Here is a 43,942-nt window from a genome sequence, read left to right as displayed (position 1 = left end):
TTGATCTAGACAATCCACACCTATGTCGGAGGCCCTCTCTTGCTGTCAAATCACTGCCGGGCTGTACTCAACCTCCATGGTCAGTACACCTAGGGGCCGGTTCTCAGTATCTCGCACGAGAACGGTTCTCCCCTCCGCCACCTCCACACAGCTGCCGTTGGCAGTGCTGTAGCTGCTCTTGTGCCAATCACGCTGTGGATGCTCTGTACTACTCATCTAGCTCTTCCTTGACCTTCCTGATGAACTCTGCGGACTGCCTCGGGGACAGGGCCTCCGCCTGGACAGCGGTGAACACCGCCAGGCAGGCCTGGACTCTGCGGCTGTCGTCCATCTGAATCTCGCCCTGCTGATGCTCTGCCGACGCCATCATCGGCTTGTCCGGGAAGGAATATACGCGGAACGGTCCTGCCGCTCCGGGGTGAGTCCCCGGGTTTGGGGGCACCACCTGTACTCGTACTACCCGGTTTTCCATGAGCGACAGCACACGATCGAGCTGCTGAGAGAGGATTCGGCGGCTCCCGATCACTCTGGTTACAGCAGTCGCTGCCAGGACCATGTAGATCAACGGTGGGTTGCGAGTGTCTCCATGAACCCATAGCTGCCCTCGACGGACAACGCTGCTGCCTGGAGGCGATCAAACACCAGCGTATAGCGATTGAATTTCTCCGGTTCCTCCATGTACAGGCCGTCCTGGTCGGTCTCGATGTAGGCAACCACGCGGATGAGCCGGGTACTCGTGAGGGTTCAGCGCCCGCCGCGCTTCTCAACCCTGGTCTGAGGTGCGCGGATCGGAGCTGACGTCTTTGGTCCTAGGTTTAGACCCGTCGCCGCCGGTACGCTGACAACGTGCGCACGCAACCGGCCCCCGCCAACTCGGATGGCGGGGGCCGGTTCGCGCGTCGACCTACTTAGAAGTCAGCGTGCCGAGAAGCGCAGACCACTCTCCTGCCACGAAGGTGAGGTGGCCAGCCTCGCGGTTCTGGGTGTCACGCATGATCGTCTTGGCGCCTTCAGCCACCTCAACGCAGTTCTGCGACCCGTTGCTGTACTTGCTCTTGTGCCACTCAGGCTGAACGAGCTGATCGTCCATACTTCTCACTCCACTCTTTCAACAGTGCCACCGACGAGCCCGGCGACCGAGCGTTTGCCTGCAACCTACTGAACAACACGCCGAATCGCCTCACCGACAGCGGGTCATCAGTAGTCTGCCCACCATAGATGGACTCGACGTGCACCAGGTCAGGTGCCCCCGCCGACATCAGGATTGAGTAGGGGCCATCAAGCCCGGGGTTCGGCAACTGGTCCCACCCGTGCAACTGCAACATGATGCGGCCGGATTCGGCGAGTTCGATCGTGGCATCGATCTGGTCCTTCATGATCCCGGGACATGCGACTGGCCTGTGAAGAACGATGTCATCCATGACCACGTGATATTCAGGACCACCAGCGCCTAACACGACGGCTGATCGCTCAAGTCGTAGCTTAACGCTGTCCGCAACTTCTTCTGCGCTCAGCCACGAGGAACCCGACTTGAATACCGCCTCTGCGTAACCGGCTCTCTGCACAACACCGGGGAAGATGCTGTTGTGGTACTCGCGGATCACGTCAGCTTCGGCCTGAAGCTCGTGAAGTTGGCCGAGCCAGTCGACGTTCTCCGGTTCGTACAGGTCACCGTATACGCGGATGAGACGCCCACCGGCTCCTAGAAAGTCGTCAACCTTCGAGACATCGGCTTCGCTGAGGGGACGTCGGCCATTCTCCACATGGGAAATATGTCCGCTTGAGCATGATATGTGCCCAGCTAGGGCTTCTTGAGTCCTCCCTGCCCGCCTTCGCTGACGAAACAGAGCTTGACCAAAGCGTACATCCGGAGCTTTTCGCTCATCAGACTCCTCCATACCCCCATGAAACCAAGAGTGCGACCGAATGTCTACACAAACCTGCGAGATCCTGCGTCGATATATACAGGAGTGGCGATCTATTTCAATGCCCTTTTCAAGCTGCCCTAGTCGTGGAATCTTGAGGACAGCCGACAGGGGGCCGGTCAGGCTCTCTGTCGGATCAAGGCTGCGACTCACCGAGGACTCGGGAGCTCGCCACCACACCCACGCTTAGCCAGGTGGGAGCAACGTCGGTCCGTCCCCAGCCGGGAGGCAGGGGCGGGCCGACCTCCGGACCACAGAAAACCCCGGTGACGGATGTCGAAGGCGACCGCCCAGGGTTGAGACCCACGCCGATGTGACCGAGGTGAGACATATGCAGGCCAACCAGGAGACACCGGTGCCGCCGGTTGTTCCCGGGCGGTTCCCCCGCGTCCTCCGGTTCTCTGAGCCCGCCCGTCACGGCATCCTGCTCGGCCCCAGCCGTGAGTACCGGGCCCTGTCGTCCTGGTGTCGGAACGCGCTCCCCGCCCAGGGCACCCGGTTGGCTCGTATCGCGCGCATCCTGGTCACCAACTCCCATCAGCACTCCCGGTCGGGTCTGCCCGGCGGAACCGTCCGCGTCGTCCTGGACCAGAGCCACCCCAAGCTCCCGTGCTTGTACGTGACCGACCAGGGGCCACGCACAACCACTGCTCCCGAGCACCCCCGGTTGAACCCCGGGACGCAGGTGTCTGGGCTCGCGGTCCTGGACCGCCTCGCCTTCTCCTGGTCCCCGTCCTGGACTTGGGACGGCGACCGCGTCCAACAGACCACTGTCGAAGCCGTCCTCGACCTCAACTAGCCCACACACCGCGCTTCCCTCAGAACACACAGATACAGAGCCCCAAGCCCGAGCACCCGGCGCAACGCCCACCGCCCAGGGCTGACTCAGTCAACCCAATAAACACCTCCGAGAAAGCAGAACCATGAACCCCGACCACCTGAGGCCCCCGCCCGAATGGCCCACCCAAGCGCCCCACACCTCCCACGGCCACCTGCGAGGACCCGTCATCCCCTCGCCTCGCAGGCCCGTCGAAACCGTCCCGGTAGAGGTCCTGCGCAACGTCCTGGCCGGACTGCGACGCCTGGAGGTCACCCCATGAGGCCCGCACCCCCGTTCTCCCCCGAACTCGCCCACCGCGAAGTGGTAGCCCCCGTGGCGAGCTTCATCAAGCCCTTCCACTCCCACTACTTCTCCCGCACCGTCGGACCCCCCTACCGCAAACGGCAGTACTCCTTCGCCGGGCTCCCCGGCCTGATGCCGCTGGTGCGGGCGTTCCTGGACACCAGCGCCGCCGAACGGTGCGAGGAGTACCAGTTCCTGTTCACCCTGCTCGGATCGGAGTTGGCGAACAATGCCATCGCCCACAGCCGGTCCAGCGAACGAGGAAGCACCTACACCTTGACGGTGGATCGGGGTGCGAAGGGGATGACGTTGATCTGCCGCGACCAGGGCAGCCGTCTCCCGCAGGAGAAGGGCACCTTCACCGCCGCCACGTTCGCCGACATCGAAGCCGGAACCGCCACCGGCCGGGGGTTGGCGCTGATCGACGCGCTCGCGGACCGGTGGGGCGACAACGGGGACCCCAAATTCCGGCAGGTGTGGTTCTTCCTGGCCTACGACCTCACCGACAATCCGTGGAACCAGATCGGCACCGAAGACCTTCAGAACCCCGAGGGCCCCGGGAACGCCAGGAACACCGAGAACATCCTCAAGAACGAGGTGGAGTGCTGATGTTGGACATCGACACCAGGGACCTGCTCGAAAGCGCCGAAAACGCACTCACCGCACCCAGGCACCTGACGCCCGCGCAGGAGGACGTGTGGCACAACCACACCCTGCGCAACCGCATCCCCATGATCCAAGAGGCGCTGCGTATCGCCCGCGAAGAAGGCGACGCCGAACGGGCCATGCAGCTCATCGACCAGGCCGTACACGACTACCCCGCACCCACCCGGGTCCCTGGCAACAGGCCGGTACCGGGGTCCCGGCTTCTCTCCCAGCGTCACCGTACCGACCACGACGACCCGGAACCCCCGACCGCCGACTGAAGGCGTTCATGAAAAAGGCTCTGGCGGGTGCTGACACACCCCCAGAGCAGGCCGACAACCCACACCCCGTTGAAGAGAAAGCAGATTGCCGACATGGCCATTGTGCCGCACACCCCTGCCCTGAACCACACGAACAACCCTCCCAGTGGTGGGCTGCGGTGGGAGTGCCGGGTCTACCCCGGACAGCTCTCCCACACCAGCCAGGTCCGCGCCGACCTGAACTCCGACCTCACCCGCCTGCTCTCCCTCCCGGGCGAGGTGCGGGAGGAGATGGTGTTGTGTGCCAGCGAGATGTTCGCCAACGCCTGCGAGCACTCCCGCTCGGGTCAGGACCCCGATGGCAGGGTGGTCCGCACGCTGGAAGCACCGGTCCCGGGCCTGGTGAGGGTGTCGATCATCGATGACGGCACCAGGACGGACACCATGGTGGACTCCATCCCGAGGGTTCCGCGCAGGCGCACCCGCAAGGACTGGGAGCAGGCCGAACGCGGACGGGGCCTGCTCATGGTCGGCCACCTCGCGTCCCGGTGGGGATTCCGGCCGGTGCTGGACTTCCCCTTCTGCGAAGGACTGGGCACCGTCATCTGGGCCGAGTTCACCCTCCCCCGGACGACCAACCACGGAACCGTCGCGGACGGGGGCACCCGGTGACCAGTCACCAGGTCAGCCCCGGGGTGCGGTCGGTCCTGACCGCACCCCAAGGCCAACGCTTCCACCGCCCCGCCGCACACCCACGACGCAGGTCCACCCCTTCCCGGAGCGTTCCAGTTTCGTCGAAGGCGCCTCGGGCGAAGATGTCCCTGGAGGAGATGCCCTGGGAGGAAACCCACCAGGCCCGACAGGAACGCCTGCTCCGTCAGATGCGCGGCAACCCCCGGGTCGCGTACATGCTCCTGCACGGGCCCGTCCCGCACTGGGTCAAGGTCGCCCGCCAACACCGCGACCAGAAGGCCCGCGAAGCCCGACAGGCCGCCACCGACGCCCGAACCGAGCTGACCGAGACGGAACCGCAGCCCACCGTGCGCACTCGGGGCCGCCACAGGGCACCCCGCCGCTGGTGGGGCTGGCCCGCCAACGCCCTCGGAGCCACCCTCCTCCTCGGGCTGAAGACGCTGGGAATCCTGGGAGCGAGCCCGACCCCCGACATGGGTAGCCCGACCTGACCCGACGAAGAGACGGGGCCGACGACTCCCGTCACCGGGCCCCGCACCACCCCCGGCGCGTGGGGTCCACCTCACCCGAGCCCGAGCCGCCCACGCCACCCACGAACCCACCCCGCGTCCACGCCCCACAGGCGAACGGCCCCCGCCACGCGGTCCGTGATCTCCGCTCGGCCGCGGCCCGGCACCGTGCACCCACGCACCGCTCAGATCGCCTCGCGCCGCTGTAGGTAGCTGAAGGCCGCCCACCCCGGCAGGACCGGGAACCAGAAGGTCAGCACCCGGAACAACAGCACGGCGGGCAGCGCCACGTCGGCGGGTAGCGCGGCGACGGTGGTCAACCCCCCGATCAGGGCGGCCTCGACCGCCCCGAGCCCGCCCGGGGTGGGGGCCGCCGAACCGATCGCGTTACCCGCGAGGAACACCACCGCCACCGCCACGAGGCTCACCTCCACCCCCGGTCCCGCGAACGCCAGGACCGAGAAGTGCAGGCACAGCACGAAGGCCACGGTCAACAACAGTGACCCGCCCACCCCCAGAACCAGGCTGGCGGGGCGCTGGAACAGGTCCAGGAGCTGCGGCAGCACACCCCTGAGGTACGGGCGCAGCCGCGAGGTGACGGCGCGGCGCAGCCTCGGATGCATGAGCACCGCCCCCACGCCGACGGTCGCGACGATGGCGATGACGGTCACGGTCGGAGACGGGGTGAAGCCGGTCCAGTAGGAGGTACCGGTGAGGTACGCGCACACCAGCAGCAGCGGCACGTGGATCAGGAACCCCACGAGCTGGGTGAGGCCCACCGCGGACAGGGACAACGACACCGGCACGCCCGCCTTGATCACGAACCGGCTGTTGACCGCGATCGAACCCAGCCCGGCCGGTGCGGCGATGCGCACGAACGACCCCGCGTACTGGGCCAGGACCGTGCGCCACCAGGGCAGGGGCGCGGGGACGAAGCCGACCAGCACCATGGCGGCGGCGAACATGCAGCCGGTGCCCATGGTCAGCGCGGCCAGCGTCCACCCCGGGTCCGCGTAGCGGATGGCCCCCAGCTCGACCCCGGACAGCTGGTAGACGAGCACGAGCCCGACCAGCGTGACCACCACGAAACTGACGATGGTGCGGGGGCGCATCCTCTCCAGGCGGGCCGGTTCGCTGGGGGCCTCGGGGGCGACCGCGGCGATGTGCCGTCTCAGGTCCGCCATCAGGCCCTTGTCGGCCCGGCCCAGCTCGGCGCGGAGCGCGTGGGGCAGTCCCGGGGGTTGCAGCAGGGGGAGGACGGCGGCGGTCGCGGACACCCCCAGGGCGCGCACGGCCGAGGCCACTGCCCGTTCGGCCCCCACACGCAGCGCCATCAGGGTGACCATGGCGGCGGTGTCGAGGGCGGTGCGGATCTGCGGCGCGGCCACCGCCCCCCGGTCGAAGCCGGTGAGGGCGGCGGTGACGGGGTGCGGCGCTCCGGTGTGCGGGTGGTCGAGGACACCGACCGTGGTGGCGTTGAGGTCGCCGTGGGCGATCCGGTGCCGGTGCAGTATGCCGAGCTGGCGCCACAGGTCGTCGAGCAGGGTGTCGCCGACGTGCTCCGGATCGAGGGTGTCCAGGCTCCGCAACCGGGAGCGTTCGCGGGCGAGGACGAGGGTGCCGGGGGCGATCTCGCCCAGCGCCCACACGCGGGGGGCGTCCACTCCGGCCTCGCGGGCGGCGGCACTCATGAGCACGGCGTGTTCGGCGCGGCGGCGTGCGCCGTAGAGCATCCGGGGGGCGACGGGCCCCCGCAACAGGAGCAGGTCCCGCAGTCGCGACCAGAACCCGCTGGTGTTCTCGGTGGTGAGGACGGACAGTTCGACCTGGCGTCCGTCGGCGAGGTCGGCCAGGTACAGGGCGTCGCCGTCGCGACCGGTCCCGGCGGGGGTGATGCGGTCGGCGCGCAGGCCGAAGCGGTCGAGTTCGGCGTGGATGCGTCCGGTGGCGGGCGGCGGCACGCTGGTGCCGACCGCGTAGCGTCCCAGCGCGGCGCAGGTGAGGCCGACCAGGATGGTGAAGAGGACGGCGAGGATGCTGGTGACCCCCGCCATGACCGAGGTGACGGCGATCGCGGCGTTGGTGCCCCACAGCAGGGAGCGCACCCGCGGGTGCCCGCTGGGCATACTGCGCGCGAACGCGATCCCGGCGGCGACGTAGCCGAGGGTGGCCGCGGTCAGGACGTCGTCGGGGAGGCCGGGCAGTGGACCGGCGCCGTAGGTGGCGTTCTCCAGGACGGCGTTGACGTAGGAGGCCATGGCGTAGGCCGTCACGGCGGCGACGACGGCCCGGGTCAGGTCACGGAGTTCACCGACGAGGAGCGTGCGCAGGACGACGTAGGCGATCAGGACGATGAGCAGCAGGTTGGCGCCGAGGGCGGCGGCGAAGAGGAGCCAGGACGGGATCACCGCGCGGAGCTGGCTGGCGTCGTCGGTGGGCGCGCCCTCGGAGATGGCGTCGCTCACCAGCAGCAGGACCACGAGGACCAGGAGCAGTCCGGCGACCCCGACGAGGAGGTCGACGGGGCTGCGTGGCGCCCTCGCGGCTGCCCGGCCGGGGGTTGGGGCCGGTGTGTCGGTCGGGGTTGATCTCACGGGTCCAAGCCTGCCCGACCCCCGCGGATTCGGACGTCAGGGACGAGGGTGTTTCGTCCTGTCCCCTCCCCGGACACGACGGCGCCGCCGGGAGGGGTCCCGGCGGCGCCGTGGGCGGTCAGCCGCGCTGGTAGCGCCGCTGGAAGCGTTCCACCCGGCCCGCGGTGTCCACCACGCGGGCGTTACCGGTGTAGAAGGGGTGGCTGGCGCTGGAGATCTCGACGTCGACCACCGGATAGGTGTTGCCGTCCTCCCACACCACGGTGGTGTCGCTGCCACGGGTGGATCGGGTGAGGAAGGCGAAGTCGGCTGCCTTGTCGCGGAAGACGACGCGGCCGTAGCCGGGGTGGGTGTTCTTCTGCATGGGGTCCTCCGTTGGGTTTCGGTCCTCGCGCCAGCGGTCCTGGGGGGTGCTCCCCGGGTCAGCGTTCCTCGCGGAACTCCGTGTGGCGGCGGAGCCTGGGGTCGTACTTGTTCAGGACCAGGCGGTCGGGGGTGTTGCGGCGGTTCTTGCGGGTCACGTAGGCGGTTCCGGTGCCTGCCGTCGACCTGAGCCGGGTGACGGGCCGGGCGTCGTCTCGTGCCATGGGCTCCTCCTCTGCCGGGTGTCAGGCCTTCCAACCAATCGATAATCGTTTTCATTCCCAGCCAAACCCCACCCCCGACCAAACGAAGAACGGGTGCGTCACACACCACCACAACCAGCAAAAACTACTTATCGTAATGACTTGACAGCAAAGAGTGGAGACCGGTGCGACCCCGCACCAGGCCGGAGGAGAACCACATGGCGCCAGAACACGGACCCAACCGACGCCAGGTCCTGCGCGGCGGAGCGGCACTGGGAGCCCTGACCACGGCCGCCCTGTTCGGCGACACCCTCCGCCCCGCCCTGGCCGCCCCCGACACCGGATCGTCACCCGGCTTCACCGGCGTACCCGTCGCCCGGGCCGACGCCGTCACCGTCCCGCCCGGCTACACCGCCAGGGTCCTGCTCCCGTGGGGCGCCCCCCTGCGCCGGAACACCCCCCGGTGGCGCCCCGACGCCTCCGACACCGCGACGAACGCCGCCCGGCAGGTGGGCACCGGCCACAGCGGGCTGCGCTACCTCCCCCTCCACCCCGGCCACGAGGGCGGACGGCGCGGACTCCTCGTACTCAACCACTCCTGGGCCGACCCCGTCCTGCTCCACGCGGACGGTGGCGGCGCCGCCACCGCCGACCGCACCGGCAAGGAGATGGCCTCCCTCGGGGTGACCGTGGCCCGGATCGAACTCACGGACGGGCGCTGGCGCGTGATCGACGACGAACTCAACCGGCGGCTCACCGCCACCTCACCCACCCGACTGTCGGGACCGCTCGCCGACCAGCCGACCCTGGACACCGGCACCGAACCGGCCGGGGTCATCGGCGGCACCGCCCACGCCACCACCCCCTGGGGGACCTACCTGACCGGCGAGGACACCCTCGCCGACGTCTTCGGAACCTCCTCCGGGGAGTGGTCGGCCACCGACAGCCAACGCCGCTACGGGCTGTCGTCGGGAGAGGCCTCCTACGGGTGGCACACCCATGAGAGCCGCTTCGACCTGGCACTCACCCCCCACGAGGCCCACCGGTTCGGCTGGACGGTGGAGATCGACCCCCTCGACCCCTCGTCGACACCGGTCAAACACACCGCGATGGGCCGGGTGGCGCACGGCGGCGCGACCGTCACCGAGTCACGCGGACGCGCGGTGGTCTACATGAGCGACCGCACCCACCTGTACAAGTTCGTGGCCGAACGGCCCTGGCGTTCGGCACGCGACCGGGGCCCCGGCCCCTTGGACGAGGGCGTCCTGTACGCCGCGCGCCTGGACTCCGACGGGCTGGGCACATGGCTCCCCCTGACCCACGGCCGCACCGGACTGACCGCGCGCGAGGGGTTCGCCGACCAGGCGGACGTGCTCCTGCGAGCACGTGAGGCCGCCGACGCGGTGGGGGCCACCCAGCTCCAAGGACCGGGAACCCCGGCGGTGCACCCGTCGACCGGGACGGTGTACTGCACCGAGGCCGAAGGGGAGGCCGGTGGCCGTGTGCTGGCCTGGACCGAGGGGGCCGCGGACCACGGGGCCACCCTCTTCTCCTGGAACGAGTTCGCCCGGGCCGGAACAGCGTCCGACCAGGCCCGGGGGACGGTGTTCGCCGCCCCGGGCGGAGTGCACTGCGGTGACGACGGCCGACTGTGGATCAGGACCGACGTGGCACGGCTCGGCGACCCCTTGGCACACTCCCGAGAACAGGTGGGCAACAGCGCGCTGCTGTGCGCCGACCCCGAGAGCGGAGAGCTACGGCGGTTCCTGACCGGACCGCGCGGCTGCGGGATCGCCGGGACGGCCACCAGCCCCGACCAGCGCGCCCTGTTCGTGACGGTGCAGGGGCCGGGGTCGGCGGCGCAGCGGTGGGGGGCGCCCACGGTGGAGGACCCCCGCGCGGTGAGCAACTGGCCGGGGTTCGATCCGGCGGGCCGCCCACGGTCGGCGGTCGTGGTGGTGCGCAAGGACGACGGCGGGATCATCGGGACCTGACCCGACCGGGGCGGGTGGGGAGCGGGCGGGGTGGCCAGCCCAGGCGGAGACGGGCGGGGTGACGGGCCCGGGCGGAGAGGGGCAGGGTGACGGCCCAAGCGAAGGCGGAACGCGGAACACCACGACCGCACCCCGGGTGGGGCAGGCACGTAGCCGGAGGGTGGAGTGTCCGGTCTGGGTACCGCCGCCCCGCTCCCGTAGGTTGGCCCCGTGAGCGAGCACACCGACGCCCCGGGACCCGAGGGGGCCGCTCCCCCGCCGACCACCCCGCGGAAGGACTCCCCCGGACCGCACCCCGCGCACCACGGCGACCCGCGCCGGACACGAGCGCCCCGCACCCCGTTCGAGGCGCTGCGCCGCCTCCGCTTCCCCCTCTCGTCCTGGCCCTGGCGGAGCCTGGGGTACCTGGCCTCCACCGTCCTCGTCGGCACGGTGCTCGCGGCCCTGATCGTGCCGATCACCTTCCCCCTCCTCGCCCTGGGCACGGCCGTGGAGGAGATCGCCCTGGGTCGGGAACACCCCACCTGGCTGCTGATCGCCCTGCTGGCCACCGGGCTCGCGCTCCTGCTGGCGCTCGGGCCCCTGGTGGCCGTGCCCGTCGCCCACCTGGAACGGTGGCGGCTACGGATGGTCCACCCCCGGATCGCGAGCGGGTACCGGCCCACGGGCCACGGCCCGCTCTCCTGGGTCCGGGCCCGCTACACCGAACCCGCGACCTGGCGGGCGTTCGCGTACCTCCTCCTGCTGGTGACCGTGCTGGACGCCGTCAGCTGGAGCGTGCTGTACCTGTTCCCGGTCATGGGCGCCTACCTGACCGCCCTGCCCTTCGTCACCGCCCTGGGAAGGCCCGTCACCCTCTTCGAGTGGACGGTGGACGACCCCCGACTCTCCCTCCCCCTGGCCTTCGCCGGGGTGCTCCTCCTCCTGGTCACGCCCTACGTCGCCGCCCTCACCGCGCACGGGCACGCCGCCCTGGCCCATCTCCTGCTGGAGGACCGGGGAACCGACGATCTGCGCTCGGAACTGGTGGAGGTCACCCGCTCCCGCGCGCGTCTGGTGGACGCCTTCGAGGCCGAGCGCCGACGCATCGAACGCGACCTGCACGACGGCGCCCAGCAACGACTCATCTCCCTGGCCGTGCAGATCGGGCTGGCCCGCATGGACGCCCCGCCCGGAAGCGACATGGAGCGCGCGCTCGCCACCGCGCACGACCAGGCCAAGGAGGCCATCGGGTCCCTACGCGAGATCGTGAACGGCATCCACCCCAAGGTCCTCAGCGACCGGGGACTGCCCGCGGCACTGCCCGAGCTGGCCGACCGCACCTCCGTTCCCGTGCGCGTGCGCGTGGACCTGCCCCGACGGCTACCGGCCCACCTGGAGAGCACCGCCTACTACGTGGCCGCCGAGGCCCTGGGCAACGTCGCCAAACACGCCGGGGCGACCGAGGTCCGGTTGAACGCCTCCCTGGACGGTGACATGTTGGTGCTGGAGGCCGTGGACGACGGCCGGGGCGGGGCCAACCCCGCGCGCGGCACCGGGTTGACCGGCCTGGCCGACCGCGTGGCCGTGGTGGGCGGACGTGTCCTGCTGTCCAGCCCCCACGGCGGACCGACACGGCTGAGAGCGGAGATCCCTTGTCTTCCATCCGGGTAGTGCTGGCCGAGGACGGCGCCCTCCTGCGCGAGGGGCTGGCGGGCCTGTTGCGGCGCTTCGGGTTCGAGGTCTCGGCCGCGGTCGGCGACGCCGACGCCCTGGCCGAGGCGGTGGCCGCGCACGGCCCCGACCTCGTGGTCACCGACATCCGCATGCCCCCGGACTTCGGTGACGAGGGGCTGCGCGCGGCGGTCCGGCTGCGCGTCGACCATCCGGGGCTGCCCGTCGTGGCGCTCAGCCAGTACGTGGAGTCGAGCTACGCGGCGGAGCTGCTCGACTCCCACGAGGGCAGGGGCATCGGCTACGTCCTCAAGGAGAGGGTGGTGGACGTCGCCGACTTCGCCGACACGCTCCGGCGCGTGCACGCCGGTGGAACGGTCATCGACCCCGCCGTCGTACGCCAGCTGGTCCGGCGTCGCAGCACACCCCTGGAACGCCTGTCCGAACGCGAACGCGAGGTGCTGTCGCTGCTGGCCGAGGGGCGTTCGAACGCGCGCATCGCCCGCGACCTCCTGGTGTCCGAGCCCACCGTGGGCAAGCACATCGGCAACATCCTCGCCAAACTGGACCTGCCACCGGAGGGCACCGACGTCGACCGTCGCGTCATGGCCGTCCTCACCTACCTGAGGGAGCGGCCCGAGTAGGCGCCCCCGGGGGTGGTCAGGGCGTGAGCGCGTGCTCGGCGAACCGGCCGCACGTACGGAACCCCAGACGGCGGTAGACCGGTTCACCGTCCTCGGAGGCCTGGAGGACCGCGACCGGCCAACCCTCGGACCGGGCCGTGTGGAGCGCGGCCAGGGTCATGGCGCCGCCGTAGCCGCGTCGGCGGTGGGCGGCCAGGGTGGAGACGTTGTAGAGCCCGGCGACCCCCGCGTGGAGGAACACCTCGGCCGACCCCACCGGGCGGCCGTCGACGTAACCGACCAGGTAGCGGGCCGGGGACCCCGGGGCCAGGGCCTGTTCGGCGGCCCGGGCGAGGAAGCGCGGGACGGTCTCCGAGGGCGGGGACCAGTTCGCGGCCAGGACGGCGGCGTGGTCGGCGAGCTGTTGGGGGGTGTGGGCCACCCGGATCTCCAGCCCCGGGGCGTCGGGGTGGGGCAGGGTGTCGTCGAGTTCCGCCCACAGGGCCGTCTCGTGCTCGGAGACGGGCGCCCCGGCCCGTGTCAGGCGGTCCGAGAGGTCGGTCGGCAGAGTGGCCGGACCCACCCACCAGGAGAAGGGGCGTCCGGTGCGGGCCAGGGCGCGAACGGTCTCGGCGATCCGCTCCTCCGCGGCCGAGGGCGCCAGGCGCGCGGCGGCGACGATGTTGAAGGTGTCGTCGTCCAGGCCGCTGTCGGCGACCACGAGGTCGGAGGCCTCGGTGACGGTGGCTCCGTCCAGACCCCGGTGCAGGTGGCAGGCGTGCTCGGCCAGGTTCCGTTCCATCCGGTCGGCGAGGTCGGAGAAGTCGGAGAGATCGGCGTCATCGCGAAAGGAGCTGCTCATGGGGGACGATCCCACCACATCCGGGCGTGCGCCGCACCCCGATTCCCCCGGTCGTCCCCCAGGCGCCCGGGCCTCGGCCAGGACACCCGGATCAGCCACATGCCACCAACATGCGAAACAGGGGCCTCAGGCCCGCACCAGGGCCTGCGGGGTGGGCGGGGCGGCGAGCAGCTCCTCGGGAGCGGTCAGGCGCCAGGCCTCCAGGGTGAGTTCACTGAGTTCGTCCAGCTCGATCCCGTCCAGGTGGACCACCACCCAGCCGAACCCTCCGGCCGTGAACTGCTCCTCGAACACCTCGGGGCGTTCGGCGACCAGTGCCGCCTGTTCGATCAGGGTCTGCTTCAACCCCACCGTGGCGGTGCGCGGCCACAGGTACCCGAGGGGACGGCCTCGCACCCGGAACGTCGTGTAGCGCTCGGAGTCCTGGTCCTCGCACTCCGGAAGCGCGCGCACCAACCGCAGGAACCGCTCGATCTCAACACCCATGGCAAGAGCCAACCACACGCCACCGACATCGGCGCGTCCGCCCGCGAGCGCACGGGCCCCGAACGCGCCACCGGCCGACCACCGCCCCGCCCCGCCGCTGACCGGGCCGACGGCCACACACCGCGTTCCGGCCCCCGGCGGTACGGCGGACACACGTGCGCCCCGGCCCGTGGACAGGCACGGACCGGGACGGGAGGCTGCTCAGACGACCCTCATCAACGGATGTTGACGTCGACGCAGGCGTAGAAGGCGTTGCCGGTGTCAGCCACGTTCCAGCGGGCCAGGACCGTCTGCCGACCGCTGTAGCCGGAGAGGTTGACGTTGTGGCTGAAGTTCGACGGCGGCCGGGCGCCGTTGTCGTTGAAGCTGGCGATGCGGTTGCCGTTGATGAAGTACTCCCACGTGGAGGTGGAGTGCGCGGCGGTGATCGTCCAGTTGAAGGTCGCGTTCGTGCCGACGTCCGCGACCCGCCAGCCGTAGTTGTTGTCGTCGAGCTCGGCGAAGCGGGAGTTGCCGCCGGAACAGCTCATCAGGCCCTTGGGGCCCTCGACGCTCTGGGGCTCCCACTGGATCTGCCCACACGAGACCACACCGGCGGCGCACTGCGCCTGGCGGCTCTGGGGGTTGGAGATGTAGCCGTGGGCGTTGGCCGTCCCGGCCGGCATGAGGGTGAAGAGGAGGGCGGCGGCAGCGGCCACCGCGGCGGAGGAGCGGAGCTTGCGGAACTTCATGAGGTCTCGCCCTTCTGGGGGTCACGAACACCCGGAACGCGCCGGGGTCGTAGCGGGGGACCCGGACCTGCGTCCGGCCCAGGACGGCTCGGTTCGCGTCCATGGGGGTCGAACAATTCCCTGTGTTCGCGAGATCGGCGCCGACAGGAATTCGGAAATTCTCGGTCTTTCCTCAACCTGTTGACGAGCAGCGTAGACAGCGCCCAATTCGTCCGTCAAGACCGGTTTCCACCTTGGAACCACGTTCCATATTGGGACTCCATGACTGGTACTGCCAGCGGATCGGCACCACGACCCCCCAAACTGGAAAGACTCTTATCAGATCCTGGACTGGTCTACTGAAACAGCTCCGGTATTCTCTTGTCGGAAGTCCTTCGGCAACAGCACAAACTGTCCTCGAAGACAGATTCCCTTCCCTTCACCGGAAGCGTCCGACCACGACTCCTCCGGCCCCGGACGGCCCACGGGGCACCACCGCCCCCGGCCCGCCCCTCCCGCGGCCCCCTCGACGGGCCGCGCGTGCGCACCCCACCTCGCGCGTGACGGACACCCCGCGCGGACAGCCATCCCCCGCGTCGGGTGCCCGCGTTCCACGGCACGTCGCGAACGAGAGAAGGAACGCCGCATGTCCGCACCCACGCCCCCCGGGGGTCGACGCCTCCACCCCGCCCAGCCCTCTTCGTCCTGCTCGCCGCGCTCTCGGTACTGCCCGTGACGGCCCACCTGCCAGCGCTGGCCGACATCGCCGACACCTACGGAACCGGTGCCGCCACCGTCAATCTCTCCATCGCCGGATACGCGGTCGCCGCCGTCGCGGCCGAGGCGACCTCGGGAGCGCTCGCCGACCGGTACGGCCGCCGCCGCGTCGTCCTGGTCTCCATCACGGTCTTGGTCGCGGCTCACGGCTGGGGCCTGGGCCGCAGCACCAGCGGACAGGCGTCCCCCACCAGCCGACACACCAGGACCAGGGAGGCCGCCACGACCGCCACCACCACGACGACCTGACCCAAGGGCGCGGGCAACTCCTGGGTGAGCACGAAGACCCCCATGACCAGCACGAAGATCCCGAAACCCCGACGCAGGACCGTCTCCGGCACCAGATCAGTCAACCGTGCTCCGAGGAGCGAGCCGACCACCGCGACGGCGGTGACCGCAGCGACCAACCCCCAGTCCAGACTCACCGTGGTCAGGTACCCGGTGAGACCGGCGAAGGACTTCATCGTGATCACCAGCAGGGAGGTGCCCACCGCCACGGGCATGGCGAGCCCTCCGAGCAGGACGAGGGCGGGCACGACGAGGAACCCCCCGCCCGCACCCACCAGACCGGTGACCGCGCCGACCACCAGGCCGTCCACCACGATCCGCCGCAGCGGCAGCGGACCGGGCTCGCTGCCGCCATCCCGGGGCGTCCTCCTCCCCCGGATCATGGTGACGGCGGTCGCCACCATCATGAGCGCGAAGGCGACCATCAGCAGGGTCCCCGGCAGGTGGCCGCCCACCAGCCCTCCCCCCAGGGCACCCGCCATACCCGCCGCCCCGAAGACCAGCCCCGTCCGCCAGCGCACGTTCCCCCGGCGCGCGTGGGCCACGACGCTGACAAGCGAGGTGACCCCCACGACGAACAGGGACGCCGCGATGGCCTCCTTCGGCTCCATGCCCGCGACGTAGGTCAGCAGCGGAACCATGAGGATGGAACCACCGCCTCCGAGCAGGCCGAGCGCAAGCCCCACCACGACGGCGAGGCCCGGGACGAGGACGATCGAGAACTCCATGGTGACTCTTCTTCCGTGCGTCGGCGCCCGTGGGCGCGGCGGCCCGGTGCGGTCCGCGCTGTCGCGGACCGCACCGGCCTGAACCCCGGCCGGGGCCGGACCGGGTGGCGGTCGACCCCGAACCGGTCAGACCTCGGACCGGCGGCCGTCGGCCCAGCGCGCCCACTCCCCGTATCCGCGGTCGAGTTCGACCACGTCGTAGCCGGCGCGCCGCAGGGCGGAGGAGGCCACCGAGCTACGGGCGCCGGACTGGCAGTAGCTGACGATCGGGGCACCCTCGGGCAACGCGTCCAGGTTCCACAGCACGCGGCCCGCGCTGAGCTGGTGCGCGCCGGGGACGTGGCCGTCCGCGTACTCGCCCCGGTTGCGCACGTCCAGCAGGTAGACGCCCTCGGAGGCGTCGAGCTCCTCGGGGGTGAGGCGCGGCGGAACGCTCTCCGGCAGACCCGCCCGGGAGGTGGTGTAGCCGATCACCCCGTCGACGCCGACCCGCAGCAGGTGGTCGCGCACCCGGCGCGCGGTGTCCCCGTCCGGGGTGAGCAGGACCAGGGGACGGGTCTCGGACTCGGGGTCGAGGGCCCAGGCGCCGAAGGTCGCCGCCTTGGCCGGACCGGGAACGTTGAGGGCCCCGGTGACGGTGCCCCGGTGCACGTCGGTGTGGGATCGGGTGTCCACGAACACCACCGAGTCCGCCTCCAGGGAACGCGCGACCTCCGCGTTGGACACCGGAGGCGGTGAGGACAGCGTGCCCAGGACCCGGGGGCCCTCCCGGTTCTGGCGCTTCATCCGCGCGAAGTAGGCGTGGGCGTCGGGCTGGCCGTCGAGCAGTTCCTCGACGAACCCCGCCATGTCGTCCTCACGCAGGTAACCGGACCACCAGGCGTTGAGCCGTTCGTACCCGACGGTCGTGCCCGGGAGAGCGCCGAGGGCCTTGCCGCAGGCACTGCCCGCGCCGTGGCCCGGCAGGACCTGGACGTGGTCGGGCAGGGTCAGGAACACGTCGCGCAGACTGGTGAACAGCTGGCGGGCGCCCTCGAAGCGGGTGCCGCTGCCCCCCGCCGCCTCGTCGAGCAGGTCGGGGCGGCCCAGGTCTCCGGCGAAGACGAAGTCACCGGTGATCACGTACCCCGGGTCGGCGCTGAAGGCTCCGTCGGTGACCAGGAACGACAGGTGCTCCGGGGTGTGGCCGGGAGTGTGCCGGGCCTGGACCGTGATGTTGCCGAGGGTGACGGTGTCGCCGTCCCGCAGCCGCTCGGCGGCGAAGCCGTACTGCCAGTCGTGCCCTCCCTCACCGGAGACGTAGACCGTGGCCCCGGTGGCCGCGGCGAGCTCGCGGGTTCCCGAGAGGTAGTCCGCGTGGATGTGCGTCTCGGTCACGGCCACGATCCGCATGCCGTGGTCGCGGGCCAGGTCCAGGTAGTCGCCGATGTCCCGGCGGGGGTCGACCACGATCGCCTCCCCCCGGGCCTGGCAACCGACGAAGTAGCTGGCTTGGGCGAGGTCGTGGTCGTAGAGGCGTTCCAGCAACATGTTCTGCTCCTTGGTGGATGGTGCGCCCACCGTCCCGGATACTCCGGGGAGTATCCGGGAATCAGAGGACTGCGGTGAGGACGGGCGCGAGGGTGGCGGGACGGGCCGTGGTCGGCGCCGGTCGCGGATCAGCCCCGGTCAGCCCCGCGCGCCGATCCGGGCGAGGGAGTCCTCGATGTCGACGTGGTTGCGCGGCTGGTTGTAGGGCAGGCGGGTCAGGGCCATGCCCATGGCGCAGGTGTCGGTGACGGCCGCGAAGACCAGACCCGCCCCCACCAGACCGGCGACCGCCACGGCGGGCGGCCAGACCAGGGAGGCGAGCACCGAGGTCAGCACGAGGCCTCCGGCCACCAACCGGACCTGGCGCTCAAGGGCCCAGCGCCGAGGCCCCCGTTCGAGCGGCGCCCCCGACGCCTCCCAGGCGTTCATGCCGCCGTTCATGACCACCGTGTCGGTGAGCCCGGCGGCGGCCAGCTTGTCGCGGCACTGGGTCGCCCGGCCGCCCGACTGGCAGATCAGGACGAGGCGGCCCCCCGCCTCGGCCACGATGCGTTCCAGGTGGGCGTCCACCCGCCCCAGGGGCAGGTTGACGGCTCCGGCGATGTGCGCGTTCTCGAACTCCGCGGGTGTGCGTACGTCGACGAGCAGGGCGCGGGACTCGCGCCCGGTCAGTTCGCGGACGGCTCCGACGTCGATGCCGTGGTCGTTCATGGGTCTCCTCAGGGTGTCGGGTGTGGTGAGGGTGGGTTCGGGTGTGCGCGCCCCGAGGGCGCGCACAGGCGTGGATACTCCGGGGAGTATCGGGACGCCGCTCTGCGGCGCGGGTTCGGTCGGGCTCGGTCCCGGTCTCCGACGGACGCGCCAACCTCTGGGAGCGGGGCCGCCTCGACCTGACCGCGCAGGCATTGGTGTTGCGCACGAACTTCTCACCCCTGTTCACAGAGGAGGAGCTGGGCCGGGGGCGCACACGCCTGGAGTGGTTCGGGCACCGTTTCCCGGAGGACTGACGAGGTCGCCTGGGCCCCAAGTTCCCAAGGGCCCACACGTCCGGCCGGTAGTGAATTGCCCCGAGTCCAGGGACCAAGGTCCCGCCCGCGCCAAGAAACGCTCCCCTTCGCCATTTCGTTCCGGTGACTGCGGGCGCAGGGGCGAAATCACGGTGCTCTCACACTTCGGTCACACGGCACCCGTGAGGAGTGAAATCGAGGACGGGGACGATTCCCTCGGAAACAAGCTCTGACCAGAGGTGACGTACCGTTCGTCGCGAACCGGAAAGAGAACTTCTACCCAAGGGAGTATCGCAGAGGAAACACCCCGAACGCCCGGCGGCGAAGACCCGAATCCCCTCCACCACCTCAAGGTCACCCCGCACGAGCAGGGAGAACACACGGACCACCCTCGCCTCCTGAGCGGCGGGGCCGCCCCTTGTTCGCGGAGAACACCCATCGAATGACGACAACCGCGCGCCATTACGGGAACCCGATACCGATCGCGAATCCGATATACGTGTCAGTGATACCTTGACGAATCGATGCACCAGGCATCACGTGACACATCTCCGAGGAGCGCACCATGAATCCGCCAGGGCAGCGCGATCCCGCCAGCTATTCCGCGCAGGAACTGGCTGACCCGCGCGTCGACGCGACGACCCTGCGGCACGTCGCCGCCGCGCGTCCGGACCTTTGGCAGTCGATCCTGAACCACCCGAACTGCGACGCGGAGCTCGCCGCGTACCTCCGGCAGAACACCCGCCCGGCCACGCCCCCTCTCGGAGGCCACCCGCAGGGCCCGCCGCACGCCCAGGGCCCCCAGACGCACCCGGGCGCCGCGCCGCAGCAGGGGCCTCCCCCGCAGTACGGCCCCCAGCCTCCCGCTGGCCCCCCGCCCCAGGGGGCGCCCCAGACAGGGGGGCAGCCGTCTCAGGCCTCCCAGGGCGCGCAGCAGATGGCCGCCGGTGCCAAGGACCTGGCGAACGGGGCGAAGGCCTACTTCACCAACACCGTCGCGCCCGCCGCCGTGAGCGCCGCGCAGACGGTCAGCCAGCGCTCCGGTCAGGCGCCCGGCCCGCTGCATTGGTCGATCTGGTGCCGGTTCGCGATCCCCGCGCTCGCGCTGGTCGGGATCATCTCGCTGCTCCTGCCTCTCGGCTCGGTCTCCTACGGGGGGAGGACGGAGCACTTCAACTACTTCTCGCCGGACGCACCCGGCGAGGAGGGCGTTCTCATGCTCACCTTCTACATCTTCGTGATCGTCTTCGGAGTGGTGTCGCTCCTGACAGGGCAGCGGTGGGCGCTGATCACCGTGGCGGTCATGGGCATCGTCACGGGCGTGTTCGGGATGCTCAACGGCTTCGGCAACGCGTCGAGGATCAGCTCGGAGGCGTACGCCTCCGCTGGCTTCGGAGCGATCCTGTTGGGAATCTCGGGCCTCGCGCTCATCGTCGCGGCGGTGATCACCCTGCTGCCCCAGCAGAAGCTCGGAGCCCCCGCTCCCCCTCCTCAGGGCTGAGACGCGACGCGCCCTCGGACCGCCTGAGGGTGAACGGACCGATGTGCCCTCCGGCGTGGCCGGAGGGCACATCGTCGTTCCGGGGGCTCAACTCGCGGACCGGAGGAAGGGCGGACTGAGCAGGGGTGCCTTTCCTCTTCGGTAGAGGGCCGCCGGTCTGCCCGCGGCCTGTGGCCGGTGCTCCCCCGTCGCCTCCAGGAATCCCTCGGCCCGGGTGGCCCGGCGCCGGAAGTTACTGGCATCCAGGTCACGTCCCCACACGATCTCGTAAACGCGACGGAGTTCCGGAAGGGTGAACGGTTCGGAGCAGAAGGTCGTGGCCACGGTGGTGTACTCCAGGGTCCTCCTCGTGCGCTCCAGCGCGTCCGCGACGATGCGTACGTGGTCGAAGGCCAACGCGGCAGGGTCACCGAGGACGTCGGACACCGGGGTCCAGTAGGCGCGGGCCGCGTCGGTTCCCCCCTCGGGGACGGGCAGCCGGGACCCCAGCGCGAGGTAGGCGACGGTGACGACCCTCCCTCTCGGGTCCCGACCCGGGTCTCCGTAGGCGCCGAGTTGCTCCAGGTGGAGTCGGCCTCCGTCGATGGCGGTCTCCTCCAGAAGCTCACGGTGGGCGGCCTCGTGGAGGGTCTCGTCCGTACGCACCCTGCCGCCGGGTAGGGCCGCACGACCCTGGAAGGGCGCGTTCGCCCTCTCCACGAGCAGCACCGCCAGCTGATCCTCCCTGATGGTGAAGATGTTCAGGTCCACGGTCACCAGGGACAGCTCGACCCCCGTGGAGCCCCTCAACCTGCCGTCCGCCGCGCCCTCATTAAAGGTCATCTTGACTTTAACCAGCCCTTCCATTTAAGGTCACTGTGACCATTATCCCCCAGAGGCAGGGACCCGCATGACCGCAGTCCACGCAGAACCCGACCGGGCCACACCCGCGCGACCAGCCACCGGAGCCACCCGTCATCTCTGTAGCGGCGTCTACGTCGACGAGGGGTTTCGCGAGCTCGTCATCGACGAGGTCTGCACCGCACCCGAACGCCGTGTGGCCCCTTCCTACGGCTTCGACCACGTGCCCGTCATGCGCCACGCCTGGTGGGCCACCCATCTGCACGCGTTCCTGCGGCTGACCATGTTGGCGTCTGTCATCGCCCCCCACCTGCTCGGCCACACCGTGGCGTCCGTGCTCACGACGGGCGGGCTCGTGGTCCTCTTCCTGCTCGACCGCGCGGCGCACCTGTACACCGTGATCACCAGGGAGGACGACCCCCTGAGCTCCCCGCGCGAGCAGAGGAACAAGAAGAAGCAGAGGCGGCGGCTCTTCCCTCTCCCCGGCACACTTGACGTCCGTACCCGGGACGAGGCTAGGCGCCTCAAGACGACCGGTCTGCAGGTGCTGGCGGTCGTGGGTGCCATGGCCCTGCTCTGCGTAAGCCAACCCGCTCAGGCACTGGTCGCGGCCTACGCGGGCGGCGGGGTACTACTGGTCAGTGTCCTCGTGGGCGTCATCGGTCAGCTGCGCGTCAACCGTGTCTACGTCCCGGGATCGATACTGCGACCGGAGCGCCTCTCCGCACGGGAGAAGGTCGTCGACCATCAGCAGACGCATCCCTGCGTCGTCTACCAGCGCCCAGTCCACAAGGGGAACGAGGAGGACAAGGACGACGCGCTGTTCACGCTCTTCGGTAAGGACTCGCCCTTCGTCGGCGCGGGCGAACTCGTCTACCAGTGGAACCCTCCCATGAGCGTGCAGCTCCTGCGCCCGGGCGGTAACGACGAACCGCTCCACGAGCGGGAACACCGCTACCCGCCGTTCCGGACCGACGAGCTCGTCGAGCACCTGCGTGAGGCGGTCGACCAACTGTGCGGTGACGACGAGGACGTGCGACTGCCGGTCAGCGTACGGGACCGGATCTACGTCGCGGCCTCCGATATCTCGGGGGACCGTTCTCTGACCAGGGGCTCCATCGGCCCCGGAGCCATGCGCCGTGTGATCAACGAACAGCGCTCCGGGCACTTCCACTTCCTGGAGGTGAGCGTGCCGGACGCGGACTCCGAACTGGTGGCCACGGTTTTGCTCCATGTGGTCCTCAGGGGACGCACCCTGAGTCTCTTCTTCGCCGCCTGTGCCCTGACCCGCACCCCCGACAGGTTCCGCAGGGCCGAGGAGTTCGGCCAGCACGGAAAGCGAGCGGTGGCGGCGGCGGGGTTCCGCGCCCTGCGCGATCTCCCCCACGAGGTCACCGGCCTCTGGCGTGTGGTCCGCTACCCGTGGGTCCTGGCCAAGGCCCTGCTGTACCGGCGTGACCTCACCACGACCCCCATCCGCAATCTCTCCATCGGCAGCCGTGTCAGCGTCCGCCAGGAAATCGCGCAGAAGTGGAGCAAGGTCCAGCTCGACAAGACCCGCGTCCTCAGTCACATGAAAACCGTCGAGCAACGGCTCCTCAAGGCCACCAGCGACTTCCTGCACTCGCGCGGGGTCGACATCTCCGAGTTCGACGACCGCGCGACGCAGATCATCAACAGCGGCATCGTCAACCTCGGCGGAACCAACGACATCAGCAACAACAACCTCGGCAACGGCACCCAGACCAACAACCACGGGCCTCAGCAGACCTCCCAGAACGGGGACCAGACATGAACCACCTCCCGAACAACAGCGGCATCGTCAACCTCGGCGGAACCAACGACATCAGCAACAACAACCTCGGCAACGGCACCCAGACCAACAACCACGGGACCCCGCCCTCCACACCCGATCCCTCGACCACGGAAGTCGAGGTCACGGGCGCCCCTGAGGAGAGTCGGCGGAACTGGGATGTCGGCGTGGTGACCATCCTGCCCAAGGAGATGCGAGCCGTCACCGAGGGTCTCGGGTTGGAGGCCAGGCGCAAGGTCGACGGGTTGTTCTTCTCCACGGGGGAGGTGAGTACCGACGCCGGTTCCGTCTCCGTGGTCGCCACACAGACCCACAGTCCGGGCCAACGATCCGTGATGTCCGCACTCGACCACCTGCGGCGTCACTTCTCCCCCCGCCTGTGGATACTCGTCGGCATCGGCGGAGGACTGCATCGCGAGCACGCCCGGATCGGGAACGTCATCGTCTCCACCCGGGTCGTCTACTACGACTCGCGCAAGATCAGGGCCGGCGGCGACGTCCAGCCCCGGGGTGAGGAACGCCAGGCTCCGGCACGGGTCGTCCACGCGGTCAACGTGTACTTCACCGACCGAGGGGAACCAGCGATGATCCGCGGCCAGAGGGACGGGCACCGGAAACGGACCTTCGAGGTGCACCCGGGGCTCATCGGCTCCGGTGAGGCGGTGGTCGCGGACGGCGACAGCGACGTCCACCGCTTCCTGAAGGGATACAACGACAAGGTCCTGGCGGTCGACATGGAGTCCGGGGGCCTCAGTCAGTACTGGCAGGAGAACTCCGTGGGCGGGGAGCCCAACCCCGACTGGGTGGTGGTGCGTGGTATCTCCGACAACGCCGACGAGGAGAAGAACGACGACAGCCACGACCTGGCGGCGGGGAACGCCGCCCACGTGGTGAGGGAGCTCCTCCCCTATCTGTGCTGAGCCGGTGGCACACGTCGACCCGGCCCACCCCGCGACGAAGGGAGTTCACCTTGACCGCCTTCCTGCTCGGAGTCCTCAGTTCGCTGTTGGCCACCGCATTGGTGTTCGTCGCGGGGTGGCTGCGCTCGGGCACTCCCCGGTGGTGGCTGGTCGGCCTGTTGTCCCGGCTCACCGGGACCGGCGTCACGCGGATGTACCGCCAGCAGGCGACCTCCGAGGCGGACCTGGCCCGGGACCTGGGCCGAGCCAGGTGGGTGAAAGCACTGATGGGTCGGGGCAACGTACTCACGCGTGACGCCTTCGCCCCCCTGTGGTCGGGTTCCGCCGCGCCCGTCCAGGTGCTGCTTCCCGCCCCAGACCACGGTGGGGGCACCTGGCTGTCCCACCGGGGGGCCGACCTGGAACGCACCGACCCCGGGTTCGGCCCGGAGCTGTTGGAGGCGCAGGTGAAAGCGAACACGGACTACGTGGAGAGGATCAGTCACCACCACCCCGCGATGGAGATACGGCTGTTCAACCTGCCCCACACCTTCAGAATCGTGGCCACGGACGCGGCGGCCTACCTCACCTTCTATGGCAGGCACGAGCACGGGCGCCACTCCCCCTGCCTCCGTCTGGCCCCCACGGGGGCGTTGTACGACGCGGTCCTCGGGCTGTTCGAGTTCGCCTGGGCCAACAGCGCACAGCGGAGGGACGAGGGCGAAGACCGGTGAGGAAGCCCCGAGACCCGTCGGGCGGGACGGGTACCGGGGTGGCGGGGTCCTTGGGCGGAGTCGTCTCCTGCGGGTTGAAACCCTGGAAACGTCCCTTTCTCACGGAGCCACCTCCGAATCCGTCTCCCCAGAGTGCTTGGTTATCAGGGTTCGGAGACGGTTCCGACTTTCTTCAGGATCGGGGTCCGAAACCCTTGGGGTACTCCAACCACGGGAGTCCTTGCGATTCTCGGGGAAGTCCCAGCCTTCGCGCCGCCTCCAGCGACGCGGGGGGTTGGGACGCGCGGGACGCCTGTTGGCTCGGGGGTCCCGCGGGGCCCCGAGCCAGGCGGGGCCCGTCCGGTCCTTGAGCCCCGAGTTTCTCCCGCAGATTCCCGTGTTGGCACCCCCGTCGCCCCGCGACGGGGGTCAGCGGTGTCCAGGGGTGGAGGGGCGGGTGGCCATCAGGCACGGCCGCAGCGCGGAGGCCTGCGCGGCCGAGGTACGCGACGACGGCCCGAGCATGTGAAGAGCACGCCGACGCTCGGCGGGTTCGGAGGCGGTGCGCACGCGACGAGACGTTCGGTGAACTGGGCTGGGGTCGACAGCAGGGCGAGCACGAGCAGGCCGGAACAGGGGGCGAAGTGTCGCATGGGATCAGCCTCGCAGTCGCCGCGTACCGACACGGCTCCTTCGGGTCACGAACCGTGTCCGCTTCAGGCCAGGTCCACCAGGTGTGGAAACGGCGCTTCGATGGAACCAACAGCCACCCTGACGTGCGCCTTTGCGCACGATCCGACCAGAATCGGGATGATTCTCCGCCGCCCCCTAGGCGAACAGCTCCAGCAGGAGGACGACCAGTCCGATGGCGAGCATGGCGACCAGCATGAAGACGCAGCCCACGTTTGCCGTGGGTCCGGGGTCGCGGGTGGGTCCCCTGCGGATGTCGTTCCTGCCGCGCCCGGGTCGGCGCTTCCTCTTGCGGGCGGCCACGTGTGTTCCGTCCTCGGCGTGGGGGATGTCGGAGGCCGAGCCTGTCACGCGTGCCGGGAACCGTGCAAGCCCCGCCGGTCAGGCGGGTTCGCGCTCCGGAGCGTCCTCGGGGGCGTGCCGGGCCCAGTAGGTCGCCACCGCCGCACCGGACAGGTTGTGCCAGACCGAGAACAGGGCCCCCGGCAGGGCGGCGACGGGTTCGAAGTGGGTGGTGGCCAGGCTCGCGGCCAGGCCGGAGTTCTGCATCCCCACCTCCACGCTGACCGCGCGGCGGGCGGAGTCGGGCAGGCGTCCGAAGTATCCGACGAGGTAGCCCAGGAGCAGCCCGAGGGAGTTGTGCAGGATCACCGCCAGGGCCAGGAGCAGGCCGGTGGTCAGCACCGCGTCGGCGTTGGCGCCTACCACGCCGGAGACCACCAGGACGATCCCGGTGACCGAGACCAGCGGCATCAGGGGCAGGAGCGCGACCACGTAGCGGTCGGCGAACAGGCGCAGCAGGAGGCCGCCGACGACGGGGAGCAGCACCACCTGGAGGATGGACAGGAACAGGTCGCCTGCGGAGACGGGCAGGGTCGACCCGGCCAGGCCGAGCACGATCAGCGGTGTGAGGAAGGGCGCCAGCATGGTGGAGACGGACGTCATCGCGACCGACAGGGCCACGTCTCCTCGGGCGAGGTAGACGATCACGTTGGAGGCGGTACCGCCGGGCGCGGCTCCGACCAGGATCATGCCGACCACCAGCAGGGGAGGCAGCCCGAACGCGTGGGCGATACCCCATCCGAGCAGCGGCATGACGGTGAACTGGGCGGCAACGCCGAGCAGGACCGCCCTGGGGTGCTGGGCGACGACCGCGAAGTCCCGGGGGCGCATGGTGAGCCCCATACAGAACATGATCACGCCGAGCAGCAGGGCCACGTGAGGGGTGATGAGCGCGGTGCGTTCCGGAACGAGAAGCCCGGCCACGGCTCCGAGGAGCACCAGGACCGCGAACCACCTGCCGACGACGTCGGCGACCTGTCTGACGACCCTCATCGTGCCTTCTCCCCCGTGTTCGCGCACGTCACGCGCGCGATGTCGGAACCCTACTCCCCCGCGCCGCCCGGACCGCCCACCGGGGTCTCCCCCGGTTCCAGGTCTTTGAGCAGGTCGGCGACCACGGACTCCTCGTACACCACGGTGCCCCGCTCGCGCATGGCCTCGGCGAGGGCGGGGTCCCAGGGGGTGGCGCGTTCCGTCCCCCGGAGTTCGGGCGCCCCGGCGGGACGGTGGGCGAGGTAGTCAGCGGCGGACATGCGCCAGGGCTCCGCGCCGTACCGGCCGATCACCCTGTGCGCCATGAGGGCGCCGGGCCAGTCGAAGTCGCCGTGGTAACGCAGGCGGGCCCCGGCCGCCACGGCGGCGGAGGCCAGGCGGTGGAAGGCGGCGGAGGGCCAGCCCTCCGTGCAGACCAGCGGCGCGGACCTCGCTCCGAGCCGCTCGGCCGCCCGCCGCAGGACCGCCGGGTTCTCGCACACGTGGACCACCGACGGGGCGGGGACCGGAGGGAACCGGACGAGCTGGTGCAGAGTCACCTGGAGCGGGACCCCGTGGTCGGCCGCCTCGGTCAGCCACCCTCCCAGCACGGGCCCGTCGGCGGGCAGGTTGAGGACCAGGACCCGGCTGGCGAGGTCGTCCTGGACGACGTCGTACTCCTCCCACAGGGCACGGCACTCCTGCGCGTCCTGGTCGTCGGGGCGGGGCGTACCGCGTCGTGCCGCCAAGGCGGAGAGCACGAGCCGGGAGAGCGCCGTCCGGTTGTCGAGCGCCTTGGTGTCCCCGGTCGCGCCCACGGCCAGGTCCTGGAGCAGCAGAACCGGCGCGCCCGCCTGCGGGGCGTGGTCGCCGTGGTGGCCGACCACGGCCTCCAGGACCCTCGTCGCGTCCGCGAGGTCCTGGAGATCATCGGCCTCGTCCCGTCTCATGACGGCGTTGACCCGTCGTGTGACGGCGGCCCGGGTGTCCCGGTGGTCGAGCCAGTCGCGGAACCACGACCGCTCGTACAGCGGGCTGGCCAGGGCCGGTGCGAGGACCCGTCCGCGGAGTTCCTCCTCCGTGCGACGCAGATCGCTCCGGTGGCGGAGCGGACCGCCCAGCTCCTCGCAGAGCTGGTTCAGCGTCCGGCCGTAGCCGCGGCGCACGACCCGGTCGAGGTGTTCCAGCTGGATGGTCGCCCGGTCGGGGCGCGCACCGGGCTCCTTGCCGAGGAAGCCGTGCACGTCGCGGACCTCCCGTTCGCTGAGGCCGGTGAGCGTGAACCTCCCGGAGAGCGCGCCGTCGCGCTTCTCCAGTTCCTCGCGCGTTCTGGCCACCAGCTTCGCGAGGTCGGGGCGCCCGAACGCGGCCAGATCGTCCCGGCCGCTCACGTCGCCTCCTCCAAGAGGGTGCCCTCCACGGACTGCGGGACGTAGCGGGTGGGGGTGATGCCGAGGAGTTCGGCGGCGAGCTGTTCGTTTCCGGCGAACCCGGCGTCCGCGTCCAGGGTCTGTTCTCCGTCCCAGAGCATGAGGAGCGCCGAGACGGTGTGCAGCGCCTTGTCGTGGTGCATGTCGTAGTGGGCCGCCATGGGCACGGTGTCGTAGTGCACCCAGAGGTCGTGGCCGGTCATGAACATGTCGAGGTCGAAAGTGACGGTCAGGCCCATGAGTTCGGGCTTGTACCGGTCGTCGATGCCCGCGAAGGCCTCGTCCAGGGCGACCACGCGGGGACAGGTGGGCGCCGCCGACGAGTAGAGGGCGTTGGCCGCCGCGAACAGGGGCAGGTGGATGGCGGCGGACTTCTCGCCGCCGGACATCTGCTCGTGCTTGTTCTTGGTGAGGGTGACCTCGTCCTTGCCCGGTTCGGCCAGGCGCAGTTCGAACCGGAACCAGTCGCGGTAGTCGAGGACCGCCGCGAGCACCTGCTTGTGGCTGGCCCGGGGGTGGGTGGCGTGGTAGTCGCGGATCATCCGGCGCAGCACGGCGCGGAGTTCGCCCAGCCCCCGGGGGCCGAGCCCGGCACCGTCGTGCCGGACGAGCTCGGTGGCGCGCCGCTGGTGTTCGGTGAGTCCGTCCGAGCGCGACCAGCGGATGCCCACCCGGGTGCCGGACGACATGGGCCGGGCGCGGGTGTCGCGGTCCATGGCGCGCACCAGCCGTTTGGCGGCGTCGACACGGTCGTGGACCTGCTGGGCGATGCCGCTGAGGAGTTCGTCCTCCAACACCCTCTGCTCCTCCTCGCGCAGGAGGGCGCCCTGTTCCTCGACGCGGTCGGCGACCGTCCGGGCGAAGGCGGAGACGGGGTTGCGGCCGTTCTCGTCGTTGACGTGCACGGTCACCAGGCCGCTGGGGCCGACCTCGTGGTCGACCCGATAGCCCTCGGCGTCGCCGCCAAGGGCCTCCTGGAAGGTGCGCAGCGCCTGCGACATGCGGTTTCCTGCGGCCCTGAGGTCGGAGTCCGCGACCTGACGGGTACCGACCACCTCGGTGAACGCGTCCAGCAGGTCGGCGGCGGCGCCGGGCAGCACCTCGCGGACGGCGGTTCCGGGTGCGGTGAGGAGCCGGTGCGCGGCCTCCTCGGGGTCGGGCCACTGGTCGGGCGGGGGCCAGGCACCGGTGGCCCGGACCCCGACGACGGCGCGTACGGCGGGCTGGGTGAGTCCGGCGAAGGCGGCGGCGTGTTCGAAGAGGGTGCCCAGGGCCTGGGCGAGCGCGGTGCGGCCGCTGTCGCGCAGGGTCTCCGAGCGCACGGCCCGGTCGTGTTCCTCGGCGGCGGTCCTCGCGTACCCGTCCCGGTCGGCGTTGACCTCGAGTAGTTCGGTCGCGGCCCGTTCCAGCTGGTCGAGGAGTTCGCGTGCGGGGGCGTCGATGGACGCCTCCAGGGTGGCGAGTTCCTCGGCCTCGCGCTGGTGGTCGTCGCCGCTGCGGTCCAGTTCGGCGCGGTCGCGTTCGAGCGTCTCGGTGAGCCGGTCGACGGTGTCCCGCCGTTGGGTGAGGTCGCCCTCGTACTCGGCGATGTCGGCGCGGGTGGCGTGCAGCCCCCGGGCGGTCTCCTGGAAGTCCTCGGCCGCGACGGCGACGGCGTCGACGTCCTCTCTGCGGGTGGGCATGGCGCGTTCGGAGGCGGCGGCGCGGACCTGGCGGCGTTCGGCGTCGACCTGGGCGACGGCCGCGTCGAGTTCGCGGCGGGCCTCCGCCTGGGCGGCGCGGGCCGACTTCAGGAGGGTGGAGTGGTGTTCGAGGGTGCGCAGCGCCCGGGCCACCCCGGTGGCGTCGGGCAGGTCGGCGCGGGCCCGGTCGAAGTCCTTGAGCAGTTCCCGGGCTCGGGCCAGTCGTTCCCCCAGCTCGCCGTGGCGGGTGGCGAGTTCGGCGATGCGGGCGTCCTGGGCGGCCAGGCGTTCGCGGCGGCGCTGGGCTCGGTTGGTGGCGCCGATGAACTCGGCGGCGGCCTTGGGGTGGGACCCGGTGAGCGGGCCCAGGCGGAAGCGGGCGCCGGTGTCCACCACGGTGTCGGCGGCCGGGTCGCTCATGCGGTCGGCGTCGCCGTCGCCGAGGGGGATCGACGCCAGCACCCGAACGATGGTGTCGGCGGGGACGTGGTCCTGGGTCTCGGGGACCAGGACGTCGGCGAGGGTGGCCGTGCCGCCGGAGACCGCGTCGGCGGGGGCGTCGGCGGCCGGGCCGGTTCCACCTCCGGTGCCCCCGGCGGCGGGCAGCAGGTAGGCGTCGGCCTCGCCCCGCTCCAGGGCCGCGCGGGTCTGCTCGGGGTCGGGGTGAATCCAGGCGGTGAGCAGACCGGAGGCGTGCAGGGCTCCCTCGACGGCGGCGGCGCGCTCGTCGGACAGGTCCTCGGCGAAACGGACGAGACGCCAGAGCGGCGCTCCGGGGCGCTCGTCGCGCGGCGCCGGGCGCAGGGGTTCGGCGGGCGGCGCGTCGTCGCGTTCGGCGGCGATGTGGTCGCGTTCGCGTCGGGCCGAGGCCAGGTCCCGGCCGAGCGCGGCCTGCTCGGTGTCCAGGGCGTTGGCGCGGGCGGCCGCGTCCAGCTGCTGGTCGTGGAGGTGTTCGTTGAACACCTGGGCGAGCGTGGGGGTGCCCGCCTCGCCGTAGGCCCCGACGGTGTCCCGCAGGGCGGCCAGGGTGTCCGGACCGGTGATCTCCCAGCGTTCGGACCACGTTCCCAGGGCCTCGCCGACAGCGCGGCGGAGCGCGGACAGCTCCTCCTCGGCCTCGGCGCAGGCCCGTTCGTGTCCGAGCAGGGCGTCCCCGGCCCGGCCGCTCGCGGTCTCGGCGCGGGCGCGGCCGTCCTCAGCACGGTCCAGGGCGTCGAACCGTTCGCGGACGGCGCGCACGTCGTCGAGCCGGGCACTGGCCCGGGCCCGCGCGGACTCGGGCAGGTCGTCTCCGGTGTCGGCCCCGCCCTCGGCGTCGTGGGCGATCCCGGACCGTTCGGCGGCGTCCGCGAGCGCGGCGCCCAGCTCCTCGGCGCGGGCGCGCTCGCGCCCGACCCGTCCGGCGACGCGGTCGGCCTCGTCGTTCAGGCGGGTGAGCTCCTCCTCCTGGGCCGCCACCCGCACCCGGCCGGTGGCGATCTGTCGGGCGAGCTTGTCGTTGCCCTCCTTGCGCACCTGGAGGGCCTGTTGGTCGCGCAGGGTCTCGTGCTGGCGCAGCGCGGCGCACCGGGCCTCCAGACGCCCGGCCCGCTCGGACAGCTCGTCGGCGCTCGCGCGGGCCGCATCGCTCGCGGCGGTGGCGCGGTCGAGTTCGACGGCCGCCCCGGCCACGGTCCGCGCGTGTTCGTCGGCCTGTTCGGTGGCCGCGCGGACCCGGGAGAGCCGGTGCCGGGCGTTGGCGGTCAGGTAGTCGGAGTAGACCCCGGTGAAGGCGCGGGCGGCCTCGTGTGCGGCGGTGGCGCTGGCGAAGCGGCTCTGGACGGCGGCGAGGTTGGCGAAGTCGCGGGCCGCCTGGTCCACGAGGGCGTCGTCGAGGGGGCTGAGCCCGCCGGTGAGGGTGTGGGAGACCTTCTCCGGGTCCAGGTCCTTGGCCAGCAGGGGGCGGCGCAGGGCGAGGAGGAGGTCCAGGAGCTGGACGTAGCGGTCGCCCAGTCCGAACAGGCGGGCGTCCACGGCCCGGCGGTAGTCGGCGGCCGTGGAGTGGTGGGCGTCCTCGCCGAGGGCCGCCTTGAGCTGGCGTTCGGTGAGCGGCCGGTCGTCCGCCGAGAGCAGTCCGAAGTCGACGCCCAGGCGCTGGTCGGTGACGAAGAAGGAGGGGCTGACGCCGTCTCGGTGGCGGTGCGCGCGCATGCCGATGACGAGGGTGACCGTCTCGGTGACCGCCGGCGCGCCGTCGTCGCCGTCCGCCCCGGGGGCGTCGGTTTGGCGGGCGAACTCCATCCACACGTAGCCGTGCGCGGACTCCGCTCCCCGGTAGAGCAGGTTCGACTTCATCGTGCGGTTCTGGCCGCTGAAGGGGTCGAGCCTGCGGGCGTCGGTGTAGCCGTCCAGGACGAAGGGGAACAGCACCTCCAGGGCCTTGGTCTTGCCCGAGCCGTTGTGGCCGCGCAGGACGAGGCGGCCGTCGGCGAAGGCGAACTCCTCGTCGACGTAGTCCCAGACGTTGACGACTCCGGCCCGGTTGGGCCGGAAGCGGTCGCTCCTGCGGGTCATGGCGCGGTGTCCTCGGTTCCTTCGGTCGTGGTCGGTGCGGGGGCCGAGTGCCCGGGGTCGGGCGCTTCGGCGTCGTCAGGGGCGGGCGCGTCGAGCGGGCCGAACGGCAGCAGCCCGGTGTCGGGGCGCTCGGGCAGGGCGCCCCGGATGTTGCGGTAGCGCAGCGCGGCGGGGGTCACCAGGACCCCGCCCGGCAGCGGGCGGACCAGTGCCAGGTCGGTGAGCAGGGCCAGGGCGGCGTCGAGCAGCCCGTGCGGGTCCTGCTGCCAGGTGGCGGTGAAGGACGCGGGACCGAACTCCTCGAAGAGGTCGGCCACCATGGTCTCCAGGCGCTCGCGCTCCACCAGGGGCAGTTCGGCGGGCTCCGCCACCGCCGGCGCGTCGGCCGTCTCGGCCCAGGCCAGTTCGGTGACGATGCCCTCCCGAGGCAACCCCGCGTCGATCCGCGCGGCCAGCTCGGGGTGCTCGTGCAGGGGACCGGGGGCGGACAGCCGGGCCAGCCCCGCCCACGACTCCTCGAAGTGGGTGGCGATCTGCGCCAGCAGCAGTCCGGCGGTGCGGGTGACGGCGCCGCCGCGCCCGGGGAAGGCGCGGTCGGTGAAGGTCCCCGCGGAGTCCGCGAGCAGGACGCCCTCCGCACGGCGCTCCAGGCGGGTGCCGGTGAGGCGGGCCACCTCCTCGGCGGGGCCCCTAGCGCGCAGGGCCGCGGCCACCTCGGGCTCGACGTCCGCGTAGTACACCACGGGGAACTCCACCAGCAGGCGGCGGGCGCGCTGGGCGGCGCGTTCGCGCGGGGCGTCCGGGCCGAGGGGGTCGCCGAGCAGACCGGTGGCGCTGTTGAGGTGCTGGAGGGGCCGGGTGGGCCGGAAGAGGACCTCGCACACCTCGTGGTCGATGTCGAAGAGGGCGTCGCCCTGGTCACCGCCGCGCGCCCACGCCTCGACCGAGCCGTCCGACAGGTGCAGGGCGCCCCGCTCCAGCAGCCAGTGGGCGACGTCCACCAGGGCGGCCTTGTGGGTGGAGTCGGTGGGGTCGTAGCCCAGCCCGGCGATCTCGTTGGCGGAGGGGGTGAAGCCGCGGACCAGGTCGCCGAGGCTGATCTCGACCTGCGCCCGCTGGAACGCGGCCAACAGCAGGCACAGGTAGGCGAGGCGGCGGCGGTCGAAGGGCCTGCCCCGGCGCGCGAAGGTCTGGCGCTGGCTGGGGTCGAGCAGGTCGAGTTCACGGACCAGGCGCACGTGGTCGGTGGTGGCCACGAGCGTGTACCCGAACAGGGCGCGCAGGTCCTCGGTCATCTGGTCGGCCCAGTACAGCACCTGGTCGAGCACGCCGGGGCGCGGCCGCGTCGCGGTGATGACGTCGCAGGTGAGGACCTTGCGTACGGCCTGCTGGTAGGAGCCCAGGTCGACGCTCTCGACACGGGGCCGGGTGCGTTGGGTCAACGGTCGCCCTTCCTTGTGCTCGTGCGGGCGCCGCGGGAGGCCAGCTCCACCCTGAAACCGGGCAGGTGGATGCTGCCGCGCGAGGTCCGCACGGTGCTGCCGCGCTCGTCGGGCAGCAGCCGGATCACGGTGCCCGCGTCGTCGGCGGTGGCGGACTTCAGCAGGCCGACCAGGGCGGGAGAGGAGCCCCTCTTCGCGTACGTCACCGACCGCGACTCCAGGGCCTTGGTGACCAGCCGCAGGAGCACCCTGGTGTCGCTCTCGTCGAGAACCCGGCCGTGGGCGCCCTCCAGGGTCAGGCGCGCGGCGGAGGCGCGCTCGGCCTCGCGGCCCTCGGTCTGGCGTCGGCGCAGTTCGGAGCGGGCTCCGGTGTCCCTGCGGACCGGTTTGGGCGCCCCGGGGTTGGGGGCCCGGTCGCTGCGGAACAGGGTCACCGACACCTCCACCCCGGCGGCGTCGTGCCAGGAGTCGGTGGGGGCGAACTCGTCGCCGTCCTCGTGGGCCACGCCCAGGTGGCGGGCGGAACGGGTGTTGAACGCCGCCCCCATCAGGGCGTGCGCGGCGCCGTCGTCGGGGGTGTCGAACACCCACGCGGCCAGGTGGCGCAGCTGGGTGGAGCGGTTGACGCCTCCCCGCTGGGCCTCGGTGATCTGGCGCAGCAGGGCGACGACCCCGGAGACCGCGGAGCGGGTGGCCTGGCCGAGTTCGGCGGCGCGGGTGGGGGCTCCGCTCTCGGAGGCGAACCAGGCGCGCACCGCCCGCCAGCGGCGGGACCAGTCCTCCAGGCGTTCGATGCGGTCCATGAAGAGGCGTTCGTCGGTCTCGGCGGCGCGGGAGAGGAGGGTGGTCAGACCGGTGGCCTCGACCTCGTGGACGGCCCGGTCCAGGCGGGGCAGGTACCGGTCGAGTTCGGCCATGAAGTCCGACATGTGGACCAGCAGGGCGTTCTTGTGCCGCAGGAACACCTCGGAGGAGGCCTCGGTGGAGCGCAGGATCTCCCCGAGGGTCACGTGGAACTGGGCGGAGCGGCGCCCCATGTCCTCCATCACCGCGTCCAGGCGGGACAGGCGGCGGTAGACGTCCTCGACGCGGCCGGTGCGGTTGGCCTCGGCCAGCGCGCGCAGGTCCTCCAGGACGTCGGAGAAGACCAGGCGGGAGAGGTTGACGTCCTCGACCCGGGCGCCGAGCAGGTTCTCGACCGCGTGGTAGGCCCGGTAGCCGAGTTCGCTGAACTGGTAGACGGACTGCCGGTTGCGGTAGCTGGCCAGGGTGCCCGCGCGGGAGGCGTCGTCGAAGCGGTGCAGGACGCCGTCGGAGGCGAGTTCGTCCAGCCGGTGGCGCAGCCCCTGGGCGGGGACCTCGGGCGCCTCGGTGTGGGCCGAGGTGAGGGAGACCAGGGCGGCCTCGACCTCGTCCGCGCCGACCTGGACCTGGTGGACCTCGCGCAGGCGGTCCACGGCGCGCAGAATCCACAGGTAGGTGACGTGGTCGTCGCGCCGGGTGAAGTTGAACAGCCGGAAGCGGTCGCTGACCGCGAGCGCGTCCAGATCCAGAGCCCTGCGCTCGGCCACCGCCGCACCCCCGTGTCCTCGTGGTCGGCCGCGCACCCCCGTGTGCGCGACCGCGACTGGGACATTGTCGCAGCGACCGGGGACCGTCCGGTCCGGGGTCCTCGGAGCGGGCGGCCGGGAGGGGTCACCGTGTGGAGGAGGACGGTCACCGCGTGCCATGATGTGCCCCGGTATGTCCCCCACCCCCAGGGAGAAGCGTGAGCGTGCGGCAGCGGCAGCGTGTACGACGGCGGTGGACGCGGCGGCTGCGGGGGTCCCTGCCGCTGGCGGCGGTGGTGCTCCTGCTGGGGTTCGGGTGGCTGTTCGACAACGCCGACCGCCCGGGGCTGTGGCTCGGCGGCGGCCTGGCAGCCCTGGCCGGGGCCGCCGCGCTGGGCTGGTGGGCGTGGTCGCGGGCGCGCCTGGCCAGGGAGCGGTGGATCGTCGGGCGCACGGGGATCGCGGCGGTCGACACCATGACCGGAACGGAGTTTGAGCACCACGTGGCCCGGCTCCTGCGCACCCACGGATACACGCGGGTGACGGTGGTGGGCGGGGCCTCGGACGGCGGTGTGGACCTGCGGGCGCAGACCCCGGACGGGCGCCCGCTGGCCGTGCAGTGCAAACGCTGGCGCAGGCCGGTACCGCCCAACGAGGTGCGGGCCTTCCTGGGAGCGCTGGCCGGAGGCCACCGCGGGTACCTGGGGATGTTCGTGGCCGCGAACGGGTTCACCCGGGAGGCCGTGCGCGAGGCCGGAGACGGAATGGTGCTGGTGGACCGGCACGCCCTGGGCCTGTGGATGGCCGGGGAGCGCGTCCCCGAACCTCCCCCTCGCTGAGGGCACCCCGACTGTCAGGCACCGAGTCGGGACGGCGAGTGGTCCGGCAGTCCGGCACGAGCCCGGACAGGGAGTGGGGCCCGACGGTCCGGCACGAATCGGCGCAGGGAGCGGGCCCCGGCGGGTCCGGTCCCCGCCCCGGACGCGAAGGGCCCCGCGGTGGGAATGGCCGCGGGGCCCGGCGCCGCCGTGGCGCCCTCGTGGGCGGATCGTGTGGAGCACCGCGCGGGCGGCTACTTGCCGGAGCCCGCGAACACCCCCTGGACGAAGTGGCGCTGGAAGGCGAAGAAGACCAGCAGCGGAACCAGCATGGACAGGAAGGCACCCGAGGCCAGCACGTCGATGTTGGTACCGAACTGGCGCAGCTGCGAGCGCAGCGCCACCGTCAGCGGGGCCGAGTCGGGGCTCGTGAACACCAACGCGACGAGCATGTCGTTCCACACCCACAGGAACTGGAAGACCGCGAGCGAGGCCAGAGCCGGACGCGCCACCGGCAGCACGACCCTGCGGAAGATCCGCCACTCACTGGCGCCGTCCATCCGGGCGGCCTCCAGGAGGTCACGCGGGATGTTCACGAAGAAGTTGCGCAGCAGGAACACCGCGAACGGCAGCCCGAACGCCACGTGGAACAGGATCGCGCCGGTGATGGAGCCGAAGATGCCCAGGGCACCGTACAGCTGCGAGATGGGAATGAGCGCCGCCTGGATGGGCAGCACCAGCAACCCGACCACGCCCACCATGATCCAGTCGCGGCCGGGGAAGTCCATCCACACCAGCGCGTAGGCGGCCAGCGCTCCGATCCCCACGACCAGCAGGGTCGAGGGAACCGAGATGTAGACGGTGTTCAGGAACGACTGCACGAGGACGTCGTTGTCGACCAACGACCGGTAGTTGTCCAGCGTGAGCTCGGTCGGCTTGAGCAGCGCCGTCCACCAGCCGCTGTTGGTGTTGTCGGCCTCCGAGCGGAGCGACACCAGCAGCAGGCCGATGACCGGCACCATCCAGAACAGCGCGACGAGGGTCAGCACCACCTGGAGGGTGCCCGAACCCAGCTTGGAGACCAGGCGCGAGGCCAGGCCCCGGCGCGGGGCGCCGGACACCGACACCTCGACGACGGAGGGCGACTTCTGGGGCGTGGCGGTCACGAGCGCTCCCGTCGGAATCGGCGGATGTTGAAGTACATGATCGGCAGGACCAGCACCAGCAGCAGGACCACGAGGGCGCTGCCCAGCCCCTGGTTGCCGCCCGCGCCGAAGGACACCTGCCACATCTGGAGGGCGATCACGCTGGCGTTGGACTGCACCGACCCCGGGGCGATCACGAACACGAGGTCGAAGATCTTCAGGACGTTGATCATCAGGGTCACGAACACCACGAGCAGCAGCGGACCGAGGAGCGGGATGGTGATCTTGCGGAACACCTGCCACTCGGTGGCGCCGTCCACCCGGGCCGCCTCCAGGGCGTCCCTGGGGATGGCGGCCAGCCCCGCGGCGATGAACGTGATCGCGAAACCGGTCATGATCCACACCCACGAGGAGATGATCACGGGGGTGATCAGGGTCGGCCCCAGCCAAGTCAGGCCGCGGAAGGACTCGGTGAAGTTGTCCGCCGCCAGGTGGATCTCGTACTCCCCCGCCTCCAGCCCGGTGAGGGTGAACCGGCCGTCGTCACCGGCGGTGGTGCTGGCCACCACCTGACCGTCACGCAGGGCGTCGACCGTCATCAGGGGCAGACCGTTCTCACCGTCGTCGATGACCCCCGACTCGCCGCCGAGGGCCACGTCGAGCCAGACCACGCCCTCGATGGTGTCGCCCGAGGGGTCGGGCTCGGTGGCCGGGGAGGCCTGTTCGGGCACCTCGCCGGGCCGGATACCGACCATCGGCAGTGCCACGGTGTCACCCGGGGCGTAGGAACTCGTGGTGGTGAAGCCGCCCAGCGCCGGGTCCGCGTCGAGCTCCTCGCCGCGCGGCCGCGCCCCCGGGTACTCCGAAGGCGAGGCGAACGTGTCGTGCACGGTCACCACGGCCGCGTTGACGACGCCCCGGTCGGGGTTCTCGTCGTAGACCAGCCGGAAGATGATGCCGGAGGCGAACAGGGAGATCGCCATCGGCATGAACAGCAGGATGCGGAAGGCGGTGGCCCAGCGGACGCGTTCGGTCAGCACCGCGAAGACCAGACCCAATCCGGTGACCAGGGCCGGGGCGACCAGCACCCAGATACCGGTGTTGCGGATCGCGGTCAGCGTACGGTCGTCGGTGAACATCCGACCGTAGTTGTCGAGGCCGACGAACTGGCTTCCGGAGGCGTCGAAGAAGCTGCGCACCACGGAGTAGACGGCCGGGTAGGCCAGGAACACCGTGAGGAACAGCAGGGCGGGCAGCAGGAACAGCGTGGCCGGGCCGAACAGGCGCCGCCAGCCGGGGCGGGCGCCGTCACGCGGGCCGCCGGAGGGCCGCCCGCCCGGCGGGGTGGCGGGGGCGGCCCCGGCACGGGCCGCCCCGGTGTCGTTGGAGGTCATGGCGTGGGGCTCCGTCTACTCGCCGTAGGCGCGGGCGGCCTCGGACTCCAGGCGCTCCATGGTGCCCTCCACGTCGGAGGGGTCGGCCAGGAAGTCCTGGAGCGTCTGCCACATGCCGTCGCCGACGGTGGCGCCGAACGCGGCGGGCTGGAGGTCGGAGAGGTCGAAGCGGACACTGTCGCCCGCGAGGATGATCTGCTCGGCGACCTGTCCGAGGACCGGGTCGGCGTAGTCGTCGGCGGTCAGGTTCTTGTTCGGGGAGATGAACCCGCCGATGGAGGCCCACTCGGCGGCGGCCTCCTCCGAGGCGAGGAAGCGCAGCAGCTCCATGGTGGCCTCGCTGTCGTTCATGGCGACGGCGGCGTCACCGGCCACGACGACGGCGTCGCCCTCACCGGCGATGCTGGGGAAGGGGAACACCTGGGCGGTGTCGCCCACGGCGGCGTTGGTGCTGGCGGTCACGACCCCGCCGATGAAGTCGGCCCCCACCACCATGGCGGCGTCGGGGTCGTCGCTGTAGACGTTCACGACGGAGGTCGGGAAGTCGGTCTGGAGGCTGCCGCCGCTCCCGCCCAGCATCAGCTGCTCCTGGCCCCACACCTCGGCGAGGGTCTCCAGGGCGACCTCGACGCTGGGGTCGGTCCACGGGATCTCGTGCGCGGCGAGCTGGTCGTACATCTGCGGACCGGCCGTCTGGAGGTAGACGTTCTCGAACCAGTCGGTCAGCACCCAGCCGTCCGCACCGGCCACCGACAGCGGGCTGATGCCGACGTCGGAGAGGTTCTCGGAGAGTTCCACGAACTCGTCCCAGTTCTCCGGGACCGTGGCGCCCGACTCGGCGAAGAGCTCGTCGTTGTACCAGACCAGGGACTTGTTGGCGGCCTTGAGGTAGACGCCGTACGGGGTGCCGTCGACCGAGCCGATGTCCGCCCACGCACCGGCCATGTTCTCGTCGAGGGCGGCCACGACGTCGTCGCCGAGCGGCACCAGGACGTCCTCGTTGACGAAGTGCTCGATCAGCCCCGCCTGCGGGATGAGCGCCACATCCGGCTGGTCCCCGCCCTGGATACGGGTCTGGAGGACGGTCTGGAGGTCGTCGCCCGCACCGCTGTAGGAGATGGTCGCGCCCGTCTCCTCCTCGAAGATCGCGAGGACCTGCTCGAAGGCGACCTGCTCGTCACCGGCCCAGGGGCCGACGATCTCCAGGGTCTGACCGTCCAGGTCGGCGTCGGAGACCGACGAGCCCGAGCCGCCGCAGGCGGTGGCGACCAGGGTCAGGCCGAGCGCGGCGGCGGCACCGCCGAGGACTCTGCCGCGTCGGGAGGCGGCACGGCGGGAGATGGGTGCTGACATGGGGGACGCTCCTCAGGAGTCGTGGATCGCTGTACCGGTGGCGGGGTCGAAGAACTGGAGGCGTTCGGTGTCCACCGCCACGGTGATGGTCTGGCCCTCGTACACGTGGGTACGGGGGCTGAAACGGCCGACGAGGACCACGCCGTCGTCGGTCGCGGGGAGGGTCTCGTCGGTTCCCGCGTCGCGGGCGAGCTCACGGGTGTCCTCGGTCACGACGGGTGCGGCGTCAAGCGGGAAGTGCACGAGGACGTCCGAACCCATGGCCTCGACCAGGTCGGCGACCGAGGTGAGCGTGGCCCCCTCGGTACCGCCGACGATCCCGGCGTCCTCCATGTCCTCGGGGCGGATGCCCACGACGACCTTGGCCCCCGCGTAGCCGCTCAGGGCGGGGCGCCGGTGCAGGAGGCTGTCGGGCAGGTCCAGGTGCTGGTCGCCGATCCGGACACGGAACCGGCCGCCCTCCTCGTGGAGTTCGACGCAGATCAGGTTCATGCCGGGCGAACCGACGAACCCGGCGACGAACAGGTTGCGGGGATGGTCGTACAGCTCCTGCGGCGGGCCGACCTGCTGGAGGACGCCCCGCTTCATCACGGCCACGCGGTCGCCCAGGGTCATCGCCTCGGTCTGGTCGTGGGTGACGTAGACCGTGGTGACGCCCAGGTCGCGCTGGATACGGGCGATCTGGGCGCGCATCTGCACCCGGAGCTTCGCGTCCAGGTTGGACAGGGGTTCGTCCATCAGGAACGCCCGGGGTTCGCGGACGATCGCCCGGCCCATGGCCACCCGCTGGCGCTGACCACCGGAGAGGTTGCCCGGCTTGCGGGTCAGGTGCTCCTCCAGTTCGAGGACGCGGGCGACCTCGCGCACACGCCGGTCGATCTCCGCCTTGGGCAGCTTGCGCAGCCGCAGCCCGAACGCGATGTTCTCGAAGATGTTCAGGTGCGGGTACAGGGCGTAGGACTGGAAGACCATCGCCACGTCGCGGTCGCGGGCGGGGACGTCGTTCACGACCTGATCGCCGATCCGGACGGAGCCCTCGCTGATCGCCTCCAACCCCGCGACCATCCGCAGGGCGGTGGTCTTGCCGCAGCCGGACGGCCCGACCAGCACCAGGAACTCGCCGTCCTGGATGTCCAGGGAGAGGTCGTCGACCGCGCGGGTTCCGTCCTGGTAGACCTTACCCAGGCCGTCGATCACGATTTCGGCCACGACACCTCCGGGAGCGGGCACACGGGTACCCGCCGACCGATCGGGCCGGTGGGAACGGCCGCGTCCCTGTGACGCGCGCCACCACCGGCGATGTGTGACGACAGTAGTGTCGGGCTCCCTAAGGAAGCCTTAACGCAGCGTCTCTTTCGACTTAAGCCGCACCACCGCCGCGCCCGCGGTCACAGCGGTGAACCGCCTGACCACGGGCCGCATCCGGACTCGTGCACGGCCGCGACGTTGGTTAACGTGTGCGCATGGCAACGGTCTTGCTGGTCGAGGACGACCAGATGGTGCGGGGCGCCCTGGTACGCGCGCTGAGCGGTCTCGGGCACGTGGTGCTGCCCGTGGGCACCGCCCTGGACGCCCTACGGGAGGCCGCCCGGCACGAACCCGACCTGGTCATCCTCGACCTCGGCCTGCCCGACCTGGACGGCGCCGCCGCGCTGCGGATGCTCCGCGGGCACAGTGACGTCCCCGTCATCGTGGCGACGGCGCGCGGCGACGAGCAGTCCATCGTGCGCCTGCTCAACGACGGCGCCGACGACTACGTCGTCAAACCCTTCTCCAGCACCCAGCTCGCCGCCCGGATGAACGCGCTCCTACGCAGATCCGGCCGGGCCACCACGGGTGGGCCCGACCCCGGAGAACTCACCGTGGGAGAGCTGTCGATCAGCCTGACACGCCGACAGGCGACCCTGGCCGGCACCCCCCTGGAACTGTCCCGCCGCGAGTTCGACCTGCTGGCCTACCTGGCCGAACACGCCGGACGCGTGGTCAGCCGCCGCGAACTCGTGGAAGCGGTCTGGCACCAGCACCCGTTCGTGGGCCACGACCAGACCATCGACGTCCACATGTCCTGGCTGCGCCGCAAACTCGGTGAGAGCGCGAGCCGACCCCGCTACCTGCACACCGTGCGGGGCGTGGGACTCAAACTGGTGGAACCGGTGTGAGGAGGCTGCTGGCACGCGCCGTCACCCTCGCCACCGTCATGGTCGCCGTGGTGATGATCGGCGTCACCGGCGCCTGGGCCCTCCGAGAGGCCGACCAGCGCGCCGAAGCGGCGGTCTGGGCCCAGGCCGGCGCGGTGGCCTCGGTTGTGGGAGTCGACACGGACCCCGCGCTCCTACGGCGAGTGGTGTCCTCCACCGCCGCAGGGGCCAGAGGGCACCTGGCCGTCCACCTCCCCGACGGGACGACCGTAGGAGCCAGCCGCGCCCACGACACCGAACTCACCCGGGCCCGGCGCACCGGCGCGGGTACCAGAACCCAGACCCCCGTCGAAGGCGGCACCTCCTACCTCCTCGTCGCGGTCGCCCCGCAACTCCCCGAAGCACCCGAAGGATCGGGCGGCGTGACCGTGGTGGAGGTGTACCAGCCCCGCGGCGAAGCGCTCAGCGGAGTCGGGCCCGTCCTCGGCTGGCTGGCGGCCGCCGCCGCACTGGTCGTGACCGGCGCCGTCCTGATCACCGACCGCCTGAGCCGCCCCGCCCGGCGCGCCCTACGCGCCCTCGCCGACACCGCCGTGGACATCGGCGAAGGACGACTCAACGCCCGCATCCGCGTACACGGCCCCCGCGACCTGGTGGTGCTCGGAGAGTCCATCAACGCCATCGGCGAACGCGTACAAGGCCTGCTGACCAAGGAACGGGAAATGGCCGCCGACGTCTCACACCGGCTCCGCACCCCACTGACCGCCCTACGACTCGACGCCGAACCCCTCCCCGGCCCCGAAGGAGAGCGCATCAGAGGAGCGATCGCCGCCCTGGAACGGGACGTCGACGCCATCATCCGCGACGTGCGCCCCCAGGCCGTCGAATCGGACACCACACGCGTATGCGACCTGTCCGCGGCCGTGGTCAACCGGATGGGGTTCTGGACCATGCTCGCCGACGACCAAGGACGCGAAGTCGACCTCGACGTACCCGACACCCCCTGCCGGGTCGCGCTGTCCACCGAAGAGTGCGCGGCCGTCCTCGACTCACTCGTCGGCAACGTGTTCCGATACACCCCGTCCGACCGGCCGTTCGCCGTCGCGGTCGTCGAACACGCCGGATGGGTGACCCTGATCGTCGAAGACGCCGGACCCGGATTCGCCGACCCCACGACAGCCCTGCGGCGCGGCACCAGCGGCGGCGGGTCGACCGGACTGGGACTCGACATCGTCCGGCACGCGGTCGAAGCCACCGGAGGCACCATCCACCTGGAGCGGGGCAGACTGGGCGGAGCCCGCGTACGGGCCCGGTTCGCCCAACAGGACGTACCCCACGAGGAGGAACAACCCCGCGCCTGGAGACTACGCCGATCCGGCTGAGGTGGGGGCGGAGGGGGTTGTGGTTGCTGTTTGGAGCGGGCGCTGCGGTCTGTGGTTGGTGTGGGCTGGGGGTACGGGGGCTGTAGTTGGTGTTTGGAGCGGGATCTACGGCCTGTGATTGAAGTGAGCTGTGGATACGGGGGTTGTAGTTGCTGTTTTTAGCGAGCTCTACGGCCTGTGGTTGAAGTGAGCTATGGGTACAGGGGCTGTGGTTGCTGTTTGGAGCGGGATCTACGGCCTGTGATTGAAGTGAGCTGTGGATACGGGGGTTGTAGTTGCTGTTTTTAGCGAGCTCTACGGCCTGTGGTTGAA

42 protein-coding genes are annotated in these 43,942 nt (G+C 71.0%); 17 read left to right on the top strand and 25 right to left on the bottom strand.

Annotated features, from left to right (window positions below; translation table 11 throughout):
- Nucleotides 1–45 precede the first annotated feature (45 nt).
- From ACFYL4_RS26495 to ACFYL4_RS26475, 5 genes are all read right to left on the bottom strand, one after another.
- Entirely contained in the window at nucleotides 46–216 is a 171-nt protein-coding gene (locus ACFYL4_RS26495; RefSeq protein ID WP_387521976.1) for a DUF397 domain-containing protein, read from the bottom strand.
- Complete coding sequence (locus ACFYL4_RS26490; RefSeq protein WP_387521974.1) at nucleotides 209–556, bottom strand: Scr1 family TA system antitoxin-like transcriptional regulator; 348 nt, start codon at nucleotides 554–556, stop codon at nucleotides 209–211. The genes ACFYL4_RS26495 and ACFYL4_RS26490 overlap by 8 nt, the downstream gene beginning before the upstream one ends.
- Before the next feature lie 5 nt (nucleotides 557–561).
- On the bottom strand, nucleotides 562–717 hold the full coding sequence (locus tag ACFYL4_RS26485; protein ID WP_387521972.1) for a Scr1 family TA system antitoxin-like transcriptional regulator: 156 nt from the start codon (nucleotides 715–717) through the stop codon (nucleotides 562–564).
- Nucleotides 718–904: 187 nt separating this feature from the next.
- Complete coding sequence (locus ACFYL4_RS26480; protein WP_387521970.1) at nucleotides 905–1,090, bottom strand: DUF397 domain-containing protein; 186 nt, start codon at nucleotides 1,088–1,090, stop codon at nucleotides 905–907.
- The gene (locus ACFYL4_RS26475; protein WP_387521968.1) at nucleotides 1,065–1,898 is read right to left on the bottom strand and encodes a helix-turn-helix domain-containing protein; all 834 of its coding nucleotides are present in this window, start codon (nucleotides 1,896–1,898) and stop codon (nucleotides 1,065–1,067) included. The genes ACFYL4_RS26480 and ACFYL4_RS26475 overlap by 26 nt, the downstream gene beginning before the upstream one ends.
- A 358-nt stretch (nucleotides 1,899–2,256) precedes the next feature.
- Here ACFYL4_RS26475 and ACFYL4_RS26470 point away from each other — a divergent pair, with 358 nt between their 5' ends.
- The 6 genes from ACFYL4_RS26470 to ACFYL4_RS26445 all read left to right on the top strand — a co-directional run bounded on the left by ACFYL4_RS26470 (nucleotide 2,257) and on the right by ACFYL4_RS26445 (nucleotide 5,137).
- Entirely contained in the window at nucleotides 2,257–2,724 is a 468-nt protein-coding gene (locus ACFYL4_RS26470; RefSeq protein ID WP_387521966.1) for a hypothetical protein, read from the top strand.
- Nucleotides 2,725–2,848: 124 nt separating this feature from the next.
- Nucleotides 2,849–3,025 (top strand): hypothetical protein, encoded by a 177-nt coding sequence (locus tag ACFYL4_RS26465; RefSeq protein ID WP_387521964.1) that lies wholly within the window; start codon nucleotides 2,849–2,851, stop codon nucleotides 3,023–3,025.
- Nucleotides 3,022–3,657: an ATP-binding protein gene (locus ACFYL4_RS26460; RefSeq protein WP_387521962.1), complete on the top strand. Its 636-nt coding sequence runs from the start codon at nucleotides 3,022–3,024 to the stop codon at nucleotides 3,655–3,657. The genes ACFYL4_RS26465 and ACFYL4_RS26460 overlap by 4 nt, the downstream gene beginning before the upstream one ends.
- Nucleotides 3,657–3,974: a hypothetical protein gene (locus ACFYL4_RS26455; RefSeq protein WP_387521960.1), complete on the top strand. Its 318-nt coding sequence runs from the start codon at nucleotides 3,657–3,659 to the stop codon at nucleotides 3,972–3,974. The genes ACFYL4_RS26460 and ACFYL4_RS26455 overlap by 1 nt, the downstream gene beginning before the upstream one ends.
- Nucleotides 3,975–4,067: 93 nt before the next feature.
- Nucleotides 4,068–4,625, top strand: a complete 558-nt coding sequence (locus ACFYL4_RS26450; RefSeq protein WP_387521958.1) for an ATP-binding protein — start codon at nucleotides 4,068–4,070, stop codon at nucleotides 4,623–4,625.
- Between the two features lie 143 nt (nucleotides 4,626–4,768).
- Nucleotides 4,769–5,137 carry a hypothetical protein gene (locus tag ACFYL4_RS26445; RefSeq protein WP_387521956.1) on the top strand — a complete coding sequence of 123 codons (369 nt, stop codon included), beginning with the start codon at nucleotides 4,769–4,771 and terminating at the stop codon, nucleotides 5,135–5,137.
- A gap of 203 nt (nucleotides 5,138–5,340) precedes the next feature.
- Here the strand turns inward: ACFYL4_RS26445 and ACFYL4_RS26440 are convergent, their stop codons facing one another.
- From ACFYL4_RS26440 to rpmG, 3 genes are all read right to left on the bottom strand, one after another.
- Nucleotides 5,341–7,749, bottom strand: coding sequence for a flippase-like domain-containing protein (locus ACFYL4_RS26440; RefSeq protein ID WP_387521954.1), 2,409 nt, complete (start codon nucleotides 7,747–7,749; stop codon nucleotides 5,341–5,343).
- Between the two features lie 118 nt (nucleotides 7,750–7,867).
- Complete coding sequence (locus tag ACFYL4_RS26435) at nucleotides 7,868–8,113, bottom strand: type B 50S ribosomal protein L31 (protein ID WP_357765186.1); 246 nt, start codon at nucleotides 8,111–8,113, stop codon at nucleotides 7,868–7,870.
- 58 nt (nucleotides 8,114–8,171) lie between these two features.
- Nucleotides 8,172–8,336, bottom strand: a complete 165-nt coding sequence (gene rpmG / locus ACFYL4_RS26430) for a 50S ribosomal protein L33 (protein WP_357765189.1) — start codon at nucleotides 8,334–8,336, stop codon at nucleotides 8,172–8,174.
- 197 nt (nucleotides 8,337–8,533) lie between these two features.
- Here rpmG and ACFYL4_RS26425 point away from each other — a divergent pair, with 197 nt between their 5' ends.
- The 3 genes from ACFYL4_RS26425 to ACFYL4_RS26415 all read left to right on the top strand — a co-directional run bounded on the left by ACFYL4_RS26425 (nucleotide 8,534) and on the right by ACFYL4_RS26415 (nucleotide 12,606).
- Entirely contained in the window at nucleotides 8,534–10,309 is a 1,776-nt protein-coding gene (locus ACFYL4_RS26425) for a PhoX family protein (RefSeq protein ID WP_387521952.1), read from the top strand.
- A gap of 210 nt (nucleotides 10,310–10,519) precedes the next feature.
- Nucleotides 10,520–11,962, top strand: a complete 1,443-nt coding sequence (locus ACFYL4_RS26420) for a sensor histidine kinase (protein ID WP_387521950.1) — start codon at nucleotides 10,520–10,522, stop codon at nucleotides 11,960–11,962.
- Nucleotides 11,944–12,606, top strand: a complete 663-nt coding sequence (locus ACFYL4_RS26415; RefSeq protein ID WP_387521948.1) for a LuxR C-terminal-related transcriptional regulator — start codon at nucleotides 11,944–11,946, stop codon at nucleotides 12,604–12,606. Before ACFYL4_RS26420 ends, ACFYL4_RS26415 begins: the two co-directional genes overlap by 19 nt.
- A gap of 16 nt (nucleotides 12,607–12,622) precedes the next feature.
- On the opposite strand, the gene ACFYL4_RS26410 is transcribed toward ACFYL4_RS26415, so the two are convergent.
- From ACFYL4_RS26410 to ACFYL4_RS26400, 3 genes are all read right to left on the bottom strand, one after another.
- A complete protein-coding gene (locus ACFYL4_RS26410; RefSeq protein WP_387521946.1) occupies nucleotides 12,623–13,447 on the bottom strand; it encodes a GNAT family N-acetyltransferase in 825 nt (274 codons plus the stop codon).
- 126 nt (nucleotides 13,448–13,573) lie between these two features.
- A complete protein-coding gene (locus ACFYL4_RS26405; RefSeq protein WP_387521944.1) occupies nucleotides 13,574–13,933 on the bottom strand; it encodes an MmcQ/YjbR family DNA-binding protein in 360 nt (119 codons plus the stop codon).
- A gap of 215 nt (nucleotides 13,934–14,148) precedes the next feature.
- Nucleotides 14,149–14,664 carry a lytic polysaccharide monooxygenase auxiliary activity family 9 protein gene (locus ACFYL4_RS26400; protein WP_357765205.1) on the bottom strand — a complete coding sequence of 172 codons (516 nt, stop codon included), beginning with the start codon at nucleotides 14,662–14,664 and terminating at the stop codon, nucleotides 14,149–14,151.
- 711 nt (nucleotides 14,665–15,375) lie between these two features.
- Here ACFYL4_RS26400 and ACFYL4_RS26395 point away from each other — a divergent pair.
- Nucleotides 15,376–15,669, top strand: a complete 294-nt coding sequence (locus ACFYL4_RS26395; RefSeq protein WP_387521942.1) for an MFS transporter — start codon at nucleotides 15,376–15,378, stop codon at nucleotides 15,667–15,669.
- Here the strand turns inward: ACFYL4_RS26395 and ACFYL4_RS26390 are convergent.
- From ACFYL4_RS26390 to ACFYL4_RS26380, 3 genes are all read right to left on the bottom strand, one after another.
- Nucleotides 15,564–16,436 carry a sulfite exporter TauE/SafE family protein gene (locus ACFYL4_RS26390; protein ID WP_387521940.1) on the bottom strand — a complete coding sequence of 291 codons (873 nt, stop codon included), beginning with the start codon at nucleotides 16,434–16,436 and terminating at the stop codon, nucleotides 15,564–15,566. The two genes, ACFYL4_RS26395 and ACFYL4_RS26390, sit on opposite strands and share 106 nt — an antisense overlap.
- A 126-nt stretch (nucleotides 16,437–16,562) precedes the next feature.
- Nucleotides 16,563–17,966, bottom strand: coding sequence for a rhodanese-like domain-containing protein (locus ACFYL4_RS26385; RefSeq protein ID WP_387521938.1), 1,404 nt, complete (start codon nucleotides 17,964–17,966; stop codon nucleotides 16,563–16,565).
- Nucleotides 17,967–18,104: 138 nt separating this feature from the next.
- Complete coding sequence (locus ACFYL4_RS26380) at nucleotides 18,105–18,677, bottom strand: rhodanese-like domain-containing protein (protein WP_357765210.1); 573 nt, start codon at nucleotides 18,675–18,677, stop codon at nucleotides 18,105–18,107.
- Nucleotides 18,678–19,538: 861 nt separating this feature from the next.
- On the opposite strand from ACFYL4_RS26380, the gene ACFYL4_RS26375 reads away from it, so the two are divergent.
- On the top strand, nucleotides 19,539–20,474 hold the full coding sequence (locus ACFYL4_RS26375; RefSeq protein WP_387521936.1) for a hypothetical protein: 936 nt from the start codon (nucleotides 19,539–19,541) through the stop codon (nucleotides 20,472–20,474).
- A gap of 87 nt (nucleotides 20,475–20,561) precedes the next feature.
- On the opposite strand, the gene ACFYL4_RS26370 is transcribed toward ACFYL4_RS26375, so the two are convergent.
- Nucleotides 20,562–21,296, bottom strand: coding sequence for an NUDIX domain-containing protein (locus tag ACFYL4_RS26370; protein WP_387521980.1), 735 nt, complete (start codon nucleotides 21,294–21,296; stop codon nucleotides 20,562–20,564).
- A gap of 67 nt (nucleotides 21,297–21,363) precedes the next feature.
- Between ACFYL4_RS26370 and ACFYL4_RS26365 the strand changes: the two genes are divergently transcribed.
- Genes ACFYL4_RS26365 through ACFYL4_RS26355 form a run of 3 tightly spaced genes read left to right on the top strand, consistent with a single transcriptional unit; the run spans nucleotide 21,364 to nucleotide 24,760 of the window.
- The gene (locus tag ACFYL4_RS26365; protein WP_387521935.1) at nucleotides 21,364–23,109 is read left to right on the top strand and encodes a hypothetical protein; all 1,746 of its coding nucleotides are present in this window, start codon (nucleotides 21,364–21,366) and stop codon (nucleotides 23,107–23,109) included.
- Nucleotides 23,106–24,047, top strand: a complete 942-nt coding sequence (locus tag ACFYL4_RS26360) for a hypothetical protein (RefSeq protein ID WP_387521933.1) — start codon at nucleotides 23,106–23,108, stop codon at nucleotides 24,045–24,047. The genes ACFYL4_RS26365 and ACFYL4_RS26360 overlap by 4 nt, the downstream gene beginning before the upstream one ends.
- Before the next feature lie 50 nt (nucleotides 24,048–24,097).
- Nucleotides 24,098–24,760, top strand: a complete 663-nt coding sequence (locus ACFYL4_RS26355) for a hypothetical protein (protein ID WP_387521931.1) — start codon at nucleotides 24,098–24,100, stop codon at nucleotides 24,758–24,760.
- 807 nt (nucleotides 24,761–25,567) lie between these two features.
- Here ACFYL4_RS26355 and ACFYL4_RS26350 read toward each other — a convergent pair.
- The 6 genes from ACFYL4_RS26350 to ACFYL4_RS26325 are packed head-to-tail and all read right to left on the bottom strand — an operon-like array spanning nucleotide 25,568 to nucleotide 35,421.
- Nucleotides 25,568–25,780, bottom strand: coding sequence for a hypothetical protein (locus tag ACFYL4_RS26350; RefSeq protein ID WP_357765264.1), 213 nt, complete (start codon nucleotides 25,778–25,780; stop codon nucleotides 25,568–25,570).
- A gap of 30 nt (nucleotides 25,781–25,810) precedes the next feature.
- Nucleotides 25,811–26,764 carry a bile acid:sodium symporter family protein gene (locus ACFYL4_RS26345; protein WP_387521929.1) on the bottom strand — a complete coding sequence of 318 codons (954 nt, stop codon included), beginning with the start codon at nucleotides 26,762–26,764 and terminating at the stop codon, nucleotides 25,811–25,813.
- Nucleotides 26,765–26,814: 50 nt separating this feature from the next.
- Complete coding sequence (locus ACFYL4_RS26340; RefSeq protein ID WP_387521927.1) at nucleotides 26,815–28,134, bottom strand: TIGR02679 family protein; 1,320 nt, start codon at nucleotides 28,132–28,134, stop codon at nucleotides 26,815–26,817.
- Nucleotides 28,131–32,408 carry a TIGR02680 family protein gene (locus ACFYL4_RS26335; RefSeq protein WP_387521926.1) on the bottom strand — a complete coding sequence of 1,426 codons (4,278 nt, stop codon included), beginning with the start codon at nucleotides 32,406–32,408 and terminating at the stop codon, nucleotides 28,131–28,133. The genes ACFYL4_RS26340 and ACFYL4_RS26335 overlap by 4 nt, the downstream gene beginning before the upstream one ends.
- Nucleotides 32,405–33,850 carry a DUF2398 family protein gene (locus tag ACFYL4_RS26330; protein ID WP_387521925.1) on the bottom strand — a complete coding sequence of 482 codons (1,446 nt, stop codon included), beginning with the start codon at nucleotides 33,848–33,850 and terminating at the stop codon, nucleotides 32,405–32,407. The genes ACFYL4_RS26335 and ACFYL4_RS26330 overlap by 4 nt, the downstream gene beginning before the upstream one ends.
- Nucleotides 33,847–35,421 carry a TIGR02677 family protein gene (locus ACFYL4_RS26325; RefSeq protein ID WP_387521923.1) on the bottom strand — a complete coding sequence of 525 codons (1,575 nt, stop codon included), beginning with the start codon at nucleotides 35,419–35,421 and terminating at the stop codon, nucleotides 33,847–33,849. The genes ACFYL4_RS26330 and ACFYL4_RS26325 overlap by 4 nt, the downstream gene beginning before the upstream one ends.
- Before the next feature lie 203 nt (nucleotides 35,422–35,624).
- Here ACFYL4_RS26325 and ACFYL4_RS26320 point away from each other — a divergent pair, with 203 nt between their 5' ends.
- The gene (locus ACFYL4_RS26320; RefSeq protein ID WP_387521978.1) at nucleotides 35,625–36,239 is read left to right on the top strand and encodes a restriction endonuclease; all 615 of its coding nucleotides are present in this window, start codon (nucleotides 35,625–35,627) and stop codon (nucleotides 36,237–36,239) included.
- Between the two features lie 233 nt (nucleotides 36,240–36,472).
- Here the strand turns inward: ACFYL4_RS26320 and ACFYL4_RS26315 are convergent, their stop codons facing one another.
- From ACFYL4_RS26315 to ACFYL4_RS26300, 4 genes are read right to left on the bottom strand one after another with little or no spacing between them, the layout of a single operon-like run.
- The gene (locus ACFYL4_RS26315) at nucleotides 36,473–37,384 is read right to left on the bottom strand and encodes a carbohydrate ABC transporter permease (RefSeq protein ID WP_357765232.1); all 912 of its coding nucleotides are present in this window, start codon (nucleotides 37,382–37,384) and stop codon (nucleotides 36,473–36,475) included.
- Nucleotides 37,381–38,757, bottom strand: a complete 1,377-nt coding sequence (locus ACFYL4_RS26310; RefSeq protein WP_387521921.1) for an ABC transporter permease subunit — start codon at nucleotides 38,755–38,757, stop codon at nucleotides 37,381–37,383. The genes ACFYL4_RS26315 and ACFYL4_RS26310 overlap by 4 nt, the downstream gene beginning before the upstream one ends.
- Before the next feature lie 15 nt (nucleotides 38,758–38,772).
- Nucleotides 38,773–40,110 carry an ABC transporter substrate-binding protein gene (locus ACFYL4_RS26305; protein ID WP_357765238.1) on the bottom strand — a complete coding sequence of 446 codons (1,338 nt, stop codon included), beginning with the start codon at nucleotides 40,108–40,110 and terminating at the stop codon, nucleotides 38,773–38,775.
- A gap of 12 nt (nucleotides 40,111–40,122) precedes the next feature.
- Nucleotides 40,123–41,319: a sn-glycerol-3-phosphate ABC transporter ATP-binding protein UgpC gene (locus tag ACFYL4_RS26300; RefSeq protein ID WP_357765241.1), complete on the bottom strand. Its 1,197-nt coding sequence runs from the start codon at nucleotides 41,317–41,319 to the stop codon at nucleotides 40,123–40,125.
- Between the two features lie 254 nt (nucleotides 41,320–41,573).
- Here ACFYL4_RS26300 and ACFYL4_RS26295 point away from each other — a divergent pair, with 254 nt between their 5' ends.
- Nucleotides 41,574–42,269 carry a response regulator transcription factor gene (locus ACFYL4_RS26295; RefSeq protein ID WP_357765244.1) on the top strand — a complete coding sequence of 232 codons (696 nt, stop codon included), beginning with the start codon at nucleotides 41,574–41,576 and terminating at the stop codon, nucleotides 42,267–42,269.
- Nucleotides 42,266–43,630, top strand: a complete 1,365-nt coding sequence (locus ACFYL4_RS26290; RefSeq protein WP_357765247.1) for an ATP-binding protein — start codon at nucleotides 42,266–42,268, stop codon at nucleotides 43,628–43,630. The genes ACFYL4_RS26295 and ACFYL4_RS26290 overlap by 4 nt, the downstream gene beginning before the upstream one ends.
- Nucleotides 43,631–43,942 lie beyond the last annotated feature (312 nt).

Source organism: Nocardiopsis sp. NPDC006938 (assembly GCF_042869555.1).
Classification (GTDB): domain Bacteria; phylum Actinomycetota; class Actinomycetes; order Streptosporangiales; family Streptosporangiaceae; genus Nocardiopsis.
The sequence above is the reverse complement of the archived record's forward strand: the minus strand, read 5'-3'. Positions and strand labels throughout refer to the sequence as shown.

Coding starts and splice junctions, on each gene's coding strand:
- ACFYL4_RS26495 (WP_387521976.1), bottom strand. CDS start 216: ATGAGTAGTACAGAGCATCCACAGCGTGATTGGCACAAGAGCAGCTAC.
- ACFYL4_RS26490 (WP_387521974.1), bottom strand. CDS start 556: ATGGTCCTGGCAGCGACTGCTGTAACCAGAGTGATCGGGAGCCGCCGA.
- ACFYL4_RS26480 (WP_387521970.1), bottom strand. CDS start 1,090: ATGGACGATCAGCTCGTTCAGCCTGAGTGGCACAAGAGCAAGTACAGC.
- ACFYL4_RS26475 (WP_387521968.1), bottom strand. CDS start 1,898: ATGGAGGAGTCTGATGAGCGAAAAGCTCCGGATGTACGCTTTGGTCAA.
- ACFYL4_RS26470 (WP_387521966.1), top strand. CDS start 2,257: ATGCAGGCCAACCAGGAGACACCGGTGCCGCCGGTTGTTCCCGGGCGG.
- ACFYL4_RS26465 (WP_387521964.1), top strand. CDS start 2,849: ATGAACCCCGACCACCTGAGGCCCCCGCCCGAATGGCCCACCCAAGCG.
- ACFYL4_RS26460 (WP_387521962.1), top strand. CDS start 3,022: ATGAGGCCCGCACCCCCGTTCTCCCCCGAACTCGCCCACCGCGAAGTG.
- ACFYL4_RS26455 (WP_387521960.1), top strand. CDS start 3,657: ATGTTGGACATCGACACCAGGGACCTGCTCGAAAGCGCCGAAAACGCA.
- ACFYL4_RS26450 (WP_387521958.1), top strand. CDS start 4,068: ATGGCCATTGTGCCGCACACCCCTGCCCTGAACCACACGAACAACCCT.
- ACFYL4_RS26445 (WP_387521956.1), top strand. CDS start 4,769: ATGTCCCTGGAGGAGATGCCCTGGGAGGAAACCCACCAGGCCCGACAG.
- ACFYL4_RS26435 (WP_357765186.1), bottom strand. CDS start 8,113: ATGCAGAAGAACACCCACCCCGGCTACGGCCGCGTCGTCTTCCGCGAC.
- rpmG (WP_357765189.1), bottom strand. CDS start 8,336: ATGGCACGAGACGACGCCCGGCCCGTCACCCGGCTCAGGTCGACGGCA.
- ACFYL4_RS26425 (WP_387521952.1), top strand. CDS start 8,534: ATGGCGCCAGAACACGGACCCAACCGACGCCAGGTCCTGCGCGGCGGA.
- ACFYL4_RS26410 (WP_387521946.1), bottom strand. CDS start 13,447: ATGAGCAGCTCCTTTCGCGATGACGCCGATCTCTCCGACTTCTCCGAC.
- ACFYL4_RS26405 (WP_387521944.1), bottom strand. CDS start 13,933: ATGGGTGTTGAGATCGAGCGGTTCCTGCGGTTGGTGCGCGCGCTTCCG.
- ACFYL4_RS26400 (WP_357765205.1), bottom strand. CDS start 14,664: ATGAAGTTCCGCAAGCTCCGCTCCTCCGCCGCGGTGGCCGCTGCCGCC.
- ACFYL4_RS26390 (WP_387521940.1), bottom strand. CDS start 16,436: ATGGAGTTCTCGATCGTCCTCGTCCCGGGCCTCGCCGTCGTGGTGGGG.
- ACFYL4_RS26385 (WP_387521938.1), bottom strand. CDS start 17,966: ATGTTGCTGGAACGCCTCTACGACCACGACCTCGCCCAAGCCAGCTAC.
- ACFYL4_RS26380 (WP_357765210.1), bottom strand. CDS start 18,677: ATGAACGACCACGGCATCGACGTCGGAGCCGTCCGCGAACTGACCGGG.
- ACFYL4_RS26375 (WP_387521936.1), top strand. CDS start 19,539: ATGAATCCGCCAGGGCAGCGCGATCCCGCCAGCTATTCCGCGCAGGAA.
- ACFYL4_RS26370 (WP_387521980.1), bottom strand. CDS start 21,296: ATGACCTTTAATGAGGGCGCGGCGGACGGCAGGTTGAGGGGCTCCACG.
- ACFYL4_RS26365 (WP_387521935.1), top strand. CDS start 21,364: ATGACCGCAGTCCACGCAGAACCCGACCGGGCCACACCCGCGCGACCA.
- ACFYL4_RS26360 (WP_387521933.1), top strand. CDS start 23,106: ATGAACCACCTCCCGAACAACAGCGGCATCGTCAACCTCGGCGGAACC.
- ACFYL4_RS26345 (WP_387521929.1), bottom strand. CDS start 26,764: ATGAGGGTCGTCAGACAGGTCGCCGACGTCGTCGGCAGGTGGTTCGCG.
- ACFYL4_RS26335 (WP_387521926.1), bottom strand. CDS start 32,408: ATGACCCGCAGGAGCGACCGCTTCCGGCCCAACCGGGCCGGAGTCGTC.
- ACFYL4_RS26310 (WP_387521921.1), bottom strand. CDS start 38,757: ATGACCTCCAACGACACCGGGGCGGCCCGTGCCGGGGCCGCCCCCGCC.
- ACFYL4_RS26305 (WP_357765238.1), bottom strand. CDS start 40,110: ATGTCAGCACCCATCTCCCGCCGTGCCGCCTCCCGACGCGGCAGAGTC.
- ACFYL4_RS26295 (WP_357765244.1), top strand. CDS start 41,574: ATGGCAACGGTCTTGCTGGTCGAGGACGACCAGATGGTGCGGGGCGCC.